Source organism: Streptomyces uncialis, from assembly GCF_001905345.1.
Taxonomy (GTDB): domain Bacteria; phylum Actinomycetota; class Actinomycetes; order Streptomycetales; family Streptomycetaceae; genus Streptomyces; species Streptomyces uncialis.
The window spans coordinates 1,147,155-1,204,825 of record NZ_LFBV01000002.1; the positions used below are offsets into that span (position 1 = coordinate 1,147,155).

General features: G+C 71.4%; 47 protein-coding genes (2 of these 47 cut by a window edge). 23 read left to right on the plus strand and 24 right to left on the minus strand.

Annotated features, from left to right (window positions below):
• Positions 1–305, minus strand: partial view of an FAD-dependent oxidoreductase gene (locus AB852_RS13175; protein ID WP_073787267.1) — the beginning only. It extends 805 nt beyond the left edge of the window; 305 of the gene's 1,110 nt are visible here — the first part of the coding sequence; its start codon is at positions 303–305; its stop codon lies off the left edge, out of view.
• A 102-nt stretch (positions 306–407) separates the two neighbouring features.
• Between AB852_RS13175 and AB852_RS13180 the strand changes: the two genes are divergently transcribed.
• The 3 genes from AB852_RS13180 to AB852_RS13190 all read left to right on the plus strand — a co-directional run bounded on the left by AB852_RS13180 (position 408) and on the right by AB852_RS13190 (position 3,488).
• The gene (locus AB852_RS13180; RefSeq protein WP_073787269.1) at positions 408–1,088 is read left to right on the plus strand and encodes a TetR/AcrR family transcriptional regulator; all 681 of its coding nucleotides are present in this window, start codon (positions 408–410) and stop codon (positions 1,086–1,088) included.
• A 337-nt stretch (positions 1,089–1,425) separates the two neighbouring features.
• Positions 1,426–2,037, plus strand: coding sequence for a dihydrofolate reductase family protein (locus AB852_RS13185; RefSeq protein ID WP_073787271.1), 612 nt, complete (start codon positions 1,426–1,428; stop codon positions 2,035–2,037).
• Positions 2,038–2,099: 62 nt separating this feature from the next.
• On the plus strand, positions 2,100–3,488 hold the full coding sequence (locus AB852_RS13190) for a serine hydrolase domain-containing protein (RefSeq protein ID WP_073787273.1): 1,389 nt from the start codon (positions 2,100–2,102) through the stop codon (positions 3,486–3,488).
• Positions 3,489–3,561: 73 nt separating this feature from the next.
• Here the strand turns inward: AB852_RS13190 and AB852_RS13195 are convergent, their stop codons facing one another.
• Together AB852_RS13195 and AB852_RS13200 are read right to left on the minus strand one after the other, a co-directional pair.
• A complete protein-coding gene (locus tag AB852_RS13195) occupies positions 3,562–4,014 on the minus strand; it encodes a GNAT family N-acetyltransferase (protein WP_073787275.1) in 453 nt (150 codons plus the stop codon).
• A gap of 196 nt (positions 4,015–4,210) precedes the next feature.
• A complete protein-coding gene (locus AB852_RS13200; RefSeq protein WP_073787277.1) occupies positions 4,211–4,675 on the minus strand; it encodes a MarR family winged helix-turn-helix transcriptional regulator in 465 nt (154 codons plus the stop codon).
• Positions 4,676–4,818: 143 nt separating this feature from the next.
• On the opposite strand from AB852_RS13200, the gene AB852_RS13205 reads away from it, so the two are divergent.
• Entirely contained in the window at positions 4,819–6,057 is a 1,239-nt protein-coding gene (locus tag AB852_RS13205) for an MFS transporter (protein ID WP_073787279.1), read from the plus strand.
• A 113-nt stretch (positions 6,058–6,170) separates the two neighbouring features.
• Here AB852_RS13205 and AB852_RS13210 read toward each other — a convergent pair whose 3' ends face one another.
• Complete coding sequence (locus AB852_RS13210) at positions 6,171–7,046, minus strand: GNAT family N-acetyltransferase (protein ID WP_073787281.1); 876 nt, start codon at positions 7,044–7,046, stop codon at positions 6,171–6,173.
• 778 nt (positions 7,047–7,824) lie between these two features.
• Here AB852_RS13210 and AB852_RS13215 point away from each other — a divergent pair.
• Positions 7,825–9,432, plus strand: a complete 1,608-nt coding sequence (locus AB852_RS13215; protein ID WP_073787283.1) for a globin domain-containing protein — start codon at positions 7,825–7,827, stop codon at positions 9,430–9,432.
• A 129-nt stretch (positions 9,433–9,561) separates the two neighbouring features.
• Here the strand turns inward: AB852_RS13215 and AB852_RS13220 are convergent, their stop codons facing one another.
• The 4 genes from AB852_RS13220 to AB852_RS13235 all read right to left on the minus strand — a co-directional run bounded on the left by AB852_RS13220 (position 9,562) and on the right by AB852_RS13235 (position 13,106).
• Entirely contained in the window at positions 9,562–10,044 is a 483-nt protein-coding gene (locus AB852_RS13220; protein WP_073787285.1) for an NUDIX domain-containing protein, read from the minus strand.
• 66 nt (positions 10,045–10,110) lie between these two features.
• A complete protein-coding gene (locus AB852_RS13225; protein WP_073787287.1) occupies positions 10,111–11,016 on the minus strand; it encodes a LysR family transcriptional regulator in 906 nt (301 codons plus the stop codon).
• Positions 11,017–11,279: 263 nt separating this feature from the next.
• On the minus strand, positions 11,280–12,518 hold the full coding sequence (locus AB852_RS13230; protein ID WP_073787289.1) for a cystathionine gamma-lyase: 1,239 nt from the start codon (positions 12,516–12,518) through the stop codon (positions 11,280–11,282).
• Between the two features lie 207 nt (positions 12,519–12,725).
• Positions 12,726–13,106, minus strand: a complete 381-nt coding sequence (locus tag AB852_RS13235) for a phage holin family protein (protein WP_073787291.1) — start codon at positions 13,104–13,106, stop codon at positions 12,726–12,728.
• A 103-nt stretch (positions 13,107–13,209) separates the two neighbouring features.
• Here AB852_RS13235 and AB852_RS13240 point away from each other — a divergent pair, with 103 nt between their 5' ends.
• From AB852_RS13240 to AB852_RS13255, 4 genes are all read left to right on the plus strand, one after another.
• Positions 13,210–13,527 (plus strand): cupin domain-containing protein, encoded by a 318-nt coding sequence (locus AB852_RS13240; RefSeq protein WP_073787293.1) that lies wholly within the window; start codon positions 13,210–13,212, stop codon positions 13,525–13,527.
• A gap of 236 nt (positions 13,528–13,763) precedes the next feature.
• Positions 13,764–13,976 carry a DUF5326 family protein gene (locus tag AB852_RS13245; protein ID WP_073787295.1) on the plus strand — a complete coding sequence of 71 codons (213 nt, stop codon included), beginning with the start codon at positions 13,764–13,766 and terminating at the stop codon, positions 13,974–13,976.
• A 320-nt stretch (positions 13,977–14,296) separates the two neighbouring features.
• On the plus strand, positions 14,297–15,061 hold the full coding sequence (locus AB852_RS13250) for an IclR family transcriptional regulator (protein WP_073787297.1): 765 nt from the start codon (positions 14,297–14,299) through the stop codon (positions 15,059–15,061).
• A gap of 100 nt (positions 15,062–15,161) precedes the next feature.
• A complete protein-coding gene (locus AB852_RS13255; protein ID WP_073787299.1) occupies positions 15,162–15,599 on the plus strand; it encodes an SsgA family sporulation/cell division regulator in 438 nt (145 codons plus the stop codon).
• 132 nt (positions 15,600–15,731) lie between these two features.
• On the opposite strand, the gene AB852_RS13260 is transcribed toward AB852_RS13255, so the two are convergent.
• Positions 15,732–17,321 carry a YibE/F family protein gene (locus tag AB852_RS13260; RefSeq protein ID WP_073787312.1) on the minus strand — a complete coding sequence of 530 codons (1,590 nt, stop codon included), beginning with the start codon at positions 17,319–17,321 and terminating at the stop codon, positions 15,732–15,734.
• Between the two features lie 230 nt (positions 17,322–17,551).
• Here AB852_RS13260 and thiC point away from each other — a divergent pair, with 230 nt between their 5' ends.
• Positions 17,552–19,591 carry a phosphomethylpyrimidine synthase ThiC gene (gene thiC / locus AB852_RS13265; protein WP_245876739.1) on the plus strand — a complete coding sequence of 680 codons (2,040 nt, stop codon included), beginning with the start codon at positions 17,552–17,554 and terminating at the stop codon, positions 19,589–19,591.
• Between the two features lie 210 nt (positions 19,592–19,801).
• On the opposite strand, the gene AB852_RS13270 is transcribed toward thiC, so the two are convergent.
• From AB852_RS13270 to AB852_RS13280, 3 genes are all read right to left on the minus strand, one after another.
• A complete protein-coding gene (locus AB852_RS13270) occupies positions 19,802–20,701 on the minus strand; it encodes a hypothetical protein (RefSeq protein WP_073787315.1) in 900 nt (299 codons plus the stop codon).
• Positions 20,702–21,052: 351 nt separating this feature from the next.
• Entirely contained in the window at positions 21,053–22,207 is a 1,155-nt protein-coding gene (locus AB852_RS13275; protein WP_245876763.1) for a metallophosphoesterase, read from the minus strand.
• Between the two features lie 533 nt (positions 22,208–22,740).
• Entirely contained in the window at positions 22,741–23,862 is a 1,122-nt protein-coding gene (locus tag AB852_RS13280; protein ID WP_073787317.1) for a LacI family DNA-binding transcriptional regulator, read from the minus strand.
• A 469-nt stretch (positions 23,863–24,331) separates the two neighbouring features.
• On the opposite strand from AB852_RS13280, the gene hisC reads away from it, so the two are divergent.
• From hisC to AB852_RS13310, 6 genes are all read left to right on the plus strand, one after another.
• Complete coding sequence (gene hisC, locus AB852_RS13285; protein ID WP_073787319.1) at positions 24,332–25,411, plus strand: histidinol-phosphate transaminase; 1,080 nt, start codon at positions 24,332–24,334, stop codon at positions 25,409–25,411.
• A 276-nt stretch (positions 25,412–25,687) separates the two neighbouring features.
• Entirely contained in the window at positions 25,688–27,196 is a 1,509-nt protein-coding gene (locus tag AB852_RS13290; protein ID WP_073787321.1) for a cytochrome ubiquinol oxidase subunit I, read from the plus strand.
• A 34-nt stretch (positions 27,197–27,230) separates the two neighbouring features.
• On the plus strand, positions 27,231–28,235 hold the full coding sequence (cydB, locus tag AB852_RS13295) for a cytochrome d ubiquinol oxidase subunit II (protein ID WP_073787324.1): 1,005 nt from the start codon (positions 27,231–27,233) through the stop codon (positions 28,233–28,235).
• Positions 28,236–28,338: 103 nt separating this feature from the next.
• Complete coding sequence (gene cydD / locus AB852_RS13300; protein ID WP_079184562.1) at positions 28,339–32,052, plus strand: thiol reductant ABC exporter subunit CydD; 3,714 nt, start codon at positions 28,339–28,341, stop codon at positions 32,050–32,052.
• Between the two features lie 105 nt (positions 32,053–32,157).
• Entirely contained in the window at positions 32,158–33,834 is a 1,677-nt protein-coding gene (locus tag AB852_RS13305; RefSeq protein WP_073787328.1) for a sensor histidine kinase, read from the plus strand.
• 135 nt (positions 33,835–33,969) lie between these two features.
• A complete protein-coding gene (locus tag AB852_RS13310) occupies positions 33,970–35,043 on the plus strand; it encodes a M23 family metallopeptidase (protein WP_073787330.1) in 1,074 nt (357 codons plus the stop codon).
• Positions 35,044–35,088: 45 nt separating this feature from the next.
• On the opposite strand, the gene AB852_RS13315 is transcribed toward AB852_RS13310, so the two are convergent.
• Positions 35,089–35,979, minus strand: a complete 891-nt coding sequence (locus AB852_RS13315) for an HAD family hydrolase (protein WP_073787333.1) — start codon at positions 35,977–35,979, stop codon at positions 35,089–35,091.
• A 265-nt stretch (positions 35,980–36,244) separates the two neighbouring features.
• On the opposite strand from AB852_RS13315, the gene AB852_RS13320 reads away from it, so the two are divergent.
• Both AB852_RS13320 and AB852_RS13325 read left to right on the plus strand, forming a co-directional pair.
• Positions 36,245–37,147: an LLM class flavin-dependent oxidoreductase gene (locus AB852_RS13320; RefSeq protein WP_073787335.1), complete on the plus strand. Its 903-nt coding sequence runs from the start codon at positions 36,245–36,247 to the stop codon at positions 37,145–37,147.
• 479 nt (positions 37,148–37,626) lie between these two features.
• Positions 37,627–39,009: a serine hydrolase domain-containing protein gene (locus AB852_RS13325; RefSeq protein WP_079184563.1), complete on the plus strand. Its 1,383-nt coding sequence runs from the start codon at positions 37,627–37,629 to the stop codon at positions 39,007–39,009.
• A gap of 15 nt (positions 39,010–39,024) precedes the next feature.
• On the opposite strand, the gene AB852_RS13330 is transcribed toward AB852_RS13325, so the two are convergent.
• The 4 genes from AB852_RS13330 to AB852_RS13345 form a co-directional block, all read right to left on the minus strand.
• The gene (locus tag AB852_RS13330) at positions 39,025–40,053 is read right to left on the minus strand and encodes a bifunctional 5,10-methylenetetrahydrofolate dehydrogenase/5,10-methenyltetrahydrofolate cyclohydrolase (protein WP_079184564.1); all 1,029 of its coding nucleotides are present in this window, start codon (positions 40,051–40,053) and stop codon (positions 39,025–39,027) included.
• A complete protein-coding gene (locus AB852_RS13335) occupies positions 40,050–40,769 on the minus strand; it encodes a cyclodeaminase/cyclohydrolase family protein (RefSeq protein ID WP_079184605.1) in 720 nt (239 codons plus the stop codon). The genes AB852_RS13330 and AB852_RS13335 overlap by 4 nt, the downstream gene beginning before the upstream one ends.
• Positions 40,770–41,015: 246 nt before the next feature.
• Complete coding sequence (locus AB852_RS13340; RefSeq protein ID WP_073787337.1) at positions 41,016–41,564, minus strand: RNA 2'-phosphotransferase; 549 nt, start codon at positions 41,562–41,564, stop codon at positions 41,016–41,018.
• Positions 41,565–42,227: 663 nt separating this feature from the next.
• Positions 42,228–44,132, minus strand: coding sequence for an SDR family oxidoreductase (locus AB852_RS13345; protein ID WP_073787848.1), 1,905 nt, complete (start codon positions 44,130–44,132; stop codon positions 42,228–42,230).
• 330 nt (positions 44,133–44,462) lie between these two features.
• Here AB852_RS13345 and AB852_RS13350 point away from each other — a divergent pair, with 330 nt between their 5' ends.
• The 5 genes from AB852_RS13350 (at position 44,463) to AB852_RS13370 (ending at position 48,409) form a co-directional block, all read left to right on the plus strand.
• On the plus strand, positions 44,463–45,530 hold the full coding sequence (locus tag AB852_RS13350; RefSeq protein WP_079184565.1) for an ABC transporter ATP-binding protein: 1,068 nt from the start codon (positions 44,463–44,465) through the stop codon (positions 45,528–45,530).
• Complete coding sequence (locus tag AB852_RS13355; RefSeq protein WP_073787340.1) at positions 45,520–46,419, plus strand: ABC transporter permease; 900 nt, start codon at positions 45,520–45,522, stop codon at positions 46,417–46,419. The genes AB852_RS13350 and AB852_RS13355 overlap by 11 nt, the downstream gene beginning before the upstream one ends.
• Positions 46,416–47,327 (plus strand): ABC transporter ATP-binding protein, encoded by a 912-nt coding sequence (locus tag AB852_RS13360; protein ID WP_073787342.1) that lies wholly within the window; start codon positions 46,416–46,418, stop codon positions 47,325–47,327. The genes AB852_RS13355 and AB852_RS13360 overlap by 4 nt, the downstream gene beginning before the upstream one ends.
• Before the next feature lie 11 nt (positions 47,328–47,338).
• Positions 47,339–48,058 (plus strand): ABC transporter permease, encoded by a 720-nt coding sequence (locus tag AB852_RS13365; protein ID WP_073787344.1) that lies wholly within the window; start codon positions 47,339–47,341, stop codon positions 48,056–48,058.
• Between the two features lie 105 nt (positions 48,059–48,163).
• Positions 48,164–48,409, plus strand: a complete 246-nt coding sequence (locus tag AB852_RS13370) for an SGM_3592 family protein (protein ID WP_073787346.1) — start codon at positions 48,164–48,166, stop codon at positions 48,407–48,409.
• Between the two features lie 676 nt (positions 48,410–49,085).
• On the opposite strand, the gene AB852_RS13375 is transcribed toward AB852_RS13370, so the two are convergent.
• The 7 genes from AB852_RS13375 to AB852_RS13405 form a co-directional block, all read right to left on the minus strand.
• Positions 49,086–49,925, minus strand: coding sequence for an HAD family hydrolase (locus tag AB852_RS13375; protein WP_073787850.1), 840 nt, complete (start codon positions 49,923–49,925; stop codon positions 49,086–49,088).
• A 146-nt stretch (positions 49,926–50,071) separates the two neighbouring features.
• On the minus strand, positions 50,072–51,355 hold the full coding sequence (gene serS, locus AB852_RS13380; protein WP_073787348.1) for a serine--tRNA ligase: 1,284 nt from the start codon (positions 51,353–51,355) through the stop codon (positions 50,072–50,074).
• A 719-nt stretch (positions 51,356–52,074) separates the two neighbouring features.
• The gene (pheA, locus tag AB852_RS13385; RefSeq protein WP_073787350.1) at positions 52,075–53,010 is read right to left on the minus strand and encodes a prephenate dehydratase; all 936 of its coding nucleotides are present in this window, start codon (positions 53,008–53,010) and stop codon (positions 52,075–52,077) included.
• A 145-nt stretch (positions 53,011–53,155) separates the two neighbouring features.
• Entirely contained in the window at positions 53,156–54,550 is a 1,395-nt protein-coding gene (gene efeB, locus AB852_RS13390) for an iron uptake transporter deferrochelatase/peroxidase subunit (RefSeq protein ID WP_073787352.1), read from the minus strand.
• A 6-nt stretch (positions 54,551–54,556) separates the two neighbouring features.
• Entirely contained in the window at positions 54,557–56,761 is a 2,205-nt protein-coding gene (locus AB852_RS13395; RefSeq protein WP_073787354.1) for a copper resistance CopC/CopD family protein, read from the minus strand.
• Positions 56,762–56,775: 14 nt separating this feature from the next.
• Positions 56,776–57,312 (minus strand): copper chaperone PCu(A)C, encoded by a 537-nt coding sequence (locus AB852_RS13400; protein ID WP_073787356.1) that lies wholly within the window; start codon positions 57,310–57,312, stop codon positions 56,776–56,778.
• Positions 57,309–57,671: the 3' portion of an SCO family protein gene (locus AB852_RS13405; RefSeq protein ID WP_073787358.1), read on the minus strand. 294 nt of this gene lie beyond the right edge of the window; only the last 363 of its 657 coding nucleotides appear in the window; its start codon lies beyond the right edge, outside the window; the stop codon is at positions 57,309–57,311. Before AB852_RS13405 ends, AB852_RS13400 begins: the two co-directional genes overlap by 4 nt.

The window sequence follows — 57,671 nt, forward strand, 5'->3', positions numbered from 1 at the left end:
GCGCGGTCGACCTCGGGTCGCTCCAGCGGGGCGTCGTCGGGTGTGTCCTCCTGGAACAGCAGGGTGCCGTCCGGCTGGAGAAGGCGCATGTCCTGGCCTTCACCGCGGGCGATCGCGTGGAATCGGTCGATCAGACCGGCCTCGCGCAGCGCCCGCTGGCCGGAGTGGATGTCGAGCATGCCGCCCTGGCCGCGCGCTCCGCGTGATGTCTCACGTTCGTACACGACGGAATCCATACCGTTCAGGTGCAGCACACGGGCGAGAGCCAGGCCGCCGAGGCCGGCTCCGACGATGGCGATGGTCATGGGTGCCCCTTCGATACGCCGTACGGGTCGATGCACCGTCCGAAGCGATACACCGTACTCATCGATACACTGTATCGATCGATGCGATGTACTGTGAGCGGCATGTTGGTGTGGGAGAGGCCGGAGCCGTCGAATCGTCCCGTGCCGGCGCCGTTGAGCCGGGAGCGGATCGTGCGAGCGGCGGTCCAGCTGGCCGACGCGGACGGCCTGGACGCGGTGTCGCTGCGCAAGGTCGCCACCGTGCTGGATGTCCGTCCGATGCGGCTGTACGGCTACATCGACGGCAAGGAGGAGTTGCTCGACCTCATGGTCGACGCCGTCCACGCCGAGATCCGGCCGACCGGGGGCGGCTGGCGGGAGGTGCTCCGGTCTCTTGCCGAAGCCACCCGGCACGCCGCTCACGAGCACGAGTGGCTCGCCGATCTCCTGGGCGGCCGACCCCAGCTGGGGCCGCACGCGCTGGCCAGTGGCGAGGCCGTGGTGGCCGCGCTGGGTGACGTGGACGTGGACGTCGTCATGCCGGTGGTCGCCGCGGTCAACGCGTACGCGATCGGCGCGGTGCGCCGGGAGATCGCCGAACGGCGTGCCGAGCGGGCCACCGGGATGGACGAGAAGCGTTGGCAGGCCGCGCTCGGGCCCTATCTGGAGCGGACCTTCGCCACCGGCCGGTTCCCCGCGCTGGCCACGGTGGTGCGCGATGCCGCCCATCTGGACGCCGACCAGACCTTCCGGACCGGCCTCGACTTCCTGCTCGACGGTATTGAAGCCCGTATCTCCAGGTGACGCGCCTCGTGGCCGGAGGCCGTTCCGGTCCTGATCGGTCAGAGGTCGGGGGCGGCTGATCGGCCTGTTCGTCCACGCGCCCAGGAATCTCCACCGCTGTTGCCGGGTCCGCACTGCCATGAGCCGCAGGGGACCGGCAGCGCGCGGCGCGCGCGGTGGTCGGCGATCCGCGCGGCGCCGTCGGCAGGTATCCGGGCGGTCCGCCGCACGCGGCACTGAGCGGCGAGCTGATGAGGTGTTGCCACGCGCGGGCGGTGTTGAAGCATTGACACCACTTCAAGCTAAGTACTATGTTCGCATCACTTCAAGTGAAGTGCTTAGCGACCACGGGAGTCTTGTGCGTCAGTTGACCTACTGCATCGCCAGCAGCATCGACGGGTTCATCACCGCTCCGGACGGCGGCGACCCGACCGGGCCGGAGGGCTTCTGGCCCATTCCGGCGGACTACATCGAGCACCTGGTCGCGCACTACCCGGAGATCCTTCCCGTGGTCGCGCGGGAAGCGCTCGGGATCACGGCCGAGGGCACGCGCTTCGACACGGCGCTGGAGGGGCGGAAGACCTTCCAGATCGGGCTCGACGCCGGTGTCCCGGACGCGTACCCGCATCTGCGGCACCTGGTGTTCTCGCGCACGCTGAAGCAGACTCCCGGTTCCGCCGTGGAGATCGTCGCCGGCGACCCGGTGGCCCGGGTGCGGGAGTTGAAGCGGGAGGACGGCAAGGACATCTGGCTCGTCGGCGGTTCGGAACTGGCCGGGGCGCTCTACTCCGAGATCGATGAGCTGCTCATCAAGCTCGCCCCGCTCACACTCGGCTCCGGAATGCCGCTGTTCTCACCGCGTACCCCCTTCGCCCCGGCCCATTTCACGCTGACGGACAGTGTGGTGCTGGGCAGCGGGTCGCTGTTCCTCACCTACCGTCGGCGGCGGGACGGGGAACAGGAGTCGTAGGCGAGGTCGGCCTCACAAGAAATGAACTCGACTCCACGGGCCGGAGCGGCTGGACTGGGAGGATGACAACACCTCCTGAACAGCTGCTTCCCGCCACCCGTCGCGCCTTGCTGCACCGCCTCGCGACCACCCAGAGCGAAGGCCGGGCGCCGTCGGTGGCCGCCGCCGTGGTGCGGGACGGCGAGATCGTCTGGGACGGCTCGCGTTCGGCGTCGGACGGCCAGGCGCCGGGTACGGACACCCAGTACCGGATCGGGTCGATCACCAAGACGTTCACCGCCGTGCTGATCCTGCGACTGCGTGACGAAGGTCTGCTGGACCTGGGGGACCCCCTGGAGAAGCACGTTCCAGGCACCGGAGCGGGTGAGGTGACCATCGCCCAGCTTCTCGCCCACGCCGGCGGCCTCGCCGCCGAGAGCCCCGGGCCCTGGTGGGAGCGCACCCCCGGGTCGTTGCGACCGCACCTCGCGGACATCCTGGGCGAGGAGCCGTTCCGTCATCCGTCCGGACGGGTCCACCACTACTCGAACCTCGGATACGCCTTGCTGGGCACCGTGGTGGAACGACTGCGCGGCGCCTCCTGGGAGGACGTGCTGCGCCGTGAGGTCCTGGAGCCGCTCGCCCTGCACCGGACCGCCGCACAGCCCTCGGCGCCGTACGCGGAGGCTTGGGCGGTGCATCCCTGGGCCGATGTGCTGCTGCCCGAACCCGTCGAGGACTACGGGCTGATGGCGCCGGCCGGTCAGCTGTGGTCGACCACGGCCGACCTCGCCCGCTTCGCCGTGTTCCTGTCCCGGGGCGACGACCGGGTGCTGAGCGCGGAGTCGGTACGGGAGATGCGGACCCCGGCGGCGCCCTCCGCGACGCGGGACCTCGCGTCAGGAGCGTCGTACGGCCTGGGGACGCAGGTGCTGCATATCGAGGGGCGGACGTTCGTCGGGCACGGGGGATCGGTGCCCGGGTTCCTCGCGGCACTGCTCACCAGCGTCGACGACGATCTCACCGCGGTGGTCCTGGCCAACTGCACCTCCGGTCCCGCCGTGTTCGTGGCAGCCGTGGATCTCGTACGGATCGTGGCCGAGGCCGAACCCCGTCCTCCGCAGCCGTGGCGTCCGCTGCGCGAGGTGGATCAGGGACAACTGGAGCTGACCGGCCCCTGGTACTGGGGCCCGTCCCCCTACGCGCTGCGCCTCGCGGCGGAGGGCGGTCTCGTACTGGACTCGCTGACCGCGGCCGGACGCGGGTCCCCCTTCCTGGCTCAGGAGGACGGCACCTGGCTTGGCCTGGAGGGCTATTTCGCGGGTGAGGTCCTGCGGGCCGTACGGCGCCCCGACGGCTCGCCGAGTCATCTCGACATCGGGTCGTTCGTCTTCACCCGGGAGCCGTACGACGCGGGGGCGCCCGTGCCGGGCGGGGTGGACCCCGAAGGGTGGCGCGGGCTCAAGCAGTAGCCGGCCTGTGCCCTCCCTCGGCCCGTCGCGCGGTGCGCTGTTCCACGTGAAACAGCGCACCGCCCGCGGTTGCTCAGAGGGCGAGCTTGAACCCGATGTGTGATGCCTGGAAGCCGAGCCGCTCATAGAAGCGATGGGCGTCTGCCCGGGTCGCATCGGAGGTGAGCTGAACCAGCCGGCAGCCCTGGCGGCGGGATTCCTCGACCGCCCATTCGATCAGCCGCGTTCCGAGCCCGCTGCCGCGCTCGTCGGCGTGGACCCGGACGGCCTCGATCACCGAGCGTACGGCGCCCTTGCGGGACAGTCCGGGGATGACGGTGAGCTGAAGGGTGCCCACGACCCGGTCCGCGCGGACGGCCACCATCAGATGCTGGTTGGGGTCGTCGGCGAGCCGCTGATGGGCGGCAAGGTACGGCGTGAGGTCGTCCGGGGACTCCCGCTGGGCGCCGAGCGGGTCATCGGCCAGCATGTCCACGATGGCCTGGATGTCGGCGGCACCGGCCGGACGTATGTCGAGGTCGTTCATGCGGCGAGCCTAGAACCTGTCGTACGGGGACCGGTTGGTGCCGTTGGCCGCGTGGGTGCAGGTGTCCCGGAGGCGCGGTCGGGCGCCCGGTGCGGGTGGGTGAGGCAGCTGGATGGTGGCGGCAGCTGGGTGGTGCGGGCCTGCGAGTGGGGAGGCGGGCGCGCGGGAGACCGGTGGGCGGGCGGCCGGGCCCGGGCTATACCGCTTCCGGGGTGCGGACGGCCTCCACCGCCCGGACCAGGGGCGCCAGCTCCGGGTTCTCGGCGGCGGTACCGAGTGCTTCCCGCAGGGCGTGGTCATGGGTGGGGCGGGCCTCGGCCAGCAGCGCGCTCCCCGCCTCGCTGACTTCGGTGTAGATGCCGCGCCGGTCCGTGGGGCACAGATAGCGGTTGAGCAGGCCCCGGTTCTCCAGCCGGGTCACCAGTCGGGTGGTGGCGCTCTGGCTGAGCACGACGGCCTCCGCTACCTGCTTCATCTGGAGATGCCCACCGGGGCCGTCGTACTGCCGGCTCAGCGTGTTCAGCAGCGAGTACTCGCGCACGCTGAGGTCGTGTCCGGCCTGGAGCGCGTGCTCGATATGGGTCTCGATCCTGCCGTGCAGCAGGGAAAGCGCGCACCAGCCCTGGGCGAGGGCGGTCGGCGTGGGGTCCGTGACGTTCATGGCGGTGGTTTCTCCGTCCCGAGCGGCTGACCCCAGGATAGGGCAGCCATGCAATAGCCCGCGCTTGCAAATATAACGCGTCTGCAATTAATGTGGACGCCTGTTAAGTGTGCCTGCAAGTAGTAGGGAAGGTCGACGTTCTCATGCCACTCGCGATTCTGGCCCTGGCCATCGGGGCCTTCGGCATCGGCACCACCGAGTTCGTGATCCTCGGGCTGCTCCCCGAGGTCGCGGCCGACTACGGCGTCTCGATTCCCACCGCAGGCCATCTGGTGTCGGGATACGCCGTCGGGGTGCTGCTCGGCGCCCCGCTGATGACCGCGCTGGGCACCAAGATCCCCCGGAAGCGGATGTTGATGGCCCTGATGGGGCTGTTCATCGTGGGCAATCTGGTCTCGGCGCTGGCGCCCGTCTTCGGTCTGATGCTGACCGGACGCGTGATCGCCTCACTCACCCATGGGGCGTTCTTCGGCATCGGCGCGGTCGTCGCCGCGGAACTGGTCGCGCCGCACAAGAAGGCCGGGGCCATCGCGATGATGTTCACCGGGCTCACCCTCGCCAATGTGATCGGGGTGCCGCTCGGGACGTACATCGGGCAGACCGCCGGGTGGCGGGTGACGTTCGTGCTGGTCGCCGCGCTCGGCGTGGTGGGCCTTCTCGGTGTGGCGAAGCTCGTACCGGACCTGCCCCGGCCCGAAGGCGTACGACTGCGCCATGAGCTGACCGCACTGCGCGATCCTCAGGTACTGCTGGCCATGGCGATGACCGTGCTGGGCTTCGGCGGGGTCTTCGCGGCCATCACCTACATCGCTCCGATGATGACGGAGACCGCGGGATTCGCCGACTCCTCGGTGACCTGGCTGCTCGTGCTGTTCGGTGTCGGGATGGTCGGCGGCAATCTGGTCGGCGGCCGGTTCGCGGACCGGGCGCTGATGCCCATGCTCCTGGTGTCGCTGGGCGCCCTCGCCCTGGTGCTCGCCCTGTTCACCGTGACCGCGCACCACAAGGCCGCCGCCGCGGTGACCGTCACCCTGGTCGGCGCCCTCGGCTTCGCCACGGTGCCGCCGTTGCAGAAGCGGGTTCTCGACCATGCCCAGGGAGCGCCGACCCTCGCCTCCGCCGTCAACATCGGTGCCTTCAACCTCGGCAACGCCCTCGCGGCGTGGCTCGGCGGGCTGACGATCTCGGCGGGCCTCGGCTACACCTCACCGAACTGGGTGGGCGCCCTGCTCGCCCTGGCCGCGTTGGTCCTCGCGCTGGTGTCCGCCTTGCTGGAGCGGCGGACCGGCGCACCGAGCCGTACGGTGGCGGGTTCGGTCAGGGGGACGCCCGCAAGCGATGAGCCGGCCGATCCGGCGGCAAGGGCGGCCGTGCGGGGGTGAACGCGTGATCTCGCGATCGGTCCGCCGACATGGGCGGTCCGTCTGGTGAGGTGCCTCAGCCGCCCGGTCGGCGGATGTGCCGACCGGGCGGCTCAGGCAGATGCCGGGGGCTGTCAGGCGGCCGCTACGGTCACCGGGGCGAACCGCCGGGTCCAGTCGCCGGGCAACGCCGCGAGACCATAGGTCATCACGGCATTGCTGAACGCCAGGGTGAGCCCCTGCGCACGGAGCCAGGCCAGCAGTTCCTCGTGCCGTACGTCCACATCGATACGCAGCGGTCGTGCCGCGCCCGCCGCGAGTGAGGTGATGAGGGCCTGGGCGGTTTCCGTGTCACGGGCGATCAGGGGGCCGATGACGTCGGTGTCGGTGTTGGGCCAGATGCCCGCGTACCCGATGATCCGGCCGTTGTCCTCGGCCACCCGGAGCCGGTCCGTGAACGCGGGAAGGCGCGCGACCACATGCGTACGGTCCGACCCGAACACCTCACCGTCGAGCCGCAGGATCGTCGACAGATCCTCGCCCGTGGCCGGCCGGGTGCGCACACGGGGGGGCGGCCCGGCGGCGACGAAGGTGCCTCGCACGGTGTTGACCTGGCCCACCGAGGTGAAGCCCAACTCCTCGTAGAGCGGCTGCCCGTTCGCGGTGGCGTGCAAGGTGAGTGGTGTCGACCCCGCCTCCTCCAGGACGTAGCGCATCAGACGGCGTCCCAGCCCCCGGCGGCTGTAGCGCTCCGCGACGAGGACCATGCCGATCGCCTGGAGGTCGGGGCGGCCGGGAGGGCCGTACGACGTCACCACGCAGGCGCCGGCGAGGCCTTCGCCATCGGGGGCGTCGATGCCGTACCCCCTGCCTGCTGTCAGGAGGTGTCCCCACTTGTGGTCTTCCCGCGGCCAGTCGCGGTCTTGTGAGAGGTCGGAGCAGAGCGTGGTGTCCCTGGGGGTCAGTCGGCGGACGGGGAGCGCGGAGAGGGAAAGGGAAGGTGTCGACACGCTGGTCAGGCTGTCTGACGTACCCCCCTGGCGTCCACCGCTTTGGCGGCACTCGCCCGGAACTTTCGGCCACTGCGGTGAGTCCCGGGCTCTGAAGGCGTGCGGCGCGGCAGGGGCAAGGTACCTGCGCAGGGCGTGGTTTCACGTGAAACGTGACGCACGAACGGACGGGGGCAGGTGTCCGATGCGGGGGTGCCGGGGGTGAGGGTGCTCACGGTCCGTATCCGTTTCAGGTGCTGAATCCCGGTCAGGAGTGCTCTGGAGCCGTGGCGCTGAGGGGTTCCGAGGGAACTCAAGCCGCTTTTCCGGGCGGCTCGGAGCGAATGCGGGAGATACGGACTGTCGATATCTGATGGGTAGGAACAGGTGCGGGTTGCCTGTTCGGGGAAGGAATTCATTTACCGTGCGAGAGGGAATTCCGTTGACGTGCGGGGTACTTGTGCGTTCGGCCGCTACCGGTATCGTCGACTCCGGATCGTGTTCGACGGACCGCGCTCCGTTGCGTCACCGGGGGGAGCGGGGCGGGGCAGCTTAGCCGCAGCAGGGGACCGGCGTCCCGTACTTCACGCTTTGCGCCCATACGGAAATCCTTGGGTGGGAAGCTGCTATGTGATGACTGCGGCCAATGTCACACTTTGGCCCAACTCGTCCGGCCTGGTAGGGAACCACGGTTCAATGAGCACGGCGTGGACCGATGGGCACAGTACGGGGACAGCGGCGACTTCCGATCAGAGAAGTACGCGGATCGACCGAAAGATGCTTGAGGCGAGGCAGAGAAATGGATGCTCCGACCACCATGTCGGCCAATGGCACTTCCGGTGAGGACGACGACGAGCCGGGAGGCGGTTGGTTCTCGTCACGAACGCCCCCTGAGCCGGTGTCCGAGGAGGTCCCGGCCTCGGAGCGGCCCCGTATCGCCGCGCTCCGACCGGTCGGCAGAGGCGCCCGTCCCGTACCTCCATCCGGCCGTCCCGTACCGGAACCCGTACCGGAACCGGCGGACGAGCCTGGGTCCGGTCAGGCGTCCGATCCGGTGGTGGACCCGGGGCCGGTCCCCGCGACGGAGCCGGACCGTGCGCGAATAGCCATCGGTTCCGCCGCCGCTCCGGCCGCTCCGGATCTGTTCGCCACCCTCAAGCCCGTCCCCGCACCGATGCCACCGTCCCGCGTCGGACGGGACCGGCTCGGGCCCGCCGGTGGGTCCGGAGACCTCGGGGCCCCCGGGGAAACCGGCCCGGCCGGACCCACGGGTCCGGCGGACGCCGTCCCGCCCTCCCCCGACGCCGTGCACGTCCGTCGGACCATGGAGGAGATCGAGCCGATCGCCGACAAGGTCACCTCGTACTTCTACGCACTGCTCTTCCTCCGGCACCCGGATCTGCGGTCCTTGTTCCCCGCGGCGATGGACACCCAGCGGGACCGGATCCTCAAGGCGCTGCTGACCGCCGCCGAGCACATCGACAACACCGATGTCCTGGTGGAGTACCTCCAGAACCTCGGGCGCGGGCATCGCAAGTACGGCACCCGCCCCGAGCACTACCCGGCGGTCGGTGAGGCGCTGATCGGCGCGCTGTCGAGCCATGCGACCGACTCGTGGGGCGAGGAGTGCCAGGCGGCCTGGGTCCGTACCTATACGACGATCTCGCAGATCATGATCGACGCGGCTGCCGCCGACGAACTGCGCGCGCCCGCCTGGTGGTACGCCGAGGTGGTGGCGCACGAGCTGCGGACCCCGGACATCGCTGTCATCACCGTCCGCCCCGATCAGCCCTATCCCTTCCTGGCGGGCCAGTACGCCGGTGTGGAGACGCCCTGGTGGCCCCGGGTCTGGCGGCACTACTCCTTCGCGTCGGCCCCACGCGCCGACGGGCTGCTGTCCTTCCATGTGAAGGCCGTCCCGGCGGGCTGGGTCTCCAACGCCCTGGTGCACCGGGCACGTCCGGGCGATGTGCTGAGACTGGGTCCGCCCACCGGGTCGATGACCGTCGACCACACCACCCGCAGCGGGCTGCTGTGCGTGGGCGGGGGAACCGGGATCGCGCCGATCAAGGCCCTGGTCGAGGATGTCGCCGAGCACGGGGCCCGCCGGTCCGTCGAGGTCTTCTACGGAGCCCGCACCGATATCGATCTCTATGACATCGACACCATGCTGAGGCTCCAGCAGGCGCACCCCTGGCTCTCGGTCCGTCCCTTCATCGACGCCGAGGCGCACCGTCAGCTTCCCGACGCGGTCAGGGAGTTCGGTCCCTGGTACGAGTACGACGCCTATTTGTCCGGACCGCCGGGGATGATCCGCAGCGGTGTCCACGCGCTGCGGGACACCGGGGTCCCGGTCAGCCGCATACGGCACGACTCCGTGGAGGAACTGGTCGCGGCGGGCTCCTGAGGCGGGCTCCTGAACCGACCGCGCCAAGCCGTCCCGTCCCTCGGCCCCGGCCCCGGACCCGACGCCAAGCCCCGACGCGACCTCGGAGCGGGCCCCGCGCCGACGCGAGTCCGGCCCCGGTAGCGCAGCTCAGGCCAGGTCAGGTGCGTGCATGGCGCGTACGCCTTCGATGTTGCCGTCCAGGTAGTGCCGTAGCGACAGCGGTACGAGATGCACCGAGGCGATCCCGACCCGGGTGAACGGCACCCGTACGATCTCGTACTCCCCGCAGGGCTCGTCGATCTCGGGGCCGTGCCGCAGGGAGACGTCCATCGACGCCAGTCGGCAGACGAAGAAGTGCTGCACCTTCACTCCGGTCGCGCCGCCGTCCTCGCCGATGTGCTCGACGGTGTCCACGAAGCAGGGGACGACATCGGTGATCTTGGCGCCGAGCTCCTCATGGACCTCGCGGTGCAGGGCGTCGACGACGGTGGCATCGCTGGTTTCCACCCCGCCACCGGGGGTGAGCCAGTACGGGTCGACCCCGGGCTTGGTCCGCTTGATCAGGACCAGGTCGTCGCCGTCGAGCAGGATGGCGCGGGCGGTGCGTTTGACCACGGGGCGGACCTTCATGGGGGAAATGTGGCCCGGCTGGTTCCACGTGAAACATCGCATGCCGATCACGGTGTCCCGACCCGCTCAGTCCCAGCCTGTTCCAGCTCGCAGCAGCCACTCATGGGCCCGGGCGATATGCGGCATGGACAGGGTCCCCGTGCGCACCACCAGGAAGTAGGTGCGCAGGGGCGGTACCGCAGGTTCCAGCAGGGCGACCACCTCTCCACGGGCCAGCGCCGGGGCGGTGAGATAGCGAGGTACGACCGCGAGGCCGGCCCCCGCCCGGGCGCAGGACAGAACGGCCCGCAGATCGGGGACCACCACCGTGCCCGAGGCGGCCGGGACCGCGTCGAAGACGGTGGCCCAGTAGCGGGTCACGAAGGGCAGGGACTCATGGACCTCGACCACGGGCAGGTGCGCCAAGGCCTGGACGCCCTTGCGGCGCAGCCGGCCGGGGCCGAGCCGGGCGGCCCAGCGGGGAGCCGCGATCAGTACATGCTCCTCGTCGCACAGCGCCGTCGCGGTGAGCAGGCTGCCGCGCGGCCGGGCTGTCGAGATGGCCAGATCGTGGTGCCCGGCGGCGAGACCCTCCAGGGAGTCCTCGGCGGTGCCGAAGGAGGCGCGTAGCGCGAAGCTCCGGCCGTCCTGTCCGGTCATGGTGGCCAGCGAGGGGAGTGCGCGCTCGGCGGTGAACTCGGGCGGGCCCGCGAGATGGAGGGTCCGGGGTGTGTACTCCCCGTCCAGCCCTGTCTCGGCGATCTCGGCCAGGGCGTCGAGATGGGGGGCGGCCTTGTGGGCCAGTTCGTCACCGATGGACGTGGGGGTGACACCGCGCGCCTGGCGCAGGAACAGGGGTCGGCCGAGCTGGCGTTCCAGCGTCCGGATCTGTGAGGTGACGGCGGGCTGCGAGAGTCCGAGCAGGGCGGCGGCCCGGGTGAAGGAACCCGCCCGGTGCACGGTCACGAAGGTGCGCAGCAGAGCCAGGTCCATCGTGCGCCTCCTCCGGTCCCCGTGGTGATCGGACGGCCCACTATAAATATGTCGATAGGTCGCTGTCGCTACGGTGATTGGACACCGACACAGGGTCAACTAGCCTTGGTCGCGCGGTTCTTCGCGCGTTGAACCGCGACCGGCGGTCCGAGCCACGAGGGGGGAGGCTCGGGCCGTCCGCTCCGTCCAGGGCCCTACGGACGTACGTGTATGAGGCGCGGCGCGGGCCCGGCGCCGTCGCGCCGGGCCAGGGAACGCAGCTGTCAGACGGTCAGCTGGTCCAGGGCGTTCAGGATGTCCCGTACCAGGTCATCGGGGTCCTCGATGCCGACGGAGAGCCGGATGAAACCCTCCGGAACGGGGTCCCCGCCCCAGCGGCGACGGCGTTCCGCGGTGGAGCGGACCCCGCCGAAACTGGTGGCGTCGTCGACCAGGGTCAGCGCGTCGAGAAAGCGCTCGGCGTGCTCACGGGACGGCAGGGTGAAGGACACCACACAGCCGAAGCGCCGCATCTGCCGGGCGGCGACGGGGTGCGCGGGATCGTCGGGCAGTCCCGGATAGCGCAGCCCGGACACCTCGGGCCGGGTCCGCAGCGCTTCGGCGACCGTGAGCGCGGTCGTGCACTGCCGGTCCGCGCGGAGCTGGAGCGTGGCCAGCGAACGGTGCGCCAGCCAGGCCTCCATGGGGCCGGGGATCGCGCCGATGATCTTGCGCCAGCGGCGTACGGCGGTGGCGGTCGCGCTGTCACGGCACGAGACATAGCCGAGCAGGACATCGCCGTGCCCGGTCAGCTGCTTGGTGGCGCTGGCCACGGAGAAGTCCGCGCCAAGCTCCAGCGGGCGCTGGCCCAGTGGGGTCGCCAGGGTGTTGTCGACGGCGACCAGGGTGCCCTGGGCGTGCGCGGTGTCGATCATCCGGCGCAGATCGCAGACGTCGAGCCCGGGGTTCGACGGCGTCTCGATCCAGAGCAGCCGTGCCCCGTCGAGGACATCGAGCTGGGCGTCCCCGGCGGTCGGCGCGGTCCGCACCTCGATGCCGTACGCGGTGAGCTGCTCCCGGACGAGCGGCAGGACCTGGTAGCCGTCGGCGGGCAGGACCACGGTGTCCCCCGCGCGCAGCTGGGAGAAGAGGGTCGCCGAGATCGCGGCCATGCCCGAGGCGAACACCAGCGTCTCGGCGGGCCCGCCGTCCGCGCTCTCCCCCGCGGTCGCGGCGTTCGGGCCGGGTTGGCCGGCCACCCCGAAGGGGGCCTCCAGCTCGCTGATGGCCCGCTCCAGCAGGGTCCAGGTGGGGTTCTCGTCCCGTCCGTAGCGGTACGGGCCCGTCGCGTCGCCCGGCAGATGGAAGTGCGCGGCGAAGACGGGCCCGGGGAGCGCGGGCTCATGCTTCACGGGGTCCGGCAGCCCGGCCCGTACCGCGCGTGTGCCGTCCCCGGCCGGGACCGGTCCCGTACCGCCCGCCGCGTCCCGGGCCGGAGTCCGTTCCGTACCGTCCGCTGCCATCCCGAACCGCCTTCCTCGCTGTACTGCGGCGTTCCACCGCCCGGGTAGCCGCCGTGAGCGGGTTCCCGCCCGCGGTCCCGGGCGCCGCCGGACACGGCACGCGTCCGCCGACGCCTCCGCCACCAGGGTCGGTCATGTCGGGGCGGGACGGGACGGCGGGGGTGGTGGCACCCCGCCGGACGCACGGCCGGGCCGGACGGGCCGGGGTCAGCTCTTGTCGTCGGGCAGGACGACGTTCAGCGCCCAGGACACGATGGAGATGATCAACGCGCCGAGCACGGCGGTCCAGAAGCCCTCGACATGGAAGCCGACGTCCAGCAGGTCGGCGACCCAGGAGGTGAGCAGCAGCATCAGGGCGTTCACGATCAGTGTGATCAGCCCGAGGGTGAGAATGAACAGGGGGAAGGTCAGGATCTGCACCACAGGCTTGACGAGGATGTTCACCAGGCCGAAGATCAGCGCGACGACGATCAGCGTGAGCGCCCTGGCGCCCGTGCTGTCGCCGGTGAGGGTGATCTTGTCCAGCAGCCAGATCGCGACGGCCAGGGCCCCCGCGTTGGCGATCGTCTTGACCAGAAAATTCATCATGTGTCTGATCGTGACAGACGCGCCCGGCGGTTGACCCGGCGCGGAGGAGAACGCGGGCATCGCGGGGGCGGCTCCCGGAGCGGACAAGGACGGACAGAGGACCATGAAGGCATTCCGGCTGGAAGAGCTGGAGATCGAGCGGGCCACGAACGACGGGGCGTATCTCCAGTTCCTGCGCGAGCGGAACATGTCGGTCGGCCTCTACGCGCTGGACGCGGGTGCGGCCGATCCGCAGCAGCCGCACGGCCAGGACGAGGTGTACTTCGTGGTGAGCGGACGGGCGTCGATCACCGTGGGGATGGAGACGACCCTGGTGGCCCGGGGCAGCGTGGTCTACGTACCGGCGGGGGTTCCGCACAAGTTCCACCACATCACCGAGGACCTGCGGGTGATGGTGGTCTTCTCCCCACCGGAAGGCTGAGCTCCGTTCTCGGGGTTCCGTCAGGGTGCGGTCAGGGGAGGACAAGGGCTCCGCGGCGTCCGCCCGGCGCTCACGCGTCCTAGCATCGAAGGCACGTACCAGGGGACCCGTCCCTCCCGGGACGCCCGTCCGCACCGGTCGTGCGGCGGCCGGGCGGGCCGGACACCGGGTCCCGACCGGGTACGGGCCGGTGCGGCGCTGCCGAAGGACGGCGCGCGAAGTGGAAGGACAGGACTGTGCGGGAGATCTTCGCGGGCATGCCGTGGTGGGTGAAATGGGTCGTGGTGCCGGTCGTCGCGCTGTTCGTGTTCGGCGGACTGATCGTCGGGGTGCTCTCGGTCCTCGTCGGCCTGCTCTTCAAGGCGCTGGCGCTGGTCGCGGCCGTGGCCGGGCTGATCTATGTCGTGCGGAAGTTCACGGCGTCGACATCCGCACGGAGCGGTTGGTAGGCCGCGGCGGTCGGTAGTCCTGGCGGTTCGGTGGTCAGGGCGGCTCGGTAGCCCGGGCGGCTCGGTGAACAGGGCCGCTGGTGGCCCGCGGTGGCCATAGTCCGGGGCGGCAGGCATGCCTGGGCCACAGGTGGGCCGGGGTGCGCGGGGGGCCGGGACCGCTCGTCGGCCGGACCGGGATCGGGCGGGACGGCCGGACACGCCGGTACGCGCCGGTGGCCGTGGTCCCCCGGCAGAGGGAAGTTTGCCCTCCGGGGGAGGATAGTCCGGATCGGACGACTAGAGTCCGGTTGGACCTCCAATCGCCACGGGAGTGTGCCTTGGCCCCGGTTGATCCAGCTCCGACCCTGATCGGCTCCGTCCAGCGTGCCTTGCGATTGCTGGAGGCGGCGGCCGGGCATCCGGGCGGCGCGCCCGCCAAGCAACTGGCGCGCGAGGCCGAGGTCGCGCTCCCCACCGCGTACCACCTGCTGCGCACGCTCGCCCATGAGGGCTATGTCCGCCGGGACCGCGGGGTCTATCTGCTGGCGGAGGCGGCCGAGAGGCTGGGCGGTGCGGCGGTTCAGCAGAATCGTCGCGGCATGATCAACGACGCGCTCGCGTACTGCCGTGACACCCTCGGCGCGCCCGTGTATCTCGCGGTGTACCGCGAAGGGGAGATCGAGATCGTCGCGGTGGCCGACACCCCCGCGCATCCCGCGGTCGAGGAGTGGGCCGACTTCCGGGAGACCGGGCACGCCCACGCGATCGGCCAATGCCTGTTGTCACAGCTCGGGGAGAAGGCGCGGCGCGATCATCTGGACCGGCATCCGATCCAGTACGTGACGCCGTACTCGGTGCGCAGCGAGGACGCCTTTCTGCGACGGCTGGCCGCGGTCGACCGGATGCAACCGGTTCTGGAGCATCAGGAGTACGCGCTAGGCACGGTGTGCGCGGCGATTCCGCTCATGGCCGGGAACACCGCGATGGCCATCGGATTCTCGCTGCCGACGCATCAAGAGGAACGATTGCTTCCGACGCTGGCACGATTGGAGCGGGAGGTCGGAAAGCTACTAGGGACACTCGGTTTCTCTATCAGCATCTGAAAACTCACTCCTTGTGATCTGTCGTGTACGTTAAGCAAGATGCCATCAGTGTCAGGGGGATGATTCCTGGCCAAGTCGACGCCACACGACGGGGTAGCCAATGCGCGAGTCGGTACAGGCAGAGGTCATGATGAGCTTTCTCGTGTCCGAGGAGCTCGCGTTCCGCATTCCCGTGGAGCTCGGCTACGAGGCCGCTGATCCGTATGCCGTGCAGCTCACTTTCCATCTTCCCGGTGACGCTCCCGTGAGTTGGACGTTCGGACGGGAACTGCTGGTCGACGGGGTGGCGGGACCCTGCGGGGACGGGGATGTGCATATCGCGCCGGATGATCCGGAGTTGCTGAGCGATGTCCTCATCACCCTTCAGGTCGGCACGGAGCAGGCCGTGTTCCGGGCCGGGGTCGCTCCCCTGATCGCCTTCCTGGACCGTACGGACAAGCTCGTTCCGCTGGGTCAGGAGCGGTCGATGGCCGGATTCGACTCCCTGTTGGACCAGGCGCTGGACCGGATTCTGGCGGAGGAACAGAGCGCGGGCTGACGTCCCGGGCGGGTCGTCAACCGTGAAGTGGTCCGCTCCGGAGGTTTACGCCCGCCGTTCCTGTTGCCGAACGCGGTCCCGGTGCGCGGCCGGCCGGGGCGGCGCGGTGGTGCGGCGGGGTGGTGCGGCGGGTCACTTCTTGCGGCGGCGGCCGCGCCCCGTGGGGGACGGAACGGTCCGTCCGGGAAGGGGCGTCGGAGGCTCCCGGTCCGCGGAGACGACCAGCGCCGCCAGGGCCGTCGTCACCGGGACCGACGCGACCAGCCCGATGGAGCCGACCAGCGTCCGTACGATCTCCTCGGCCACCAACTCGCTGTTGGCGACGGTACCGACCCCGCTCTGCGCGATCGAGAACAGCAGCAGCAGCGGCAGCGCGGCGCCCGCGTACGCCAGGACGAGCGTGTTGACGACCGACGCGATGTGATCCCGGCCGATCCGGATGCCCGCGAGGTACAGCGCCCGGCGGCTCATCGTCGGATCGGCCTGACGCAGCTCCCACACCGCCGAGGTCTGGGTGACCGTGACATCGTCGAGGACACCGAGCGACCCGATGATCACCCCCGCCAGCAGCAGCCCGCTCATGTCGATCGACGGATACAGGCCGTGGATGAGCCCCGTGTTGTCGTCGGTGTCGCCCGAGAGCGCGGCCCATCCGATGAACAGCGACCCCAGCAGCCCGATCAGCAGCAGCGACACCAGGGTGCCGAGAACGGCCACCGAGGTCCGGGCGGTCAGGCCATGGCACATATAGAGCGCGATGAGCATGATCGCGCTGGCCCCGACCACCGCCACCACCAGCGGGTTCGAGCCCTGGAGGATCGCGGGCAGGATGAAGAACGTCAGCACGAGGAAGCTCACGGCGAGCGCGATCAGCGCCATCAGTCCGCGCAGCCGGCCGACCGCGACCACCGCGAGCGCGAACAGCCCGGCGAGCAGGGCCATCGGCAGCCGCCGGTTCACATCGGTCACCGAGTACTGGAGGTCCTGGGGCGCGTCGGGGGCGTACGCGACGATCACCTGCTGCCCCGAGGTCAGCTTCCGGGTCGCGTCCGGCTGCACGATCTCCGTGAACGTCCGGCCCTTGTCGGGGCCCGTGGTCACCTCGACCGTCGCCTTGCCGCAGTCGCCGGTCGCCCGCTGCTGCGCCGAACTGCCCTCGGCCGTCGAGGTGTCACCGGTCGGCGGGACCGCGCCCACGTTCACCGACTTGCAGTCGACCCGGTCGACCTTGGTGACGGTCGCCTGTTGGGTCTGCCGGTCGAAACCCACACCCGTGCGCTCATGTCCGGGCGTCCCCCCGGGCCACAGCACCGCGAGACCCACCACCACGGCCGCCGCGAAGGGGATGAGCACCGCCGCGATGATCCGGCGCAGCCGCGCGGACACGGGAGCCGCCGGACCGTGCGAGTGGGAGTGACCGTGCCCGCCGTGCCCATGACCACCGTGACCGTGCCCCCTGTGCCCGGCCCCCGTCCCGCCGTGCCCGGGTCCGCCGTGCTCCGGTGCGCTGTGCTGCGGTGCGCCGTGCCCGGGACCGGACCGGCCGCCGCCCGGGCCTCCGTACCCGGCGGGCCCCTGGTCGCCCGGTCCGTGTCCGCCGGGTCCGGCGCCCGGCGGATGCCCGTGTTCCGGGGCGTACGGGGGTGACCCATGTGCCGCTCCGGGGAACGGCGTCCGGGGCGGACCGGAGGGCGGGACGGGGGGCTGCGGCGTCGTGGTCACCGCCCGATCATCGCAAGAACGACCGGGGCCCACTGTTCAGCACGCCAGATATGACGCTAGCGTGGAGGCACCTTTGTACACGCGGGAGCTCGGAGCACCGGGCTGAGAGGGCGCTGACCTCCGCTGACGGACGTACTCGACGCATTCGGCGTACGAGCGGTCCGGCGGAGAACGGCTGCGTCGACCGCTGAACCTGTTACCGGGTAATGCCGGCGTAGGGAGTAGGTCTCATGACCATCAAGGATGTACGCACGCCTGCCGTGAACGCGGAACGCGAGACGAACGGCGCGCGGGTCCCCACCGACGAACCCGGGCCGACGGCACAGACCGACGCCCCCTCGACGGCCGGGCGGTCCACGGAAGCCGAGCAGTTCGCCGGACCCGAGCGGTCCGCCGGGGACGGCCCCACCACGGGTACCGGTACCGGTCCGGACACGGAGACCACCGGTCCTGCCGACGCCGACGGTCGGGGTGACGGCACCGAGCCGGACAGCACCGGTCCGGACAGCACCGGTCCGGACGGCACCGGGCCGACCATCGGCTGGCACAAGGGGTACATCGAGGGTTCCCGCCCCGATCTGCGCGTACCGGTCCGGCGGGTCCACCTCACCAACGGCAAGGCCGTCACGCTGTACGACACCTCCGGCCCGTACACCGATCCGCACGCCGACACCGATGTCCGCCGGGGGCTGGCGCCGCTGCGCGACAACTGGATCATCGCCCGCGGTGACACCGAGGAGTACGCGGGACGGCCGGTGCGGCCCGAGGACGACGGGATCAAGCACACCTCGCCGCGCGGCGGACTCCGCAATCTGGACGCGGTGTTCCCGGGGCGGCCCCGCCAGCCGCGCAGGGGCCGGGACGGGCAGCCCGTCACCCAGCTCGCGTACGCGCGCCGCGGTGAGATCACCCCGGAGATGGAGTTCGTGGCGGTCCGGGAGAACGTCGAACCCGAGGTCGTCCGCGCGGAGATCGCCGCCGGGCGGGCCGTGCTGCCCGCCAACGTCAACCACCCCGAGATCGAGCCGATGATCATCGGCAAGCGGTTCCTCGTGAAGGTCAACGCCAACATCGGGAACTCCGCGGTGACCTCCTCGATCGAGGAGGAGGTGGACAAGATGACCTGGGCGACCCACTGGGGGGCCGACACCGTCATGGACCTCTCCACCGGCCGCAACATCCACACCACCCGTGAATGGGTGCTCCGCAACTCCCCCGTGCCGATCGGAACGGTGCCGCTCTACCAGGCGTTGGAGAAGGTGGACGGCAAGGCCGAGGAACTGAACTGGGAGATCTACAAGGACACGGTCATCGAGCAGGCCGAGCAGGGTGTGGACTACATGACCGTCCACGCGGGGGTCCGGCTCCCTTACGTCCCGCTCACGGCCCGCCGCAAGACCGGGATCGTCTCGCGTGGTGGCTCCATCATGGCGGCGTGGTGCCTGGCCCACCATCAGGAGTCCTTCCTGTACGAGAACTTCGAGGAGCTGTGCGAGATCCTCGCCGCGTACGACGTCACGTACTCGCTGGGGGACGGGCTGCGCCCCGGCTCCATCGCGGACGCCAACGACGACGCGCAGTTCGCGGAGTTGCGCACCCTCGGGGAACTCAACCGGATCGCGAAGCGTTTTCACGTACAGACCATGATCGAGGGCCCCGGTCATGTACCGATGCACAAGATCAAGGAGAACATCGACCTCCAGCAGGAGATCTGCGAGGAGGCGCCGTTCTACACCCTCGGCCCCCTGACCACCGATATCGCCCCCGCCTACGACCACATCACCTCGGGCATCGGCGCCGCGATGATCGCCTGGTGGGGCACCGCGATGCTCTGCTACGTCACGCCCAAGGAGCATCTGGGCCTGCCCAACCGGGACGACGTCAAGACCGGTGTCATCACCTACAAGATCGCCGCGCATGCCGCCGACCTCGCCAAGGGCCACCCGGGTGCGCAGGAGTGGGACGACGCGCTGTCGGACGCCCGCTTCGAGTTCCGCTGGGAGGACCAGTTCAATCTGGCGCTCGACCCCGACACCGCACGTGCCTTCCATGACGAGACGCTGCCCGCGGAGCCCGCGAAGACCGCGCACTTCTGTTCCATGTGCGGCCCGAAGTTCTGCTCCATGAAGATCAGCCACAGCATCACGGAACGGTTCGGCGGCGCGGGTGAGGACGGGGCCTCGTTGGACGAGGTCACCGAGGGCATGCTCCAGAAGTCCAAGGAGTTCGCCGCCGGCGGGAACCGGGTGTATCTGCCGATGGCCGACTGACCCCGGCCCGCCTGCGGGCGGACACGCGGTGAGGACCCGTGGGCCTTCCTGGTCCGCGAAGCCGTCCACGGGCCTCACCGCGCACCGGCTGACGTGCCGCTTCACCTCCCCGGCCGAGGTTGCCCCGCGCACCGGCTGACGTGCGGCTTCACGTACCGGATGCCGTGCCGCCCGCCCCGCGTACCTGTGAGGTGGAGCGGCACGTACCGGCTACTCCAGCTTGTGCTCCGGGCCGCCGAAGTCCGGGCTGGAGAAGTCCGGACTTGAGTAACTGGGCCGGGGCCCCGCCGCGGGGCCCCCGTCCGGGCTGCTGAACCCCGGCCGGTGATAGCCGAGAGAGGGCATCCGGCCGGTCGTCGCCTCGGACCTCCGGCCGCCGCCTGTACCCGCCGGGTCACCGTCCACACCGGTGATGGCGCCGGTCGCCGGGGCGTTGGCCAGGGCCTCCTGGAGGAACGGCGTGATGCCGCGTGCCAGCAGTGCCTCGCGCCAGGCCGCGCGGGCGAGCTCGACCTGCTGGTCCAGCTCGCCGCGGGGCCCCGCGCGCAGCGCGGTGGCGTTGTTGCGCAGGGCGGCGATCAGCAGACCGGCCGCGGCGGCGAGGATCGCCGCTGCGGTGATCGCGCCGAAGACCCAGCCCGTGGTGAGCAGGGTCCGGCCGATCGCCAGGTCCGGGGAGACGGCCCGCAGCACATAGCCGACGAGCAGGAAGATCACGGCCGCCGCACCGGCGAGTACCGGCGCGAGCGCCGCGACGACGGCGAGGACCCCGGCGCCCGCGGGCTCCGGCACCTCGCCCATCGTGTCCGCGAGCCCCGCCGTGCGCGGCCCGGACGCGGACCCGGTACCGGACGATCCGGACCCGGTCGGCCCGGACGCGGCCTCGTGGGCCTCTTCGCGGATCTTGACATAGGCGTCGTACTCGTCGGCGGCGGCGTCGGTGATCAGGGCGCCCGCGTTCAGCGCCAGGGTGCGCAGCTGCTCGGTGTTCAACCGGCCTTCGGCCGCGGCGATTTCCGGACGGGCGGAGCGCAGCGCCGCGTCCAGGACGCGCTCGTACTCGGTGCGGTCCTCACTCGACAGATGTTGCGGAACGCTGTTCATGTGCATCCCCCGATGCTCCGTAGGACGTGTGGCTCACATGGTTGAGAGCCGTCGGGCAGAAACGGAGGGGAGCCTGCTACGGATAGTGCGATGGTAGAGCCGCCACGGCTCAAGGTGACAGAGAAATAGCGAAAATCGGCCCCGGGGCCCCGGGCCGTGTCCGGCGATTCCCGCCGGGCCCGCGACGCCCGGCACCGCGCCGGACCTCGCCGCGCTGCCGGGCATGCCCGGGTACGTCCGGTACGAGGGCGGCCCTCCGCCGAGCGACGCCCGGCGGCGGACGCCGCGGGCCGGCCCGACGCGAAGGGCCGGGCACGGCCTGGGGCCCGTCGCCGCCGCGGCTGTCCGCGGAACGGTTCAGTCGTTCAGGGGGAGTTGCTGGACCAGCAGCTTTCCGGCCATGGTCACTCCGCCGTCCATCGCGATCGCGAGTCCGTCGGCGTAGACGTGCGGGCCGTCCACGACCGGCCCCTGGCTGTCGTCCCCGTCCTCGGAGCCGACCTCGCCCAGCAGGTACGGGATGGGGCTGTGACCGTGGACGATACGGGAACCGCCGTAGACGGAGAGGAGTTCCCGGGCGGCCCGCGGGCCCGATTCGTCGCGGAAGGCGAAGCGTTTGGTGAACTTCCGGAAGAGGTCCCAGCATTCGTCGGCGTCGTTGCGCGTCAGGGTCTCGCGGACCGTGTCGTTGACGGCTTCGATGGAGTCGCCGTAGTCGAGGTACGCGGTGGTGTCGGAGTGGACGAGGAGGTGGTCGTCCTCGTGCTCCATCGCGTCGAGCCGGGACATCCACTGGAGGTGGTGGTCCTGGAGCCGGTCCATGTCGGCCTTCTGGCCGCCGTTGAGCAGCCAGGCCGCCTGGAAGGTGGCGGTGCCCGCGCCGGAGTTGACCGGGGTGTCCCCGAAGCGGCGGGCGCCGATCAGCAGCAGCTCGTGGTTGCCCATCAGGGCCTTGCAGTAGCCCCCGGCGGCGGCGGCCTCGGCGGACAGCCGCATCACCAGGTCGATCACGCCGATCCCGTCGGGGCCCCGGTCGGTGAAGTCGCCGAGGAACCAGAGGCGGGCGTTGCCGGCCGACCAGTTGCCGTCGGCGTCGATCAGGCCCTTGGCGTGCAGCGCGGCGATCAGCTCGTCCAGATAGCCGTGCACGTCCCCCACGACGAAGAGCGGACCGAGTCCTTCCGGCTCCCGGGCGGCGACGGCCGGGGCGGGGGCCACCGGCGCCTGGAGGGTGTCGCCGCGCTTGATCACCGGGAGGTCGCGCTGGGTCGGGGTGTAGCCCTCCGGCTCCTGGCCCTCGTCGTAGGGCGGCACGCTGTCCCGCGGCGGCGACATGGAACCGACGGGCGCCGAGCTGACGCGCGTCGAGCCGATCGGCGTCGCGCTGACGGGTTCCGGGCCGATGGGCGGCGTCGAGCCGACCGCGTGGCCGACCGGCCCGTCGGGCGTCCCCGGCCCGGGGCGCGGCTCGGCGGGAAGGCCCATCACGTCCATGACCGGCGCCGTGCCCATGGCGGTGACCGGGGGCGGGCCGGGTGGCGGACCCGGTTCGCCGGGTGCGGGGTACGGGGCGCCGCCCACCCGCGCGGGTGGGCCGTCGGTCCCGCCCGGCGGGTAGGGCGGCGGACCGGAGCGCGGTGCGCCCGCCGGTGCCTGGCCCTGATGGGCGTCCTGCTGTGGATCGTCGTGCCGGGACGGCTGTTCCGTACGCGGATCGATCCGGGGATCGGGCCGCGTGGCGGGCTGTCCGGGATCTACGGGACCCGCTTCGTGCACATAGGCCGGCACGCGGAAATCGCGCACTGTCGGCGTTCGCACGACGGGTCCCTGACCTGCCCCCTGAGTCATCGACCCCTCCACCACCTTGCGCCGCAACTGCACCGGAACGGACTGCCTGGTCGCAGCGGCCCGCGGTGTCGTCCGCCCATCATAGGAATGCGGATCGCGCTGTGTGATGACCCAGGGGTGGTGAATCGGAACAGGGGCCCGGTTCACCGCGCATTTCTCCCGAATTGGGCGGCGGCCGGGGACCCGTTCATCGCCGGCTAGCCGCTCCGGGGCGACCGGGGCGGGCTGACGGTCGTCCGCGGATGGCGCCGTTCGGAGGAGGTGCGCACGATCAGTTCGGTCGGTATCACCTGCTCGACCGGCTGGTCCGACTGCACCCCCTCGATGGCGTCGATCAGCAGTTGCACGACGGCGGTGCCGATCCGGCGCGGTTTGAGGGACAGGGTGGTGATGGGCGGCTCGGTGGTGGCGTAGACGGTCGACTCGGAGCAGCAGACGAGGAGCAGATCGTCCGGGACCCGCAGTCCGTAGCGGCGGGCGGCGGCCAGCAGGTCGGTGCCGTTCGGGTCGAAGAGACCGTAGACGGCGTCGGGCCGGTCGGGCCTCGCGAGCAGCCGGTCGGCGGCGACGGCTCCCGCGCAGGGGTCGTGCGCGGGGTACGCCTCGTACACCGGGTCCTGGCCCACCCGTTCGCACCAGCGCAGATACGCCGTTGTCGACAGATGGGTGTACGTATCGGTCGTGGTGCCGGTGAGCAGTCCGATCCGGCGGGCGCCGGCCGCCGCGAGATGGTCGAGGATGCCGAGGACGGCGGCCTCGTGGTCGTTGTCCACCCACGCGGTGACCGGCAGCGAACCGGCCGGGCGGCCGTCCGAGACGACGGGCAGGCCCTGGCGGACCAGTTCGGTGACGACGGGGTCCTTGTCCGAGGGGTCGATCACCACGGTGCCGTCGAGGGCGACGTTCGACCAGACGTCCACGGGGCTGCGGCGGGAGGTCGCGGGCAGGATGACCAGGGCGTATCCACGGGCGAGCGCGGCGGAGGTGGCGGCTCTGGCCATCTCCGCGAAGTACGCGAACTCCGTGAAGGTGAAGGGTTCGTCCCCGTAGGTCGTCACGGTGAGTCCGATGAGGCCGGACTTCCCGGTACGCAGGGTGCGGGCGGCGGCGGAGGGCCGGTAGCCCAGCCGGTCCGCCACCTCGCGGACATGTCGTCGGGTGGCGTCCGGTAACCGGCCCTTGCCGTTGAGGGCGTCGGAGACCGTCGTGATGGAGACACCGGCGGCGGCGGCAACATCTCTGATACCCGCTCGGCCTGGCCGACCGCCTCGGCGGGGGGTGTCCGCCCGGCTCACCTGGTGCTTCCCTGCTGCTGTCATGGCGTGCCGATAGTAGGGCGCCGCGGGTGGGGTGGGTCGGACGCATATTCATACGTTGACAGGAACGTTTCTGCATGGCCGTGCGGGGTGAAGTCGCTTAAAAACGAGGGCTGTTGTGGCTTCTGCCAGTGAATGAGTGCGTCCGGGTGGGGGTGGGCCTGGTGAAGGAGTCATGTCTCGAAGAGGTCTCAACTCACCTTCACGGGGGATGCGCGCCACGGAGTGAGCCAGGGGTGCGAGGACACGGTCCGCGCGCCCCCCACCCGGGCGGGCGGAGCGCTCCGGGCGTGGGGGCGTCCCGTGGGCGCCGGTGGAACCGGGGCGGACGGGCGGGGCGCGCGGCGGGGCGGCCGGCCGTGGGACAGGGGTGTCGCGGTGGTGCGGCGAGGGTGGAGCCTTGTAGCGGGACGGGTGGGTGGGGAATCCTCTGAGGGTATGGAGTATTGAACGAGTCGCTAGGAGGACCGTGGTGAGCGAGCAGAATCCCAGGCTTCGTGCCGAACTGGCCGCCGTACCCGCGTACACGCCCGGGAAGCCCGCGTCCGCCGACGGCCCGGTGGCCTACAAGCTTTCCTCGAACGAGAACCCGTACCCGCCGCTCCCCGGGGTGCTGGAGCGGGTCGTGGCCGCGTCGGGCGCCTTCAACCGCTACCCGGACATGGCGTGCACGGTGCTGCTGAACGAGCTGGCCGACCGGTTCGCCGTGCCGGTGAGCCATCTGGCGACCGGTACCGGCTCGGTCGGTGTCGCCCAGCAGCTGCTCCAGGCGACCTCGGGTCCGGGCGACGAGGTGATCTATGCCTGGCGGTCCTTCGAGGCGTACCCGATCATCACGCAGATCAGCGGGGCGACCTCGGTACGGGTGCCGCTGACCTCGGGTGATGTGCACGATCTGGACGCGATGGCCGACGCGATCACCGAGCGGACCCGGCTGATCTTCGTGTGCAACCCGAACAACCCGACCGGGACGGTGGTCCGCCGGGCCGAGCTGGAGCGCTTCCTGGACCGGGTGCCGGGGGATGCGCTGGTGGTACTGGACGAGGCGTACCGGGAGTTCGTCCGGGACCCGGAGGTGCCGGACGGGGCGCAGGTCTACCGGGACCGGCCGAACGTCTGTGTGCTGCGGACCTTCTCCAAGGCGTACGGCCTGGCCGGGCTGCGGGTCGGGTTCGCGATCGCCCATGAGCCGGTGGCCGCCGCGCTGCGCAAGACGGCGGTGCCGTTCGGGGTGAGCCAGCTCGCGCAGGACGCGGCGGTGGCGTCGCTGCGCGCGGAGGACGAACTGCTGGGCCGGGTCGGCTCGCTGGTCGCGGAGCGCTCGCGGGTGGTCGCGGCGCTGACGGACCAGGGCTGGACGGTGCCGGAGACCCACGCCAACTTCGTGTGGCTGCGGCTCGGGGACCGTACGAGTGACTTCGCGGCGGCATGCGAGCGGGCCGGTGCGGTGGTCCGGCCGTTCGCGGGGGAGGGCGTGCGGATCTCGATCGGCGAGACCGAGGGGAACGACATCTTCGTGCGGGCCGCCGAGGCGTTCCGCAAGGAGCTGTGACGCCCGTCATGTAGGAGATGAGCGCCCTCTCATACAAGGCCCCCGACGACCGGCACCTTCGGTTCGGGGGCCTTCGTCGCGCCCGGCCATGGTTCCCACGGTCACCCGCGTGTGCTGCCTCCGTTAAGGGGGACCCCCGTGCGATGGGTCGCAACCGGTAGGACATAATGCTTGTGAATGTGAACGCGTTCACAAGCGCGCCCGGAAGATCCTGTTATGCGGGAGATCAAAGGGGCAAACTGCCGCTGTGAACACGGCACGTAAGGAGAAGGAGACGTGGACCTCGCTCTGGCGCCGGAGACCCTGGCGCGATGGCAGTTCGGCATCACTACCGTCTACCACTTTCTGTTCGTCCCACTGACGATCTCCCTGGCGGCCCTCACCGCCGGACTACAGACGGCTTGGGTGCGCACGGGGAAGGAGAAGTACCTCCGGGCCACCAAGTTCTGGGGCAAGCTCTTCCTGATCAACATCGCCATGGGTGTCGTCACCGGCATCGTCCAGGAGTTCCAGTTCGGGATGAACTGGTCGGACTACTCGCGGTTCGTCGGTGATGTCTTCGGAGCGCCGCTCGCCTTCGAGGCGCTGATCGCCTTCTTCTTCGAGTCGACCTTCATCGGGCTGTGGATCTTCGGCTGGGACAAGCTGCCGAAGAAGATCCATCTCGCCTGTATCTGGATGGTCGCCATCGGCACCATCCTCTCCGCGTACTTCATCCTCGCCGCGAACTCCTGGATGCAGCACCCGGTGGGCTACCGCATCAACGAAGCGGTCGGTCGCGCGGAACTGACCGACTTCTGGGCCGTCCTCAGCCAGAACACCACGCTCACCCAGGTCGCCCACACCCTGACCGCCGCCTTCCTCACCGGTGGCGCGTTCATGGTCGGCGTCTCCGCCTTCCACCTGGTCAAGAAGAAGCACATCCCGGTGATGAAGACCTCGCTGCGGCTCGGTCTGATCACCGTCGCCGTCGCCGGACTGCTCACCGCCGTCAGCGGTGACCGGCTCGCCAAGGTGATGTTCGAGCAGCAGCCCATGAAGATGGCCGCCGCCGAGGCCCTCTGGGACGGACAGACGAACGCGCCCTTCTCCCTCTTCGCCTACGGGGATGTGGACAAGGGCCACAACACCGTCGCCATCGAGATCCCCGGGATACTGTCCTTCCTCGCCCATGACGACTTCGACTCCTTCGTGCCCGGCATCAACGACGTCAACGCCGCCGAGCAGGCCGAGCACGGGCCCGGCGACTACCGGCCCAACATCCCCGTGGCGTTCTGGTCCTTCCGCTGGATGATCGGCTTCGGGATGGCGTCCTTCGGTATCGGGCTGCTGGGACTGTGGCTGACCCGCAAGAAGTTCCTGCTCCCCGCGCATATGAGGGTCGGCGAGGACGAGATGCCGAACCTCGTGCTCTTCCGGAACAAGGTCATCAGCCCCCGGTTCACCCGCTGGTACTGGCTGCTCGCCGCCTGGACGATGGCCTTCCCGCTGATCGCCAACTCCTGGGGCTGGATCTTCACCGAGACGGGCCGTCAGCCCTGGGTCGTCTACGGCGTCCTGGAGACCCGGCAGGGGGTCTCCCCCGGGACCAGCCAGGGCGAGGTCATCACCTCGATGATCGTGTTCACCACCCTCTACGCGATCCTCGCCGTGATCGAGGTCAAGCTGCTCGCCAAGTACATCAAGGGCGGGCCGCCCGAACTGACCGAGGCGGACCTCAACCCGCCGACCAGGATCGGCGGCAACGACCGCGATCCCGACCGGCCGATGGCCTTCTCGTACTGACGGCCTTCTCGTACCGAGGGAAAGGAACTGAGGCATGCAACTCCACGATGTCTGGTTCGTGCTCATCGCGGTCCTGTGGATCGGCTACTTCTTCCTGGAAGGCTTCGACTTCGGGGTCGGTGTCCTGACCAAGCTGCTCGCCCGCAACCGGCCCGAGAAGCGGGTACTGATCAATACGATCGGCCCGGTCTGGGACGGCAACGAGGTCTGGCTGCTCAGTGCCGGCGGCGCCACCTTCGCCGCCTTCCCCGAGTGGTACGCCACCCTCTTCTCCGGGTTCTACCTTCCGCTGCTGCTGATCCTGGTCAGTCTGATCGTGCGCGGGGTCGCCTTCGAGTACCGCGCCAAGCGGCCCGAGGAGAAGTGGCAGCGCAACTGGGAGAACGCTATCTTCTGGTGCTCCCTGCTGCCCGCCTTCCTCTGGGGTGTCGCCTTCGGCAACATCGTGCGGGGCGTGAAGATCGACCAGGACTTCGAGTACGTGGGCAACGTCTGGGATCTGCTCAACGTCTACGCGCTCCTGGGCGGGCTGGTCACCCTGACGCTGTTCACCTTCCACGGAGCGGTGTTCGTCGCCCTCAAGACGGTGGGTGACATCCGGGTCCGGGCCCGCAGGCTCGCCACCCGGGTCGGACTGCTGACGGCCGTACTGGCCCTGGGATTCCTGCTCTGGACCCAGCTCGACAAGGGCGACACCGCGAGCCTTGTCGCGATGGTCGTGGCGGTGGCCGCGCTGGTCGCCGCCCTCGGTACCAATCTGGCCGGACGGGAGGGCTGGTCGTTCGCCTTCTCCGGCGTCACGATCATCGCCGCCGTGTCGATGCTCTTCCTGACGCTCTTCCCGAACGTCATGCCCTCCTCGCTCGACCCGGCGTGGAACCTCACGGTCACCAACGCCTCGTCGACGCCCTACACCCTGAAGATCATGACCTGGTGCGCGGGCATCGCGACCCCGCTCGTCCTGCTCTACCAGAGCTGGACGTACTGGGTGTTCCGCAAGCGGATCGGCACCCAGCACATCTCCGACCCCGTGCACTGACCCCTCGGACGGGGCCGGTGTCACCGGCTCCGTCCGCACCCCGCACCGCCTGGGTGTGTTTCATGTGAAACACCCCTGAACCAACCCCGAGGGTGTGTTTCACGTGAAACCGATCGACCCGCGACTGCTCCGGTACACCCGCGCCACCCGCGGATTCCTGCTGGCCGTGGTGCTGCTGGGGCTGGTCGGTGCGGGGCTGGTCATCGCCCAGGCCACCCTGATCGCCGAGATCGTGGTGGGCGCCTTCCAGGAAGGTCTGTCGGCCGGTGAGCTGAGGGCCCCGCTGATCGCGCTGGCCGCCGTGGCCGTCGGCCGTGCCGGTGTCTCCTGGCTCACCGAACTCGCCGCGCACCGGGCCAGTGCGGCGGTCAAGTCGGAGCTGCGGGGACGGCTGCTGGAGCGGGCGGGCGCGCTGGGCCCGGGGTGGCTCAGCGGTCAGCGCACGGGATCACTGGTCGCCCTCGCCACCCGGGGCATCGACGCCCTGGACGACTACTTCTCCCGCTATCTCCCCCAGTTGGGGCTCGCGGTGGTCGTACCCGTCGCGGTGCTCGTACGGATCGTCACCGAGGACTGGGTCTCCGCCGCCATCATCGCGGGCACCCTTCCGCTGATCCCGGTCTTCATGATCCTCATCGGCTGGGCGACCCAGGCCCGGATGGACCGTCAGTGGCGGATGCTGTCCCGGCTCTCCGGACACTTCCTCGATGTGGTCGCCGGACTCCCCACGCTCAAGGTCTTCGGCCGGGCCAAGGCCCAGGCCGAGTCGATCCGCCGGATCACCGGCGACTACCGGCGCGCCACCATGCGCACCCTGCGGATCGCCTTCATCTCGTCGTTCGCCCTGGAACTGCTCGCGACCCTGTCGGTCGCGCTCGTCGCCGTCACCATCGGGATGCGGCTGGTCCACGGCGGGATGGATCTCTCCATCGGGCTGATGATCCTGATCCTGGCGCCCGAGGCGTATCTGCCGGTCCGGCAGGTGGGCGCGCAGTACCACGCGGCGGCCGAGGGACTCGCGGCGGCGGAGGAGGTCTTCGAGGTCCTGGAGACCGAGGTCCCCACGAACGGCACGGGTGTCCTTCCCGCCGGTAAGGCGCTCGGACTGAGCTTCGACCAGGTCGGCGTCAGGTATCCGGGACGCGACGACGACGCCGTGTCCGGGGTGTCCTTCGAGGTAGGCCCGGGGGAGACCGTCGCACTCGTCGGACCGAGCGGCGCGGGCAAGTCGACCCTGGTCGCCGCCGCCCTGGGCTTCGTACGGCCGCAGCGGGGCCGGGTACGGATCGGCGGGGTGGACCTCACCGGCATCGCCCGGGAGTCCTGGCACCAGCAGGTGGCATGGGTGCCCCAACGCCCCCATCTGTACGCGGGTTCCGTCGCGGAGAACGTCCGCCTCGCCCGGCCCGACGCCGACGACACCGCTGTCCGCCGGGCCCTCCGCGACGCCGGAGCCCTGGAGTTCGTGGACGCGCTGCCCGACGGGGCCAGCACCCTGCTCGGGGAGGACGGGACCGGACTGTCCGCCGGACAGCGGCAACGACTCGCCCTCGCGCGGGCCTTCCTCGCGGACCGGCCCGTGCTGCTGCTGGACGAACCCACGGCCGCGCTCGACGGGGACACCGAGGCCGATGTGGTCGAGGCGGTACGGCGACTGGCCGTCGGCCGGACCGTGCTGCTCGTGGTGCACCGCCCGGCGCTGCTGTCCGTGGCCGACCGGGTGGTGACCCTCGCGATGCCCGAGCGGACGGTCCCGGCCCAGGGAGGTACGGCACGCACCGCCGGTACCGCCGGGGTCGCCATCGCCGCGGACCACGGCTCGCGCAGGCGGCCCACCGGCGGCGACCTGATCGCCGAACTGACCGACGACGGCGCGGCCTTCGGTGACGAGCTGTTCCAGTCGGAGCGCGACCAGGACCGGGACCGCGAGCGGTCCGGCGACCCGTCGCACGCCATGGACCTCGTGGGCGCGCAGGCCCCGGAACGGGACGGGGACACGCCGGTCCGGGACGGGCACCCCGGGCCGGACGGCCGTACCGGGACCGGGGCCCGGCAGCGGTCCGCGCTGCGCCGGGTCCGGGACATGGCCGGACCCCGGCGGGGACGGCTCGCCCTGGCCCTGCTGCTCGGCAGCCTCGCGCTCGGCAGCGCGGTCGGCCTGATGGCGACCTCCGGATATCTGATCTCGCGGGCCTCCCAGCAGCCGCCCGTGCTCTATCTGATGATGGCCGTCACGGCCACCCGCACCTTCGGCATCGGACGGGCCTGCTTCCGGTACGCGGAGCGGCTGGTCTCGCACGACGCGGTGCTGCGGATGCTCGGCGACACCCGGGTCGCCGTCTACCGGCGCCTCGAACGGCTCGCCCCCGCCGGACTGCGCACCACCCGGCGCGGGGATCTGCTGACCCGGCTGGTGACCGATGTCGACGCCCTCCAGGACTACTGGCTGCGCTGGCTGCTCCCGGCCGGTGCCGCGCTCGCCGTCTCCGCCGGAGCCGTCGGCTTCACCGCCTGGCTGCTGCCCGAGGCCGGTGCCGTGCTCGCCGTGGGACTGCTCGCCGCCGGTGCCGGGGTACCGCTGCTGTCCGGCGCGGTCGCCCGGCGCGCCGAGCGCAGGCTCGCCCCGGCCCGCGGGGTGCTCGCCACCCGGGTCACGGACCTGCTCACCGGAACCGCCGAACTGACCGTCGCGGGCGCCCTGCCCGCCCGTACCGCCGCGGCGAGGAAGGCCGACGCGGTCCTCACCCGGATCGCCTCCCGCGCCGCGTCCGCCACCGCGCTCGGGGACGGGCTGACCGCGCTGGTCTCCGGACTGACCGTCGCGGTGACCGCCCTGGTCGCCGCGCGGGGAGTCGCGGACGGACGGCTGGACGGGGTCGCCATGGCGGTGGTGGTGCTCACCCCGATGGCCGCGTTCGAGGCGGTCATGGGGATGCCGCTCGCCGTCCAGTACCGCCAGCGGGTCCGCAAGAGCGCCGAACGGGTGCAGGAGGTGCTGGACGCGCCCGCACCCGTACGCGAGCCCGCCACCCCCGCCGCCGCGCCCGCCTCGCCGTTCCCGCTGCGACTGGAAGGACTGCGGGCCCGCTACGACGGGCAGCGGCGCGACGCGCTCGCCGGCGTCGATCTGACCCTGGACGAAGGGCGCCGGATCGCGGTCGTCGGGACCTCCGGCTCCGGGAAGACGACCCTCGCCCAGGTCCTGCTGCGCTTCCTCGACCCGCGTCCCGACGGGACCGGCGGCACGTACACCCTCGGCGGGGTCGACGCGCACTCGCTCGACGGCGACACCGTGCGGGGGTTCGTGGGGCTGTGCGCCCAGGACGCGCACCTCTTCGACAGCTCCGTCCGCGAGAACCTGCTGCTGGCGCGGCGGGACGCGGACGACACCGAGCTGCGGGACGTACTGGCCCGGGTGCGGATGCTGGAGTGGGCCGACTCGCTGCCCGACGGACTGGACTCGCTCGTCGGGGAGCACGGGGCACGGCTGTCCGGCGGACAGCGGCAGCGGCTCGCGCTGGCACGGGCCCTGCTCGCGGACTTCCCCGTACTGGTGCTGGACGAGCCCGCCGAACACCTCGACCTGCCGACCGCCGACGCCCTGACCGCCGACCTGCTGGCGGCCACCGAGGGCCGGACGACGGTACTGATCACCCACCGGCTGGCCGGACTGGAGGAGGTCGACGAGGTGATCGTGCTGGAGGCGGGGCGGATCGTCCAGCGGGGCGCGTTCGACACGCTCACCGCGGCCGAGGGGCCGCTGGCCCGGATGCGGGACCGCGAGGGCGCGGCGGATCTGCTGGCGGCGGCGGTGTAGCGCGGGGGCGCCGGACGGTCGCCGGACGATCGTCGGGGGCAGCTCGGGGAAGGGCCGGGGAAGGGTCGGGTTTCGGTCGGAAACCGGTGTTATTAGGCTTTGGGTATGGATGGGGAGCAAGAGGGTGCTCGGGCGTCGGACCTGCCGACCGAGCTGACCGCGCGGGTCCCGCAACTTCTGGAGGCCATGAGGTCGGTCGGCACCGGCCTCCAGCTGCACTCCACGCTCGACCGGATCTGTGAGACCGCCGCCGCGCTGACGGACGCCCGGTACGCCGCGATCGGGGTCGTCGCGGAAGACGGCGACGGCCTCTCCGACTTCGTCCACCACGGGGTCGACGCGGCGACCGCGCGGCTCATCGGCCGTCTGCCCGACGGACAGCGCGGCCTGCTGGGCGCCCTCATCAAGCACTCCGAACCGGTGCTGCTCGCCGACCTCAGCGCCGATCCGCGGTCCTGCGGCTTTCCCCCGCACCATCCGCCCATGCGGTCGTTCCTCGGCGTCCCGATCCGGGTCCAGGGGGAGATCTTCGGCAATCTCTATCTGTCGGAGAAACGCGGCGGCGCCCGGTTCGACGACGACGACCTCAGCATGGTCCGGGTACTGGCCACGGAGGCGGGCATCGCCATCGGCAACGCCCGGCTCTACGAGGCCGCCCAGCAGCGGGAACGCTGGATCGACGGGGCCGTGGCCGTCACCACGGCGCTGCTGTCGGGCGGTGACGCCGAGGACGCGCTCCAGGTGGTCGCCGAACAGGTCCGCCATCTCTCGGACTCCACCGCCGGGCTCGTGCTGCTGCCCGCCGACGAGGGCGGCCTGGAGATCGTCGCCGTCTCCTCGGAGCGGCCCACCGGTGCGCTGGGAGTGGTCGTCGCCCCGGAGAGCGAGATCACCACCCGCCTGCTCGCGGGCGAGGCCGTGTTCCTGGAGGACGCCGCGAACGACCCCCGGGTCCTCAGCGAACTGGCCCGCCACTACGGTCCGGCGATGCTGCTGCCGCTGCGGAGCGAGGGCCGGGTCCTCGGCACCCTCGTCACCCTGCGGGGGCGGGGCGCCCGTACCTTCACGGAGGGCGAACGGACCCTCGCCGCGCAGTTCGCGGCGCAGGCCGCGCTCGCGCTGAAGATGGCGGAGGCGCAGCGGGACCGGGAACGGCTCGCCGTCTACGAGGACCGCGACCGGATCGCCCGTGATCTGCACGATCTGGTGATCCAGCGGCTGTTCGCCACCGGGATGATGCTGGAGAGCGCCCAGCGCAAGTCGGTCGTCCCCGCGGTGCGGCAGGGGGTGGGCAGGGCCGTCGACGAGCTCGACGTGACCATCCAGGAGATCCGGACCGCGATCTTCGCCCTTCAGCAGGAGCCCGCCGAGGCACCGTCCGGGCTGCGCACCCGGGTGCTCCGGGAGATCAACACCGCCGCCGTACCGCTGGGGTTCAAGCCCTCGCACCACTTCGTCGGCGCCGTGGACGCGCTGGTCGGGGAACTCACCGGCAAGAATCTCATCGCCGCGCTGCGGGAGGCGCTGTCGAACGCGTTCCGGCACGCGGACGCCGACCGTATCGATGTCGTCGTCGACGCGACGGTCACCCTGCCCGACGGCGCCCCCGGGGTACGGCTCACGGTCGCCGACGACGGGGTCGGCATCCCCGAGGGCGGCCGGCGCAGCGGGCTGAAGAACCTCAAACGGCGTGCCGAGTCGCTGGGCGGCGACAGCTGGTACGGGCCGGGCATCGGTGAGGACGGCGGCGGTACCGGTGTGGTCTGGCAGGCACCCCACTGATCCCCCGCACCTGACGCGATCCGCGCCGAGGACACCCTGTTCGGCGGTACCCCGGTCATCCGTACGGGGTGGCACGTCCCCCGGGCGTACGAGCCCGGCGCGCCGGGTCCCCCCGGACGCGTAACGATCCGTCATATGTCGTTCTCTTCAGGCCGTCGCCGTCCGATGTTCGTCCCCGCGGTGCTGTGCGTGCTGCTGGGACTCGCCGTCCCGCATGTCAGCGCGTACGGCGAGGCCCCGGGAACCGACGGCGGCAGCCTCGGGGCGCAGGGCGCGGGCGCGGAGGTGGCCAAGCTGTACGAGGAGGCCGCCGACGCGACCCGCCGCTACGAGGAGGGGCGGCGGCAGGCCGGGATCCAGCGCGCCGAGGCGTCCGAACTGGAACGCAGGCTCGCGGAGGAACGGCGCGGTATCGCGATCCTGCACGCCGACCTCGGGCGGATCGCCCGTGCCCAGTACCGCACCGGGGGCGATGTCCCGTACACCGCCCGGATGCTGCTGGCCGACCGCCCCGAGGACGTGATGAACAGTCAGCGGGCCGGTTCGCAGGCGGAGCTGGCGGTCCGGCGGAAGATCGACGAGAGCCGGGCGGCGGAGCGGCGGCTCGCGGAGGACGAGAAGGAGGCGTCGCAGGCGTGGCGCGCGCTGGAGAGCCGCAACGACCGGCTCGCGGAGCTGAGGCAGGAGATCGAGGAGAAGCTGGAGCGGGCGCAGTGGCGGCTGCGCGGCGAGGCCGACCGGTCGGTCGCCGCCGGCCGGTGCCGGGGCGCGGTGCGGCTGCCGCAGAGTTCTGCGGCGGGTGCGTCGGACTGGGTCGCGCCGGTGGCGGGATACCAGCTGTCGGCCGGTTTCGGCGGTTCCGGTCAGCGCTGGGCCAGCCGCCACACGGGACAGGACTTCGCCGTGGGCGTCGGTACACCGGTGCGCGCGGTGGGCGAGGGCCGGGTGGTGAGCGTGTCCTGCGGGGGCGCCTTCGGGATCGCGGTCGTGCTCCAGCACCCCGGCGGCTACTACACGCAGTACGCGCATCTGTCGTCGGCCGCCGTCGACCAGGGCGAACGGGTGGCGGTGGGGCAGTGGATCGGGCTGTCCGGGACGACCGGCAACTCGACGGGCCCCCATCTGCACTTCGAGGTACGGCTGACCCCGCAGCTCGGCTCGGGTGTCGACCCGATGCCGTGGCTCGCGGAGCGCGGGGTGGTGCTGTGAGGGGGCCGGGCCCGGGGCCGGTGATCCGGGGGCGGGTCCCGCGGGTCAGCGCTCCGCGAGTATGCGCTCGATCACGGTCGCGACACCGTCGTCGTTGTTGCCGGTGGTGAGGTGCGAAGCGGCGGCCAGGACATCCGGGTGGGCGTTGCCCATGGCGTACGAGGTGCCCGCCCAGTCCAGCATCTCTATGTCGTTGGGCATGTCGCCGAAGGCGACGACCTCGGCGGGGGAGATCCCCTGCTCCGCGCAGCACAGCTCAAGGGTGCTCGCCTTGGAGACGCCCGGTCCGCTGATCTCCAGCAGGGCGGTCGGGCTGGACCGGGTGATGTTCGCCCGGTCCTCCCCCACGGCGGCGCGCGCCAGCGCGAGGAAGACGTCCGGGGCCAGCCCGGGATGGTGGGCGAGCAGCTTGAGCACCGGCTGGTCGGCGGCGTCCGTGCCCGGGGCCAGCAGCTTCTCGGCGGGCGCCACGCTCTCCGCCAGATCGAGCTGGAGCGGGGGGTAGGCCGCTTCGTGGTGCAGCCCGCCGGTGCGTTCCACGGCGAACGACGTGCCCGGGGCGACCTTCCGCAGGGTCTCGACCACACCGAGGGCGAGGGGTGCGGCGAGCTCCCGGACCGTGAGGAAACGGGGTGCGGTCGGGCCGCCGTGCAGATCGACGACCGCGGCGCCGTTCCCGCAGATCGCGGTGCCGTGGCCGTGCAGCACGGCGCTGACCACGTCCATCCAGCGGGCCGGGCGGCCGGTGACGAAGAAGACCGCGATACCCGCCGCCTCCGCGGCGGCGAGCGCGGCCACCGTCCGGGGCGACACGGACTTGTCGTCGCGGAGCAGGGTTCCGTCGAGATCCGTCGCGATCAGCCGGGTCGGGAGCGTGGGGGAGGCCGATGTCCACGGCCGTGGGGAAGCTGAGGTCACCCCGCCATTCTCGCGCATATGCCCGCACGACCGTGCGGGAGTCCGCACATCTGAGTGATTTCCGCCCTCGGTCCGCCCTCGGTCCGCCCTCGGTCCGCCCTCGGTCCGTCCTCGGGCGGCCGCGTGGTGGCCGGGCGTGACGGGCGCCCCCGCACCTTCGGGAACCGGGGTGAGGAAGGTGCCCTCGCGCCGCCGTCCACGCCGGCCGCGGATCGATCGGCGGGATCCCTCGAAGCTGCGGTAGGCGCGCTCGGGCCGGTCCTCGCGGCATAGGGTTGCCGCCATGCGCCTGAGCACTGTGATCCTTCCCGTCGACCGCTGGCACGAAGGGGGGCGCGGGAAGTGGTGCCGTGCCGAGGAGCTGGGCTTCCACACCGCGTACACCTATGACCATCTGTCCTGGCGGACCTTCCGCGACGGGCCGTGGTTCGGTGCGCTGCCCACCCTCACCGCCGCCGCGACGGCCACGGAACGTATGCGGCTGGGCACCCTCGTCACCTCGCCGAACTTCCGGCACCCGGTCACGCTGGCCAAGGAACTGATCTCCCTGGACGACATCTCCGGTGGCCGGATCACGCTGGGTATCGGTGCCGGAGGCAGCGGATTCGACGCCACCGCGCTGGGGCAGGAGGCATGGACGCCCAAGGAGCGGGCCGACCGGTTCGCCGAGTTCGTCCCGCTGCTCGACCGGCTGCTCACCGAGGACTCCGTGAGCGCCGAGGGCACCCACTACTCCGCGCTGGAGGCCCGTGACATCCCCGGCTGCGTACAGCGGCCCCGGCTGCCGTTCGCGGTGGCCGCGACCGGTCCGCGCGGGATGCGGCTGGCGGCCCGGCACGGCCAGGCGTGGGTGACCACCGGTGATCCGAAGCTCTTCGAGACGGGGACGCCCGAGCAGTCCCGGCAGGCCGTCGCCGCCCAGATCGCCCGGCTGGGCAAGGCGTGCGCCGAGCTCGGCCGGGACGTGGACGAGGTGGAGAAGGTGCTGCTCACCGGGTTCACCCCGGACCGGAACACCCCGCTGGGGTCCGTCGACGCCTTCGTGGATTTCGCGGGCCGTCACCAGGCACTGGGGATCACCGAGATCGTGCTCCATATGCCGATCCCGGACTCCGACTTCGCCACCGATCCGGCAATGTTCGAGCGGATCGCCGTCGAGGCCCCGGCACAACTGCGCACCGCCTGAGCCTGGCCCTGGCCCTGAGCCTGGTCCGCGTTCCGTCCGAGCCGGGTGCCGCGCGTTCCTCGTTCCTCGTTCCGCGCTGCTGCCTGCTGCCTGCTGCCTGCTGCCTGCTGCCTGCTGCCTGGTCCCCGGCCCGTCGCCGTGGGTCGTGGGTCGGCCGACGGCCGCGTGGCCGCCCGACGCCGGTCCGGCGCGCCGTCATGGGCGGATTTCGGCCGTCTTCAGGGGTGGCCCCCAGGCGCGTCCCAGGAGGTCGGCGGGTCCGCCGGGCGGCGGGGGCCGAGTGGCGGGCGCGGCCGGTGGGATGTGAGGGAAACGTGACGCCCCGCCGCAAGTGAACATCGCGCCATCCACCGGACGTGTCCCCCACCGGCCCGCCCGCGGAGTGCCGCAGCATGGCGCCTACGGGGTGGGCCCGACCGACCGTCATGGGCCGATCCCGTACCCATGTACGGCTGTTCGACACAGGAACGGGGATCACGATGGTTCGACGTAAGGCCCTGAGTGCTGTCGCGCTGGGAGCGGCGGCGCTGACCCTCGGGACGCTGCCCGCGCAGTCGGCGTACGCGGCGGCCCCGGGCTCGGCCCCGGCCGCCCCCGCCCCGGCAATGGCCCCCGCCCCGGTATCCGCCCACGTACGCACCCCCGCTCCCGCACCCGCGCCGGACACGGCCGCGTTGCGCGCGGTGCTCCAGCGGGCGCTGTCCCAGGGCGCGCCCGGGGCGATGGCGCGGGTGGACGACCACGGGGAGACGTACCGGGTGTCCGAGGGCGTGGCGGACCGGGAGAGCGGGCGGCAGATCAGCACCGCCGACCGCTTCCGCATCGGCAGCGTCACGAAGACGTTCTCGGCGGTGGTCGTCCTGCAACTGGTCGCCGAGGGCGATCTGGGACTCGACACCTCCGTCAACCACTATCTGCCCGGCCTGCTCCCCGACGACCGCATCACCGTGCGGCACGTCCTCAACCACCGCAGCGGACTGTGGGACTACACGAACGACATGTTCCAGCAGACCGTGCCGGGCTTCGAGGCGGTACGGAACAAGGTGTTCACGAACCAGGAACTCATCGACCGGTCGCTGACAAGGACCCCCTCCCCGGCCCCCGGCACGGCGTACGGGTACTCGAACACCAATTTCGTGGTCGCCGGGATGCTGATCGAGAAGGTCACCGGAGAGTCGGCGCGCAGCGCGTACCAGTCCCGGATCATCGAGCCGCTCGGGCTGGACAACACCAAGTACGTGCACCCGGCCACCGCGATCCCGGGCCGGTACGCGCGGGGGTACCTCACCCCGGACGAGGCGGGCGCGCCGCTCGTGGACTCGACGCGGCAGACGGCCTCCTGGGCGCAGACCGCCGGTGCGATGATCTCGGACCCGGCGGACCTGAACCGTTTCTTCTCCGCGCTGCTGGGCGGTCGTCTGCTCCGCGCCGATCTGCTCGCGGAGATGCAGCGCTGGGCCCCCACGAACGCGGCGGGCACCCAGCACTACGGGCTCGGGCTGCGGCGCCGCGATCTGTCCTGCGGGGTGTCCGTGTACGGCCACACCGGCACCGTCCAGGGCTACTACACGTACGCGTTCACGTCGAAGGACGGGAAGCGGAGCGTCAGTTCCCTCGCGAACACCTCCAACAACGGGAACGTGCTCGTGACGATGGCGGGCACCCTGGAAGCGACCTTCTGCGGCAGCGGCAGCGGCAGCACTGGCAGTGGTGCCGGTGGCGGCAGCGGCACGGCGTCCGCGAGCGGGACCCCGGCGGCACAGGCGCCGGCCGCCGAGGCTCCGGGGACGGACGCCCCTGACCGGGGCGCGCGACTGGCCGGTGTGTACGAGGACATCGCGCCCGGGATCGCTCGGAACTGACCTCGTACCCGCCCGTCAGCGAGTCCGGGCGGCGGTGGCCGCCGCGTCGACCGTGTGCCGCAGCAGCAGAGCGGTCGTGACCGGCCCGACCCCGCCCGGAACGGGGCTGAGCGATCCGGCGACGTGTGCCACGTCCGGGTGCACGTCGCCGACCAGCCCGCCGTCGTCCGTCGGATTGGTGCCGACGTCCACGACGACCGCGCCCGGCCGGACATGCGCGGCGGTGACCAGGCCCGGCCTGCCCACCGCGGCGATCAGCACCTCCGCGTCACGGGTCACCGCGGCGAGGTCGGCGGTGCGGGAGTGGCAGACGGTCACCGTGGCGTCCCGGTCCAGCAGCAGATGGGCGAGGGGCTTCCCGACGACGGTGGAGCGGCCGACGACCACGGCACGCCGACCGGACAGGGCGATTCCGTGATGGTCGAGCAGCGCGACGACCGCCTCGGCGGTGGCCGGGGCGAAAGCGGGCAGCCCGGCGGCGAGCCGGCCGAGCGAGAGCGGGTTCGCCCCGTCCACGTCCTTGGCGGGATCGATGGCCGACGCGAGGTCGTCCAGCCGCGCCCCGTCCGGGAGCGGGGTCTGGAGGATGATCCCGTGCACGGCCGGATCGGCGCTCAGTTCGGCCAGCCGGATCCGGAGGGCCGGGGCCGCCGCGTCCGGCCCGAGGTCGACCACCGTGCAGTCGAGGCCCGCCTTCCCGGCGGCCCGGGCGATGGACCGGACGTACCACGCGCTCGACTCGTCGGCGGTCGCGGTGACGACCGCGAGATGCGGCCGGTCCGCCGTGGCGGCGAGATCGGCGGCCCGAGCGGCGAGCTCCGTGCGGAGCTCCGCGGCGAGGGCCTTGCCGGAGAGGGACGCGGCCGGGCCGTCACCGTTGGGGTCGGTGTGCGGGCGGGTGCGGGGACCGTTGTCCGGGCCGGTGGCGTCGGGACCTGCGTCGGAACCTGTGACCGGGCGGGTACCAGGGCCGGTGTCGGGGCCGGTGGCAGGGGCTGTGCCGGGACCGGTGGCGAGGCTCGGTGCGGGGCTGGTGGCGCTCACTGAGTGATCTCCTGGCGTACGGCGGCGGTGACCCGGTCGGCACGGGCGGTCAGGGCGTCCACCTGCGCGATCGCGGTGGACAGCCGCTCGCGCTCGGCGCTGTCCCGTACCCCGCCGAGGTTGATCTCGACATTGATCCGCGCCGTGGTGGCCGCCGCGCGGACGGCCTCCGCCGCCGCGGCCACATCGGTGAGGACGTTGCGGTTGCCCACGGGGAGCAGTTCGTCGGCCAGGTCCAGCGCGCGGGCGGCCACCGTGATCACCTCCGCGGGTGGTCCGGCGGCACCGGTCAGGGCGTCCGCGATGGCGGCGGACCGGGCCGCCTTCTCCTGCGGGGTCGCGCGCGGGAGCCGGTAGGCGTCCGTGACGGCGGTGAACGCGGCGGCGTCCGCGTCGGCCAGGCGCAGTGCGCGGGCGGCCAGTTCGTCGGCCTCGCCGGTGACCCGGGCGATCAGAACGCCGTGCTCGGCGTACTTCGCCCCGGTGCTGTAGCGGGCGACCATGGCGAGGAGCGCGGCTCCCTGGGCGGCGTGCACCGCGGCGGCGGCGCCTCCGCCGGGCGCGGGCGCGCGGGAGGCGAGCCGGGTGATGTAGTCGGTGAGCGAGGTGTGCTGGAGCGCTACGGGTCCGGTGCCGGGGTCCGGGTGGATGACGGGCACGGAGGCAGCGGGGCCGGGGGCCTGGGCCGGGGGCTCGGTGGTGTCCGGTGCGGGCATGCGGTTCATCCTGCCAGAGGGACGAAGGGTGTTCCTGGGGCCGGTACGGGCCTCCCTGGAGCGGGAGTTGACGTCAACGAGGGCGGTGGGAGGGCGGGGAGGACGGCGCGGGTCGGGCGGCAGTCCAGGGACGGGCGGGCGCGCAGTGACGGGCCGGTCGTGTATGCCGGACGGGGGTACGGGGTGGGTCGGGCGTACGGGTAGGGGTGGTTGTACGGGGTCGGAGGCCGGACAGGTGTGGCCGGGTCAGTGCGCGGACGGCGTGCTCAGATACTCCGGGGGCACCGCGGAGGTCAGCCACACGCCGTTCGCGCTGACGCGGAACTCATGGCCGTCCCGGTGCATCTCCCCGGCCCGTACGGACAGCACCACCGGGCGTCCGCGCCGGGCGCCCACCCGTGTCGCGGTCTCCCGGTCGGGGGACAGATGCACATCGTGCCGTGCCATCGGGCGGAGCCCTTCGGCGCGGATCGCGGCCAGGTGACCGGCGACGGTGCCGTGGAAGAGGAACGCGGGCGGGACCGCCGCCGGCAGCCCGAGATCGACGTCCACGGTGTGCCCCTGGCTGGCACGGATGCGGTCACCCTCGACGGCGAAGCGGCGTTTGTCGTTGACGGCGACGACATGGTCCAGTTCGGCGCGGCTGACGCGGAAGCCGTGCGCGGCCGTCGCGGCGAGCAGGGCGTCGATCCCCGTCCAGCCGCCCTCGTCGAGGACCAGTCCGATCCGTTCCGGTTGGTGCCGCAGATGTTTCGAGAGGTACTTCGACACCTTCACGGTGCGTCGCTCGTCCATCACACCAGCGTGCCGTTCGGCAGAAATTTCCGCATCCGAATTCGGGTCCTGATGTTTGATCCACAGTCAAGTCGAGTTATCCACAGGCTATTTGACATTCCTGTGGACAACTCACCTAACTTTTGAGGGGGTTTGGTCAACTCTTCTATGTGTCAGTCTGTTTATGGCAAATGCGCCTAATGGCCGTGTCTGTCTGGTCTATTCTCCCTCCGCACTCATCGACTCCGAGAACCACTCCATCAGCAACAAGTGACAGCAGGAGGCCGGTTGTGAGCAGCGCGAGCCGTCCGTTTGCCACGCCGACGACACATCAGGAGCCGATGACAGAACGGTGAACATCCCGCTCTCACAGTCTGGTTCCGCATCGGCCGCAAGTCGGGCGAGTGCTCTCGGACGACATCCGGACCGCTGTCGCGACCTTCCCGGTTCCGACGCGCGAAGCCCGTCCGTGCGGCTGCTGAACAAGGACTCCGCGCCGTTAACTGAGCTCACCCCGCCGCGTGGTGTGCGCTCACTCCCCCAACGCCCCTACCCCTGAGGCGACCTCGTACGGGAGGAGATCGGCCCCGGTCAACTGACGCGCACAGAAGGCGACTGGAGGCCGGATCCTCGAACTCCCCACCACTGACCGCCATTCGCTTCGTCCGGGCTCCCGGAGTGCCGCTACAACCGTGGCCCACGGCGGGCCAATGCGCGGAGCACACCTGGTGCGAGGCGGGACAGCAGCCGGGCCGTCCGGGCCTCGGGTGTCACCGGGACGACCGCCCGATCGTGCAGCACCGCGCGCAGCACCGCGTCGGCGACCTTCTCCGGCGGGTAGTTCCGCAAGCGGTACAGCCGCGACGACGCGCGCTGGAGCCGTTGCTCCTCCTCGGCGGAGACCCCGGTGAACCGGGTCGTCGCGGTGATACCGGTGTTGACGATGCCGGGACAGATCGCGGAGACGCCGATCTCCCGCTCCGCCAGCTCCACGCGCAGGCATTCGCTGAGCGTCAGCACCGCCGCCTTCGACGTGCTGTACGCGGGCAGCGCGCGCGAGGGCAGGTACGCGGCGGCCGAGGCGACGTTCACGATGTGACCGCCCTGTCCGCGCTCCGCCATCTGTCCGCCGAACAGCCGGCAGCCGTGGATGACGCCCCACAGATTGACGTCGAGGAGCTCGCGCCACTGGCCAGGGGTGGTGTCGAGGAACGACCCCGACAGGCCGATGCCCGCGTTGTTGACGAGGATGTCCACCACCCCGTGGTCGGAGGCGACCCGCGCGGCCAGTTTCTCCATCGCCCGCTCGTCACCGACGTCGACGGTCTCGCCCCAGGCGCCGGGCGCGCCCGCCTCGCGGGCCGCGAGCGCGGTGCGGGCGGCCGTCCCGGGATCGCGGTCGACGGCGACGATCCGGGCGCCCGCTCTCGCGAAGGCCAGTGCCGTGGCCCGCCCGATCCCGCCGCCCGCACCGGTGACCAGCACCAACTGGCCCCCGAACCGCTCCGCGTACGGATCTCGGACCTGCCGGGCCGCCCGGGCAGCGCGGGACCCCTGCACCGCTCGGGGCGCGCGGGCCGACTGCGGCGTGCCGGGTGCCACCGTTTTCGGGGGGAGCGCGTCGTCGGCCAGGGCAGACGGGTCCGGTCCGACACCGGCGCCGCCACCCTCGCCGTCGACCTTGCCGTCGTCCTCGTGGCGGGTGACGAACTCCGTGATCCAGGCGGTGAGCTGGTCGGGCCGGGACCGGGGGAGCCAGTGCCGGGCGTCGACCGTCCGGCGGGTCAGCCGGGGGACCCACCGCTCCAGATCGTCGTACAGACGCGGCGACAGGAACTTGTCCCCCAGCGGGACGACGAGCTGCACGGGCGCGTGCGCGTGGGCGTCCGCGCGGGGCCGGGTCAGCCGGGCGCGGATGTTGTCGCGGTACAGCCACGCGCCGTGTGCCGCGTCGGACGGGAGCGACGCGGTCGGGTAGTCACCGGGGGGAACCTTCTCGGTGTGCTCCAGCACCTTCGGCCAGTGCCTGCCCAGCGGACCGCGCCAGGCCAGCTCCGGCAGGACGGGGGTGTGCAGCGCGTACACGTACCAGGACCTGACGCCCTGGCCGAGGAGCTGCGTCAGATGCCGGGGGGTGGGCCGGGACCTCCGGCGGGCGAGCCAGTGGCCGAAGTGGTCGAGCGAAGGGCCGGACATCGAGGTGAACGAGGCGATCCGGCCCGCGGTCCGTGCGACGGTCACGAACTCCCAGGACTGCACCGAACCCCAGTCGTGCCCCACCAGATGCACCGGGCGGTCCGGACTCACGGCGTCCACCACGGCCACGAAGTCGTCCGTCAGCTTCCGCAGGGTGAACCCGCCGCGCAGCGGACGCGGGGCCGTCGAACCGCCGTGCCCGCGGACGTCGTACAGCACCACATGGAAGTCCTGTGCGACGAGCCGTGCCGCGACCTCCGACCACACCTCCTTGGAGTCCGGGTAGCCGTGCACGAGCACCACGGTGGGCCGGGCGGGGTCGCCCAGCTCGGCGACGCACAGCTCCACCCCACCCGTGCGCACCCGGCGCTCACGCGCTCCACGCAGACCCATACCGTCCCCTTCCGACCCGTCCACCGACCCGTCCCCGCCGGGCACGAACGCCGTGCCCGAACGCCGCCCGACCACCCCGCCCGGCCTGTGCGCTGCGTGTCCGCCACGTCACACCAACGAATGTGACCTTGCCCGGCGGCGGCGTCAAGGTGCCCCCGGCCGGACCTGTGGACAACCGCGCCGAAGCCTTCCCTGCCTTCACCTTCCCGGGTGGTGGGCATGAGACCTGTGGGGGACACCTACGGGCACGTAATACTGGAGTCTGAGGTGAGGTCGGCACCCTGGTCTGACGACCTGTGTGGTCCGCGCCACTAGCGTCGAACCGTGAATGTGATCGCGACCGAAAGCCTGAGCAAGCGGTTCCCGCGGGTCACCGCGCTGGACCGACTCTCCATGGACATCGGACCCGGGGTGACCGGACTCGTCGGCGCCAACGGAGCCGGTAAGTCCACTCTGATCAAGATCCTCCTGGGTCTGTCCCCCGCCACCGAAGGCCGTGCCGCCGTGCTCGGACTCGACGTCGCCACCGACGGACCCGCCATCCGCGAGCAGGTCGGCTACATGCCGGAGCACGACTGCCTGCCGCCGGACGTCTCGGCGACCGAGTTCGTCGTGCACATGGCCCGGATGTCGGGTCTGCCGCCCACCGCGGCCCGGGAACGCACGGCGGACACCCTGCGGCACGTCGGCCTCTACGAAGAGCGTTACCGCCCCATCGGCGGCTACTCCACGGGCATGAAGCAGCGGGTCAAGCTCGCCCAGGCCCTGGTGCACGACCCGAAGCTCGTCTTCCTCGACGAGCCGACCAACGGCCTCGACCCGGTCGGCCGGGACGACATGCTCGGCCTCATCCGCCGGGTGTACACCGACTTCGGCATCTCGGTCCTCGTCACCTCCCACCTCCTCGGCGAGCTGGAACGCACCTGCGACCACGTCGTCGTCGTGGACGGCGGCAAGCTGCTGCGCTCCAGCTCCACCACCGACTTCACACAGTCGACGGCGATCCTCGCCGTCGAGGTCACCGACACCGACGAGCACCCCGACGGCACCAAGGCGCTGCGTGACGCCCTGGACGCCCGGGGGATCACCACCGACACCGGTGGCGTACTGCCCGGCGCCGGACACATCGTGCTGCTCACGGCCGAGGGCGAGGACACCTACGACCTCGTCCGGGACGTCGTCGCCGATCTGGGCCTCGGCCTGGTCCGGATGGAACAGCGCAGGCACCACATCGCCGAGGTGTTCCACGACGCGGACACCGCCGGACAGACCGCCGGACAGACCACCGGACAGACCGACGGACGGACCACCGGGCAGACCGACCGGGCCGGCGCCGCAGCCACCCCGGTCGCCCACGACGAGCAGAAGCGGAAGGAGGCGGTCCGTCATGGCGACTGAACAGCCCACGGCCGGTGCCCAGACCCAGATCCACAACATCGGCTATCGCAACTACGACGGCCCCCGTCTCGGCCGGGCCTACGCACGCCGTTCGCTCTTCTCCCAGACCCTGCGCGGGTCCTACGGGCTCGGCCGGTCCGCCAAGTCCAAGGTCCTGCCGATGCTGCTGTTCGCCGTGATGTGCGTCCCCGCACTGATCATGGTGGCGGTCGCCGTGGCGACCAACGCCAGGGAACTGCCGATCCAGTACACCCGGTACGCGGTGGTGCTCCAGGCGGTCATCGCGCTCTACCTCGCCTCCCAGGCACCCCAGGCGGTCTCCCGGGACCTGCGCTTCAAGACGGTGCCGCTGTACTTCTCACGGCCCATCGCGCACGTCGACTACGTCGTCGCCAAGTACGGCGCGATGGCGTCCGCCCTGTTCGTCCTCACCGGCGTCCCGCTGGTGATCCTCTACGTCGGCGCGCTGCTCGCCAAACTCGACTTCGCCGACCAGACCGAGGGGTTCCTGCAAGGCATGGTGTCCGTGGCCGTCCTCTCGCTGCTGTTCGCCGGGATCGGCCTGGTGATCTCCGCCGTCACACCCCGCCGGGGCTTCGGCATCGCCGCCGTCATCGCGGCGCTCACCATCTCCTACGGCGCCGTCTCCACCGTCCAGGCCATCGCCTTCGAGCAGGACAGCACCGGAGCCGTCGCCTGGCTCGGCCTGTTCTCGCCCGCCACCCTCATGGACGGCCTCAGCACCGCCTTCCTGGGCGCCGACTCCGCCTTCCCCGGCGGCCACGGACCGTCCGCCGGGCAGGGCCTTGTCTACCTGGTCGTCATCCTCGGCATCATCGCGGGCTCGTACGGCCTGATGGCGCGCCGCTACCGGAAGGTCGGACTGTGACCACGATCGAGATCGACCACGCGTCCCGCTGGTTCGGCAACGTGGTCGCCGTCAACGACATCACCATGACCATCGGCCCCGGCGTCACCGGCCTGCTCGGCCCCAACGGCGCCGGCAAGTCCACCCTCATCAACATGATGGGCGGCTTCCTCGCCCCCTCCAACGGCACGGTCACCCTCGACGGCACGACCATCTGGCGCAACGAGAAGATCTACGAGCACATCGGCATCGTCCCCGAACGCGAGGCGATGTACGACTTCCTCACCGGCCGCGAGTTCGTCGTGGCCAACGCCGAACTGCACGGCCTCGGTGACCAGGAGGCCCAGGAGGCCCTCGCCACCGTCGCCATGGAGTACGCCCAGGACCGCAAGATCTCCACGTACAGCAAGGGCATGCGCCAGCGGGTCAAGATGGCGTCCGCCCTGGTCCACCAGCCGACCGTGCTGCTCCTCGACGAGCCGTTCAACGGCATGGACCCCCGTCAGCGCATGCACCTCATGGAACTGCTGCGCCGTATGGGCGACGAGGGCCGTACCGTCCTGTTCTCCTCGCACATCCTCGAAGAGGTCGAGCAGCTCGCTTCGCACATCGAGGTGATCGTCGCCGGGCGGCACGCGGCGAGCGGCGACTTCCGGCGCATCCGCCGGCTGATGACCGACCGCCCGCACCTCTACACCATCCGCTCCAGCGACGACCGCGCGCTCGCCGCCGCGCTCATCGCGGACCCGTCCACCGCGGGCATCGAGGTGGACATCAGCGAGGGTGTCCTGCGGATCCAGGCGATCGACTTCGGGCGGTTCACCGCGCTGCTGCCCCGGGTCGCCCGTGCCCAGGGCATCCGGCTCCTCTCGGTCTCGCCGTCCGACGAGTCCCTTGAGTCCGTGTTCTCGTATCTGGTCGCGGCGTAGGAGGCCGAAGAATGTACGACCCCACTGTCGCCCGGCTCACCTATCGAGCCCTGCTCGGCCGCCGCCGTGCCCTGATCCTCTTCGCCCTGCCCGCCCTGCTCATCGCCATCGCCGTCGCGGTCCGGATCCTCTCGGGCGCCGACGACCAGATCGCCTCGGACGTCCTCGGCGGCTTCGCCCTGGCCACGATGGTCCCGATCATCGGTGTCATCGCCGGTACAGGGGCGATCGCCCCCGAGATCGACGACGGCTCCGTGGTCTATCTGCTCGCCAAGCCGATCAAGCGGCCCACGATCATCTTCACCAAGCTGATCGTCGCCGTCTCGGTCACCATGGCGTTCTCCGCGCTGCCGACCTTCGCGGCGGGCTACATCCTGAACGGCAACGGCCAGCAGGTCGCCGTCGCCTACACGATCGCCGCGCTCGTCGGCTCCATCGCCTACGCCGCGCTGTTCCTGCTGCTCGGCACGATCACCCGGCACGCCGTGGTGTTCGGCCTCGTCTACGCCCTGGTCTGGGAAGCCGTGTTCGGCACCCTGGTCGCGGGAGCGCGCACGCTGAGCGTGCAGCAGTGGTCGCTGGCCGTGGCGCACGAGGTCGCCGGGAACGATCTCGTCACCTCGGACGTGAGCCTCACCTCCGCGACGGTCCTGCTCGTCGCGGTCACCGTGCTGGCCACCTGGTACGCGGGACAGAAGCTGCGCACCCTGAAGCTGGCCGGGGAGGAGTGAGCGGGCCCGTGGCCCGACCCTCTTGACGGTGCTTTCACCCTCCCCCGGGAACACTGGGGGAGGGCCGCGCTGTCTCAAGGCGCCCCACCCCAGGAAGGAGCGACGATGGCAGGGGAACCGAAGCCACCGGAGGACGCCGCGGGGAGCGGCGACGAGCGGCCGGTCGACGGCATCGAGTTCGACGAGGACTTCGTGCGGGGCGCGGAGGTCAAGGAACCGTCCGCGCGGGCCCGGATGCTGGCCGAGAAGTGGCGGTCGCAGGCGCCCGAGCCGCAGCCGTGGCGGTCGGACGAGCCGCCCGCGGGATGGTTCTGGAGCAAGGCGCGACGGCGCAAGCGGCGGAAGCGGTGACCGGAAATAACCGGTGGCCTCCCGGCTCGCACCCGAGGACAGTGGTGTCCACGCCGGGTGACCGGCGGGGTACCGGGACGGAGTGCGGCGTGGCCTCCTGAGGTCCGTCACGCTCCTCGCGGGGCAGTCGGCGGAGTGCGGCGCCGGAGTTCACCCGCTCCGTCGAGTCCACTCCGTACGGGGAGCTGCCCGGGGGCGACCGCTTCGGTCGCCCCCTCCCGGATGTTCGGCCACGCCCGTCCCCCGCCCCTCGGCTGGGCGCCCACCTGGGGCTGTCGTCCGTCTGCGGGCTGCCATCAACCGGGGCCGGGGTTCAAACCCCTCTCCTCGCGCAGTCGCAGGACTCACGTAAGGGGGTGGGCGGGAATCTCTGCCCGCAGACTCCGACGCCACCAGTACATCCACTGGACGTCCGTACCGAGCGCGTTGGAGCGAGGACGGAGAATCCCGACCGGCCCCGCCCCGAAGAACAAACAGAACGCGCCCCAAAGGGGCGCGGGGAACTGCGCGAAACCACCGAGCGACGGCACAGGAACAAGTACGCCCACCCGGACAGACCTCGGGCCACGCGACACAACGCACGCGGCACGAGGCACAGGACCACGCGGCACGGGGCCACGCGGCACAAGGGGACCGCGGCACAGGGCGAGGGGCGCGACCCATGACCCCCCTGGGATCAGGCCAGGTGTCGTTCCAGGACCCGCGCGATCCCCTCGTCCTCGTTGGACGCCGTCACCTCGTCCGCCACCGCCCGCAACGCGTCATGCGCGTTGCCCATCGCCACCCCGTACCCGGCCCACGCGAACATGGGAATGTCATTGGGCATGTCCCCGAAGGCGATCGTCTCGGCCGCCTTCACCCCCAGCCGCCGCGCCGCCAGCGAAAGCCCCGTCGCCTTCGTGAGCCCGGCGGGAAGGATCTCCACTATCCCGGGCCCGGCCATGACCACCCCGACCAGGCCGCCCACGGCCTGGTGCGCGGCGGCGGCCAGCTCGTCGTCGCCGAGCGTGGGGTGCTGGAGGTACAGCTTGTTCAGCGGACGCTCCCACATGTCGGAGCGGTCGGTGAACGGGATGTAGGGCAGCGGACCGCCCTCGTCGGTCAGATAGCCGGGGCCGACGAGCACATCCCCGTCCAGCCCGTCCCGGCTCGCGGCCAGCGCCAGCGGACCCACCTCGGCCTCGATCTTGCCGAGCGCGAGCGCCGCGACCTGCCGGTCGAGGGTCACCGAGGTGAGCAGCCGGTGGGCCCCCGCGTCGTACACCTGGGCGCCCTGCGCGCAGACCGCGAGCCCCTCGTACCCGAGGGCGTCGAGGATGTGCCGGGTCCAGGGCACGGCGCGCCCCGTCACGACGATGTGCGCGGCCCCCGCGGCGGTGGCCGCCGCGAGCGCGGCACGGGTGCGCTCGGAAACGGTGTGATCCCCGCGCAGAAGCGTTCCGTCAAGATCGGTGGCGACCAGTCGGTAGGGGAACACCGCGTCGGGCCCGGAGCCGCCGGGCCGCGCGGACGGCACGGTGGACGACGGGGCGGCGGACGGTACGACGGCGGAGCGGGTGGGCTCGGCGGGGATCGACGCGGGACTCACTGGCTGATCGGCTCCAAGCTGCGTTCGCTGCGGGCGGCCCGCGCCCACGGGCCGGGCCTGCCCCCTGCTTCGGTCTACTTCGGTTCGAGTACCTCGCGGCCGCCGAGGTACGGCCGCAGCATCTCGGGGACCACCACGGACCCGTCGGCCCGCTGGTGGTTCTCCAGGATGGCCACGATCGTGCGCGGGACGGCGCACAGCGTGCCGTTCAGCGTGGCGAGCGGCCGGAGGACCTTCTTGCCGTCGCCGGTCTCCCGCATCCGCACGGACAGCCGGCGGGCCTGGAAGCTGTCGCAGTTGGACGCGGACGTCAGCTCGCGGTACTTGCCCTGGGTGGGGATCCACGCCTCGCAGTCGAACTTGCGCGAGGCGGAGGAACCGAGATCGCCACTGGCCACGTCGATGACCTGGAACGGCAGCTCAAGGGCGGTCAGCCACTGCTTCTCCCAGTCCAGCAGCCGCTGGTGCTCGGCCTCGGCGTCCTCCGGGGCGATGTATGTGAACATCTCCACCTTGTCGAACTGGTGGACGCGGAAGATGCCCCGGGTGTCCTTGCCGTAGGTGCCCGCCTCGCGGCGGAAGCAGGGCGAGAAACCGGCGTACCGCAGGGGCAGCTTGTCGGCCTCGATGATCTCGTCCATGTGGTACGCGGCGAGCGGGACCTCGGAGGTGCCGACCAGGTAGTAGTCGTCCTTCTCCAGGTGGTAGACGTTCTCGGCGGCCTGGCCGAGGAAGCCGGTGCCCTCCATGGCGCGCGGGCGGACCAGCGCGGGGGTGAGCATCGGGATGAACCCGGCCTCGGTGGCCTGCGCGATCGCCGCGTTGACCAGGGCCAGCTCCAGCAGGGCGCCCACACCGGTGAGGTAGTAGAAGCGCGAACCGGAGACCTTGGCGCCGCGTTCGACGTCGATCGCGCCGAGTGCCTCGCCGAGCTCCAGATGGTCCTTGGGGGTGAAGCCCTCGGCGGCGAAGTCACGGATGGTGCCGTGGGTCTCCAGGACGACGAAGTCCTCCTCGCCGCCCACGGGGACGTCGGGGTGCACGAGGTTGCCCAGACGCAGGGCGAGCCGCTTCGTCTCCTCCTCGGCCTCGTCCTGGGCGGCGTTCGCCGTCTTCACGGCGGCGGCCAGCTCACCGGCCTTCTTCAGCAGCTCCTGCTTCTCGTCCCCGGCGGCCTTGGGGATGAGCTTGCCGAGCGCCTTCTGCTCGGAGCGCAGCTCGTCGAAACGGACACCGGACGACCTGCGCCGCTCATCGGCGGAGAGCACGGCGTCGACGAGGTCGACGTCCTCTCCACGGGCGCGCTGCGAAGCGCGAACACGGTCGGGGTCCTCACGAAGCAGACGAAGGTCAATCACCCCTCAAGGCTACCGGTGCGGGGTTCCACCCCACGACGAGGTTTTGCATTCTGTGAGCAATGTCCTAATTGCCGGAATGAGGGAATGCCGAGGGAATGGGGAATGCGCGCGATGCGCCTGAAATCGTGCCCGGTGGGCCTGGTGCGCGTTGACCGATGGTGAACGGCGATGCGCGAAGAGGTGGCGGCTCCGGGGCCGACGGGCCGGACCGCCGGGTCGGATGATCACCCGTCGCCGTCCATAAAACGTGCCTATTCCTTCGAACCGGGGGGTGCGGAAGGCGTCACCTTGACGCGATTCTCCTTGCGGGAGCGGGGACTTGGCGTGCCGGTCAAGGCCGGTTGTCCACAGGTTGGCGCTTCGGGGGAAAGTTATCCACAGGCTGTGTGGAAACTCTGTGGACGCCGGAGTCGGTCGCTCCGAAAGCAACTCGGGGGGTGAGGGATTCCCGGATCAAACCATCACCACACGCACTTTCGAGTGGAATTGGTTCGCTCCAAAGAGTTGATCAAGAGAAAAAGGTGGACGAGGGGTGACGTGGCCGACTGTGGACGGACTTGGGGCCACTGAACCGATTTGTCGACCATGTCGGAAGAAGTTGTCGACTTGTCCCCAGGTCGAGACGGGTGCCTGTGGATAACTCTGTGGACAGGGACGGCCGGGCGGGAACCCGCAGGTGATCGGTAGGTAGGAGCAGCCGATCATCTGTTGATCGCTGGCTAGAAACGACCGTCGAGACAGCGGGTCAGCCAGTCCGAGGCATCCGTGAAGGCCCGGTCCGAGGTCCCGGCCCGCACCGGCCCCACCTCGTCCGGCGACACCCCGGCCCGCGGATACGAACCCAGGAACCGCACCTGCGGACTGATCCGCTTCAGCCCCATCAGGGCCTCACCCACCCGGCGGTCGGTGATGTGACCCTCGGCGTCCGCCGAGAAGCAGTAGTTGCCGATGCCCTGCCCGGTGGGCCGGGACTCGATCCGCATCAGGTTGACGCCCCGTACCGCGAACTCCTGGAGCAGTTCGAGCAGCGCGCCCGGATGGTCGTCGTCGAGCCAGATCACGACGGAGGTCTTGTCGGCGCCCGTCCGCGCGGCGGGCCGCCCCGGCCGGCCGACCAGCACGAACCGGGTCTCGGCGTTCGCCGCGTCATGGATGTCCGTGACCAGCGGGTGCAGTCCGTAGGTCGCCGCGGCGAACACCCCGGCGAACGCCGCGTCGTAACGGCCCTCCTGCACCAGCCGGGCCCCGTCCGCGTTGGACGCCGACGACTCCCACACCGCGTCCGGCAGATGCGCGGCCAGCCAGTTGCGCACCTGGGGCTGGGCCACCGGATGCCCGGTCACCGTCTTCACCCCGGACAGCTCCGTACCCGGCCTGACCAGCAGCGCGAAGGCGATCGGGAGCAGCACCTCGCGGTAGATCATCAACGGCTCGCCCTTGGCCAGCTCGTCCAGGGTCGCGGTGACCCCGCCCTCGACCGAATTCTCGATCGGGACCAGTGCGCCCGCCGCCTCCCCGGCGCGGACCGCGTCCAGCGCGGCGGGTACCGACACCATCGGCACCAGCTCGCGCGTGGCGGCTTCCGGAAGCGTACGGAGGGCGGCCTCGGTGAAGGTTCCCTCGGGGCCGAGATACGTGTAGCGCGTGGCCGACATACGGTCACCCTAGTGGGCCCGGGCACCCCTCCCCGAACCCGTCGGGCGCCCGCTCAGCCCTCCGCCCGTCCAGCAGGGCCGGCCCAGCTACCGCCCCGCTCAGCCCTCCGTCCGTCCAGCAGGGCCTGCCCAGGTACCGCCCCGCTCAGCCCTCCAGCAGGGCCTGCCCCACGTACCCGCCCCGCTCCGCGCCCCCGGGCACCGCGAACAGCCCGCTGGCCTCGTGCCGGACGAACGGGGACAGCGCGTCCCCCCGGTCCAGCTTGCGCTGCACCGGGACGAAGCCGCGTACCGGATCGGCCTGCCAGCAGATGAACAGCAGCCCCGCGTCCGGCGCCCCCTTCCCGTCGGAACCGTCGTGGTACGAGAACGGGCGCCGCAGCATCGCCGCGCCCCCGTTCTGGTCCGGGCGGCTGATCCGGGCGTGCGCGTCGATCGGGATCACCAGCGTGCCGTCCGGGCCCAGCTTCTCCAGGTCCGGCTCGGTCGTCTCACCGCCCCCGGTCAGCGGGGAGCCGTCGGACCGGTGACGTCCCATCACCGCTTCCTGCTCCGTGACCGACAGCTTCTCCCAGGGATCCAGCAGCATCCTGATCCGGCGGACCACCGCGTACGAGCCGCCCGCCATCCAGCGCGGCGAACCGCCGCCGGGTACCTCTGCCGTACCGGTGCCGCTCGGCTCGTCCGGGACGAAGATCCGCTGCTGGAAGTCCGGGTCAGACGGCTTCGGGTTGCGGGTGCCGTCCACCTGGCCCATCAGATTGCGCGCGGTCATCGGCCGCGCGGTCGCTCCCGGGGAGCGGTTGAAGCCGGTCATCTCCCAGCGCGGCCGTGCCGCGCTTCCCGCTTCCTTCTGGAGCGCGCGCAGCGCGTGGAAGGCGACGAGCCCGTCGTTCGCGCCGATCTGCACCCACAGATCACCGTCGCTGCGGGCCTTGTCGAGCCGGTCGGACGAGAAGTCCGGCAGCGGATCGAGGGCCACCGGGCGCTGCTTCTCCAGTCCGGTCCGGGCGAAGAAGCTGTGCCCGAGCCCGAACGTCACCGTCAGCGCCGACGGACCGGCGTCCAGGGCGACCCCGGTGTCCGAAGCCGACGACTCACCGGCCATCAGCCGCTCGGCCGTCGCCGACCAGCGCCGCAGCAGCGCGGCCGCCTCCTTGCGTCCGGCGCCGGGTGCCAGATCGAAGGCCATCAGATGGCCCCGGGACTGCATCGGGTCGAGGATGCCGGGCTGATGTTTCCCGTGAAACACGGCCGTCTCCGCGCCGACCGAGGTCAGCGGGGCGGTGTCCGGGTCGCCGGAGCCCGCCGCCGCGTATCCGGCCGCCGTGCCGACCGCGCCCAGCGCGAGCCCGGTGGCACCGGCCGTACCGAGCAGCCGCCGCCGGGTGACCCCGGGCTGTGACGCCGGACCGGCCGGGTCACCCGTCCCGCCGGAGCGGGACGCGCCGGGTCGGGGCACGCCGGGGGAGGCGCCGGGGGCCGTCGGGGGACGCGGGTCCTTCGGCTGCTGGGATGTGGTCCGGGCAGGTTCCGCCATGGTGGTTCAGCCGATCCTCGTGGTCTTCTTCACGGTGACCTGGTCGATGTCGGAGGTACGGACGGTCACCGCGATCTCCCAGTCCCCCGCCATCGGGAGCTGTACCCCGGCGGCGGTCCAGTGCGCGGTGGCGACGCGGTCCGGGGTGACGGGCAGCGGGCCGATGTCCTTCGACTTCAGGGTGAAGGCGACCTGCACCTCGGGGACGTCGAAGCCGCTGCCGTTGGGCCGCTCGACGTACAGATGCAGGGCGTTGTTGCCCGTACGGCCGGGCTCCAGATCGACGGTCGCGACCCCCTTGCCGTCCTGGCCGCCGGTGTCGAACGGCAGCCGCACACTGAGCGGCCCGGCCGGAGCGCCCGCGGTACGGGCGGCCCGCTCGGCGGACTCCTGGGTCCGGGCGGGCTCCGTCGCGGTCAGCAGCGTGGTCACCCCGAGCAGTACCACCGCGACGGCCACCTCGGCGAACACCGAGCGGCGCAGTCCTGAGCGCAGGGGGTCGGCGTCCCGGGCCCGCTTGACGCGGGCGGTCGCGACGGCGGTCCGCTGCCGGGCGAGCTGCGCGGCCCGCGCGGTGTCCGGTTCCGGCGCGGTGCCGACGGCGCTGTCGGTCCCGTCAGGGCTGTCAGGGCTGTCGGTGCCGTCGGCGGTGGAACCGGCCCGTGTGCCGCTTCCGCGGCCGTCCGGCGTCCGGCTCCCGTCCTGGTCCGCCCCGGGATCGGCCGAGGGGTCCGTCGACAGATCCGTGGAGAGGTCCGTCGAGAGGTCCGTCGAGAGGTCCGTCGGGCGCTGCGTCAGCCGGGCGACCCAGCGGCGGGAGAACCACGCGATGCCGATCACGACGGCGATCAGCGCGATCTTGGTCATCAGCAGCCGCCCGTAGTCGGTGCCGGTCAGGCCCGACCAGGAGCCGACCTGCCGCCACGACTGGTACAGCCCCGTCACCGCGAGGACGACCACACAGCCGAAGGCGATCCGGGAGAACCGCTCGACGGCCGCCGTCTCCAGGGACGGCGCCCGGTACAGGGCGATCAGCAGGGTGGTGAGCCCGCCGATCCAGGTGGCGACGGTCAGCAGATGCACCACGTCCAGGGGCATCGCCAGGCCGGTCTGGATACCGGTCGAGGCGTGCTCGGACAGGGCCCAGGTCGCGGCGATCCCGGCGGCGACGACGAATCCGCCGACCCTCAGCCCGAAGGCCAGATCCCGCTGGGACACACCCGGGTCCGCGCCCTCCGTAGCGACGGCACCCGTAGCGACCGCACCCGTACCGGTCGCCTCCGTACCGGTCGCCTTCGCACCGACCGCTCCCGTACCGACCGGCTTCGTACCGGTCCGCTTCGTACCGCCGGAAGCAGGCTTGGACAGCTCTGGTCCGGACGTGGCGGGGTCGGACCCGGACGGCTCGGTGCCGGAGGCGTCCCGTTCCGCGACCGCGCGTGCGTACGCACCGAACAGCACCGCGATGAACAGCGCGGCGGCGGCGAGCAGCAGCAGGCGGGAGATCAGCGCCGCCCCGGTCCTGGTCTGGAGGACCCCGCCGAGCAGTCCGAGGTCGAAGATGTCGGCGAGCTTCCCGGAGCCGGTGTAGGGGCCCCGTATCAGCAGCAGCGACAGGGTCGCCGCGGTCAGCGCGAGCCACCCGGAGACCACGACCCGCTGGACGGCCCGGACCCCGGCGCCCCGCGGCCAGCAGACCAGGACGAACGCGGCGCCGCCCACGACCAGCACGAAGCCCGCGTAGGACACATAGCGACCGAGGTCGTACAGGGCCCCGACGGCTCCGCCGCTGTCCTGGTCCTGGACGGACACGGTGGTCTCGGAGGGGGCGCCCACGGAGAAGGTGAACGCGCCGGACACGGGGTGGCTGTCGGCCGACACCACCTGGTAGGTGACGGTGAAGGTGCCGTCGGGCAGCTCGGGCTTCAGCGCGACGGAGTATCCGGCCTCGCCCTGTTCGCTGGTCGGTCCGGTGTCGACCCGCTCGCCCTTCGGGTCCAGCACCCGCAGGGAGTTGTCGGCCAGGGCCACCTTCTCGGAGAAGGTGATCGAGACCTGTTCGGGCGCCGTGTCGACCACCGATCCCCGTTCCGGGACGCTACCGGTCAGCGCGGCGTGCGCGGACGCGGGCGGGGCACCGGTGAGCACGGCACCGGTGGCGAGCAGGAACAGCAGGAGCAGGCTCCGGAAACGGGGAACGACGGTCAGCATCGGCGGGCCTTCCCTCAGTGATGGTCCGCCGGAGCGGACGGCTGGGACGGGGATGCGTGCGATGACGGCGCGTGCGACGAAGTCGACGACTTGTCGTTCGCCGGGTTGTACGTGGCCTCGCGGACCGGCACCTCGACGGTGCGGACCCCGGACTTCTCGAAGCGCAGCTCCAGCGTCACCGTGTCGCCCTGTACGGGCTTGCGGGTGAGGTCCTCGAACATGAGGTGGTTGCCGCCGCGCGCGAAGTCGAGGGTGCCGTCGGCGGGCACCGGGAAGGACTTCTCCTCCCGCATCCGGCCGCCCTCGGTGGAGTGCAGGGTGACCGTCCCCGCCAGCTCGCTGGTGGCGGACACGAGGGTGTCGGCGCCGCCGGAGTTGGTGACGACGAAGTACCCGGCCGCCAGGTCGGCGGTGGGCGGCGCGGGGATGTACGCGCCGCCGACGGTCAGTTCGGGTTCGCCCCCGGACGCGGACGCCCCGCCGCCGCAGCCGGTGAGCAGCAGTCCGGCGGTGGCCGCCGCGGCCAGCGAGGTCAGGGCGCCGCGCCTCACGGCTTCTCCCCGGTGAGCAGCTTGGGCAGGTCCTTGGCGTAGTCGTCGATGGTCGCGGTGTCGCCGTTGTAGAGGACGTAGCCGTCGTCGGTCTTCGGGGAGAACGCGACGACCTGCTTGCCGTGCATCGACTCCATCTTGCCCTTGGCGTTCTTCTTGGGCGGGTCGATGGCGATGCCGAGCTGCCGGGCCCCGGCCTGGATGGTCGCGAAGTCGCCGGTCAGCCCGATGAACTCGGGGTCCTGCGCGCCCAGCCACTTGCCGAGCGAGGCGGGGGTGTCCCGCTTCGGGTCGGTGGTCACGAGGACGACCTGGAGCTTGTCCTGGTCCTCCTTCGGGAGCTGCTTCTTGGCCTGGGC

Coding starts and splice junctions, on each gene's coding strand:
- AB852_RS13190 (WP_073787273.1), top strand. CDS start 2,100: ATGACAACACCTCCTGAACAGCTGCTTCCCGCCACCCGTCGCGCCTTG.
- AB852_RS13320 (WP_073787335.1), top strand. CDS start 36,245: ATGCGCCTGAGCACTGTGATCCTTCCCGTCGACCGCTGGCACGAAGGG.
- AB852_RS13355 (WP_073787340.1), top strand. CDS start 45,520: ATGGCGACTGAACAGCCCACGGCCGGTGCCCAGACCCAGATCCACAAC.
- AB852_RS13370 (WP_073787346.1), top strand. CDS start 48,164: ATGGCAGGGGAACCGAAGCCACCGGAGGACGCCGCGGGGAGCGGCGAC.
- AB852_RS13305 (WP_073787328.1), top strand. CDS start 32,158: ATGGATGGGGAGCAAGAGGGTGCTCGGGCGTCGGACCTGCCGACCGAG.
- AB852_RS13230 (WP_073787289.1), bottom strand. CDS start 12,518: ATGGCAGCGGACGGTACGGAACGGACTCCGGCCCGGGACGCGGCGGGC.
- cydB (WP_073787324.1), top strand. CDS start 27,231: ATGCAACTCCACGATGTCTGGTTCGTGCTCATCGCGGTCCTGTGGATC.
- AB852_RS13340 (WP_073787337.1), bottom strand. CDS start 41,564: ATGGACGAGCGACGCACCGTGAAGGTGTCGAAGTACCTCTCGAAACAT.
- thiC (WP_245876739.1), top strand. CDS start 17,552: ATGACCATCAAGGATGTACGCACGCCTGCCGTGAACGCGGAACGCGAG.
- AB852_RS13215 (WP_073787283.1), top strand. CDS start 7,825: ATGGATGCTCCGACCACCATGTCGGCCAATGGCACTTCCGGTGAGGAC.
- AB852_RS13280 (WP_073787317.1), bottom strand. CDS start 23,862: ATGACAGCAGCAGGGAAGCACCAGGTGAGCCGGGCGGACACCCCCCGC.
- efeB (WP_073787352.1), bottom strand. CDS start 54,550: ATGGCGGAACCTGCCCGGACCACATCCCAGCAGCCGAAGGACCCGCGT.
- AB852_RS13310 (WP_073787330.1), top strand. CDS start 33,970: ATGTCGTTCTCTTCAGGCCGTCGCCGTCCGATGTTCGTCCCCGCGGTG.
- AB852_RS13365 (WP_073787344.1), top strand. CDS start 47,339: ATGTACGACCCCACTGTCGCCCGGCTCACCTATCGAGCCCTGCTCGGC.
- AB852_RS13220 (WP_073787285.1), bottom strand. CDS start 10,044: ATGAAGGTCCGCCCCGTGGTCAAACGCACCGCCCGCGCCATCCTGCTC.
- AB852_RS13180 (WP_073787269.1), top strand. CDS start 408: ATGTTGGTGTGGGAGAGGCCGGAGCCGTCGAATCGTCCCGTGCCGGCG.
- AB852_RS13335 (WP_079184605.1), bottom strand. CDS start 40,769: ATGCCCGCACCGGACACCACCGAGCCCCCGGCCCAGGCCCCCGGCCCC.
- AB852_RS13235 (WP_073787291.1), bottom strand. CDS start 13,106: ATGATGAATTTTCTGGTCAAGACGATCGCCAACGCGGGGGCCCTGGCC.
- AB852_RS13225 (WP_073787287.1), bottom strand. CDS start 11,016: ATGGACCTGGCTCTGCTGCGCACCTTCGTGACCGTGCACCGGGCGGGT.
- AB852_RS13195 (WP_073787275.1), bottom strand. CDS start 4,014: ATGAACGACCTCGACATACGTCCGGCCGGTGCCGCCGACATCCAGGCC.
- AB852_RS13315 (WP_073787333.1), bottom strand. CDS start 35,979: ATGCGCGAGAATGGCGGGGTGACCTCAGCTTCCCCACGGCCGTGGACA.
- pheA (WP_073787350.1), bottom strand. CDS start 53,010: ATGTCGGCCACGCGCTACACGTATCTCGGCCCCGAGGGAACCTTCACC.
- AB852_RS13200 (WP_073787277.1), bottom strand. CDS start 4,675: ATGAACGTCACGGACCCCACGCCGACCGCCCTCGCCCAGGGCTGGTGC.
- AB852_RS13345 (WP_073787848.1), bottom strand. CDS start 44,132: ATGGGTCTGCGTGGAGCGCGTGAGCGCCGGGTGCGCACGGGTGGGGTG.
- AB852_RS13205 (WP_073787279.1), top strand. CDS start 4,819: ATGCCACTCGCGATTCTGGCCCTGGCCATCGGGGCCTTCGGCATCGGC.
- AB852_RS13270 (WP_073787315.1), bottom strand. CDS start 20,701: ATGCACATGAACAGCGTTCCGCAACATCTGTCGAGTGAGGACCGCACC.
- AB852_RS13240 (WP_073787293.1), top strand. CDS start 13,210: ATGAAGGCATTCCGGCTGGAAGAGCTGGAGATCGAGCGGGCCACGAAC.
- AB852_RS13325 (WP_079184563.1), top strand. CDS start 37,627: ATGGTTCGACGTAAGGCCCTGAGTGCTGTCGCGCTGGGAGCGGCGGCG.
- AB852_RS13255 (WP_073787299.1), top strand. CDS start 15,162: ATGCGCGAGTCGGTACAGGCAGAGGTCATGATGAGCTTTCTCGTGTCC.
- AB852_RS13395 (WP_073787354.1), bottom strand. CDS start 56,761: ATGCTGACCGTCGTTCCCCGTTTCCGGAGCCTGCTCCTGCTGTTCCTG.
- AB852_RS13275 (WP_245876763.1), bottom strand. CDS start 22,207: ATGGGCACGGCGCCGGTCATGGACGTGATGGGCCTTCCCGCCGAGCCG.